General features: G+C 65.5%; 43 protein-coding genes (1 of these 43 running past the window's edge). 25 read left to right on the top strand and 18 right to left on the bottom strand.

The annotated features are described in order from the left end of the window. Nucleotides 1-94: 94 nt before the first annotated feature. Together HG800_RS15710 and HG800_RS15705 are read right to left on the bottom strand one after the other, a co-directional pair. The gene (locus HG800_RS15710; RefSeq protein ID WP_169977766.1) at nucleotides 95-2,455 is read right to left on the bottom strand and encodes a sulfatase-like hydrolase/transferase; all 2,361 of its coding nucleotides are present in this window, start codon (nucleotides 2,453-2,455) and stop codon (nucleotides 95-97) included. Between the two features lie 74 nt (nucleotides 2,456-2,529). After that, nucleotides 2,530-4,011: an arylsulfatase B gene (locus HG800_RS15705; RefSeq protein WP_169977579.1), complete on the bottom strand. Its 1,482-nt coding sequence runs from the start codon at nucleotides 4,009-4,011 to the stop codon at nucleotides 2,530-2,532. Between the two features lie 312 nt (nucleotides 4,012-4,323). Between HG800_RS15705 and HG800_RS28255 the strand changes: the two genes are divergently transcribed. After that, nucleotides 4,324-5,262, top strand: a complete 939-nt coding sequence (locus HG800_RS28255) for a helix-turn-helix domain-containing protein (protein ID WP_169977578.1) — start codon at nucleotides 4,324-4,326, stop codon at nucleotides 5,260-5,262. Between the two features lie 76 nt (nucleotides 5,263-5,338). Here HG800_RS28255 and HG800_RS15695 read toward each other — a convergent pair whose 3' ends face one another. Together HG800_RS15695 and HG800_RS15690 are read right to left on the bottom strand one after the other, a co-directional pair. After that, nucleotides 5,339-6,286: a DNA integrity scanning protein DisA nucleotide-binding domain protein gene (locus HG800_RS15695; protein WP_315852049.1), complete on the bottom strand. Its 948-nt coding sequence runs from the start codon at nucleotides 6,284-6,286 to the stop codon at nucleotides 5,339-5,341. Nucleotides 6,287-6,715: 429 nt separating this feature from the next. Then, entirely contained in the window at nucleotides 6,716-7,957 is a 1,242-nt protein-coding gene (locus HG800_RS15690) for a cytochrome-c peroxidase (RefSeq protein ID WP_169977577.1), read from the bottom strand. A 660-nt stretch (nucleotides 7,958-8,617) separates the two neighbouring features. Here HG800_RS15690 and HG800_RS15685 point away from each other — a divergent pair. After that, nucleotides 8,618-10,933 (top strand): FG-GAP-like repeat-containing protein, encoded by a 2,316-nt coding sequence (locus HG800_RS15685; RefSeq protein WP_169977576.1) that lies wholly within the window; start codon nucleotides 8,618-8,620, stop codon nucleotides 10,931-10,933. 281 nt (nucleotides 10,934-11,214) lie between these two features. Here the strand turns inward: HG800_RS15685 and HG800_RS15680 are convergent, their stop codons facing one another. Both HG800_RS15680 and HG800_RS15675 read right to left on the bottom strand, forming a co-directional pair. After that, nucleotides 11,215-12,543, bottom strand: a complete 1,329-nt coding sequence (locus HG800_RS15680) for a DUF1501 domain-containing protein (RefSeq protein ID WP_169977575.1) — start codon at nucleotides 12,541-12,543, stop codon at nucleotides 11,215-11,217. Between the two features lie 162 nt (nucleotides 12,544-12,705). Beyond that, nucleotides 12,706-13,362: a hypothetical protein gene (locus HG800_RS15675; RefSeq protein ID WP_169977574.1), complete on the bottom strand. Its 657-nt coding sequence runs from the start codon at nucleotides 13,360-13,362 to the stop codon at nucleotides 12,706-12,708. Between the two features lie 331 nt (nucleotides 13,363-13,693). On the opposite strand from HG800_RS15675, the gene HG800_RS15670 reads away from it, so the two are divergent. The 7 genes from HG800_RS15670 (at nucleotide 13,694) to HG800_RS15640 (ending at nucleotide 20,125) form a co-directional block, all read left to right on the top strand. Beyond that, on the top strand, nucleotides 13,694-14,482 hold the full coding sequence (locus tag HG800_RS15670) for a 3-keto-disaccharide hydrolase (protein ID WP_169977573.1): 789 nt from the start codon (nucleotides 13,694-13,696) through the stop codon (nucleotides 14,480-14,482). Nucleotides 14,483-14,738: 256 nt separating this feature from the next. Next, nucleotides 14,739-15,425, top strand: coding sequence for a TVP38/TMEM64 family protein (locus HG800_RS15665; RefSeq protein WP_169977572.1), 687 nt, complete (start codon nucleotides 14,739-14,741; stop codon nucleotides 15,423-15,425). Nucleotides 15,426-15,466: 41 nt separating this feature from the next. Beyond that, nucleotides 15,467-16,780 (top strand): B12-binding domain-containing radical SAM protein, encoded by a 1,314-nt coding sequence (locus tag HG800_RS15660; protein ID WP_206352291.1) that lies wholly within the window; start codon nucleotides 15,467-15,469, stop codon nucleotides 16,778-16,780. Further along, nucleotides 16,777-18,045 (top strand): hypothetical protein, encoded by a 1,269-nt coding sequence (locus HG800_RS15655; RefSeq protein WP_169977571.1) that lies wholly within the window; start codon nucleotides 16,777-16,779, stop codon nucleotides 18,043-18,045. Before HG800_RS15660 ends, HG800_RS15655 begins: the two co-directional genes overlap by 4 nt. A gap of 203 nt (nucleotides 18,046-18,248) precedes the next feature. Then, complete coding sequence (locus HG800_RS15650) at nucleotides 18,249-18,761, top strand: hypothetical protein (RefSeq protein ID WP_169977570.1); 513 nt, start codon at nucleotides 18,249-18,251, stop codon at nucleotides 18,759-18,761. Nucleotides 18,762-18,811: 50 nt separating this feature from the next. Then, nucleotides 18,812-19,753 carry a DUF1559 family PulG-like putative transporter gene (locus HG800_RS15645; protein WP_169977763.1) on the top strand — a complete coding sequence of 314 codons (942 nt, stop codon included), beginning with the start codon at nucleotides 18,812-18,814 and terminating at the stop codon, nucleotides 19,751-19,753. 90 nt (nucleotides 19,754-19,843) lie between these two features. Next, the gene (locus HG800_RS15640; RefSeq protein ID WP_169977569.1) at nucleotides 19,844-20,125 is read left to right on the top strand and encodes a hypothetical protein; all 282 of its coding nucleotides are present in this window, start codon (nucleotides 19,844-19,846) and stop codon (nucleotides 20,123-20,125) included. Nucleotides 20,126-20,510: 385 nt separating this feature from the next. Here the strand turns inward: HG800_RS15640 and HG800_RS15635 are convergent, their stop codons facing one another. The 6 genes from HG800_RS15635 to HG800_RS15610 form a co-directional block, all read right to left on the bottom strand. Beyond that, nucleotides 20,511-20,885: a hypothetical protein gene (locus tag HG800_RS15635; protein WP_169977568.1), complete on the bottom strand. Its 375-nt coding sequence runs from the start codon at nucleotides 20,883-20,885 to the stop codon at nucleotides 20,511-20,513. 183 nt (nucleotides 20,886-21,068) lie between these two features. Next, nucleotides 21,069-21,923, bottom strand: coding sequence for a cyclase family protein (locus tag HG800_RS15630; protein ID WP_169977567.1), 855 nt, complete (start codon nucleotides 21,921-21,923; stop codon nucleotides 21,069-21,071). 39 nt (nucleotides 21,924-21,962) lie between these two features. Then, nucleotides 21,963-23,228 carry a hypothetical protein gene (locus HG800_RS15625; protein WP_169977566.1) on the bottom strand — a complete coding sequence of 422 codons (1,266 nt, stop codon included), beginning with the start codon at nucleotides 23,226-23,228 and terminating at the stop codon, nucleotides 21,963-21,965. A gap of 79 nt (nucleotides 23,229-23,307) precedes the next feature. Beyond that, nucleotides 23,308-25,728 (bottom strand): M1 family metallopeptidase, encoded by a 2,421-nt coding sequence (locus HG800_RS15620; RefSeq protein ID WP_206352310.1) that lies wholly within the window; start codon nucleotides 25,726-25,728, stop codon nucleotides 23,308-23,310. Nucleotides 25,729-25,922: 194 nt separating this feature from the next. Beyond that, nucleotides 25,923-26,867, bottom strand: coding sequence for a DUF1571 domain-containing protein (locus tag HG800_RS15615; protein WP_169977565.1), 945 nt, complete (start codon nucleotides 26,865-26,867; stop codon nucleotides 25,923-25,925). A 489-nt stretch (nucleotides 26,868-27,356) separates the two neighbouring features. Next, nucleotides 27,357-29,393 (bottom strand): hypothetical protein, encoded by a 2,037-nt coding sequence (locus tag HG800_RS15610; protein WP_169977564.1) that lies wholly within the window; start codon nucleotides 29,391-29,393, stop codon nucleotides 27,357-27,359. A 291-nt stretch (nucleotides 29,394-29,684) separates the two neighbouring features. Here HG800_RS15610 and HG800_RS15605 point away from each other — a divergent pair, with 291 nt between their 5' ends. From HG800_RS15605 to HG800_RS15590, 4 genes are all read left to right on the top strand, one after another. Next, nucleotides 29,685-29,867: a hypothetical protein gene (locus HG800_RS15605; protein ID WP_169977563.1), complete on the top strand. Its 183-nt coding sequence runs from the start codon at nucleotides 29,685-29,687 to the stop codon at nucleotides 29,865-29,867. Nucleotides 29,868-29,954: 87 nt separating this feature from the next. After that, complete coding sequence (locus HG800_RS15600) at nucleotides 29,955-30,257, top strand: hypothetical protein (RefSeq protein WP_169977562.1); 303 nt, start codon at nucleotides 29,955-29,957, stop codon at nucleotides 30,255-30,257. A 209-nt stretch (nucleotides 30,258-30,466) separates the two neighbouring features. Next, entirely contained in the window at nucleotides 30,467-30,649 is a 183-nt protein-coding gene (locus HG800_RS15595) for a hypothetical protein (RefSeq protein WP_169977561.1), read from the top strand. Nucleotides 30,650-30,703: 54 nt separating this feature from the next. After that, nucleotides 30,704-31,039, top strand: a complete 336-nt coding sequence (locus tag HG800_RS15590) for a hypothetical protein (protein ID WP_169977560.1) — start codon at nucleotides 30,704-30,706, stop codon at nucleotides 31,037-31,039. A 338-nt stretch (nucleotides 31,040-31,377) separates the two neighbouring features. On the opposite strand, the gene HG800_RS15585 is transcribed toward HG800_RS15590, so the two are convergent. After that, nucleotides 31,378-31,842 carry a hypothetical protein gene (locus HG800_RS15585; RefSeq protein ID WP_169977559.1) on the bottom strand — a complete coding sequence of 155 codons (465 nt, stop codon included), beginning with the start codon at nucleotides 31,840-31,842 and terminating at the stop codon, nucleotides 31,378-31,380. A 289-nt stretch (nucleotides 31,843-32,131) separates the two neighbouring features. Next, on the bottom strand, nucleotides 32,132-32,371 hold the full coding sequence (locus HG800_RS15580) for a hypothetical protein (RefSeq protein ID WP_169977558.1): 240 nt from the start codon (nucleotides 32,369-32,371) through the stop codon (nucleotides 32,132-32,134). A 266-nt stretch (nucleotides 32,372-32,637) separates the two neighbouring features. On the opposite strand from HG800_RS15580, the gene HG800_RS15575 reads away from it, so the two are divergent. Continuing rightward, a complete protein-coding gene (locus tag HG800_RS15575; RefSeq protein WP_206352290.1) occupies nucleotides 32,638-33,609 on the top strand; it encodes a hypothetical protein in 972 nt (323 codons plus the stop codon). Here HG800_RS15575 and HG800_RS15570 read toward each other — a convergent pair. Beyond that, on the bottom strand, nucleotides 33,582-34,094 hold the full coding sequence (locus tag HG800_RS15570; RefSeq protein WP_169977557.1) for a YaiI/YqxD family protein: 513 nt from the start codon (nucleotides 34,092-34,094) through the stop codon (nucleotides 33,582-33,584). The genes HG800_RS15575 and HG800_RS15570 overlap by 28 nt on opposite strands. A gap of 289 nt (nucleotides 34,095-34,383) precedes the next feature. Between HG800_RS15570 and HG800_RS15565 the strand changes: the two genes are divergently transcribed. From HG800_RS15565 to HG800_RS15550, 4 genes are all read left to right on the top strand, one after another. Beyond that, a complete protein-coding gene (locus HG800_RS15565) occupies nucleotides 34,384-35,328 on the top strand; it encodes a PAC2 family protein (RefSeq protein ID WP_169977556.1) in 945 nt (314 codons plus the stop codon). 130 nt (nucleotides 35,329-35,458) lie between these two features. After that, nucleotides 35,459-36,346 (top strand): hypothetical protein, encoded by an 888-nt coding sequence (locus HG800_RS15560; protein WP_169977555.1) that lies wholly within the window; start codon nucleotides 35,459-35,461, stop codon nucleotides 36,344-36,346. Between the two features lie 65 nt (nucleotides 36,347-36,411). Further along, nucleotides 36,412-37,827: a tRNA lysidine(34) synthetase TilS gene (gene tilS, locus HG800_RS15555; RefSeq protein ID WP_169977554.1), complete on the top strand. Its 1,416-nt coding sequence runs from the start codon at nucleotides 36,412-36,414 to the stop codon at nucleotides 37,825-37,827. 163 nt (nucleotides 37,828-37,990) lie between these two features. Further along, nucleotides 37,991-38,323: a hypothetical protein gene (locus tag HG800_RS15550; protein WP_169977553.1), complete on the top strand. Its 333-nt coding sequence runs from the start codon at nucleotides 37,991-37,993 to the stop codon at nucleotides 38,321-38,323. Here HG800_RS15550 and HG800_RS15545 read toward each other — a convergent pair. After that, nucleotides 38,320-39,204: an SIR2 family NAD-dependent protein deacylase gene (locus HG800_RS15545; protein ID WP_169977552.1), complete on the bottom strand. Its 885-nt coding sequence runs from the start codon at nucleotides 39,202-39,204 to the stop codon at nucleotides 38,320-38,322. The two genes, HG800_RS15550 and HG800_RS15545, sit on opposite strands and share 4 nt — an antisense overlap. Before the next feature lie 188 nt (nucleotides 39,205-39,392). Here HG800_RS15545 and HG800_RS15540 point away from each other — a divergent pair, with 188 nt between their 5' ends. The 4 genes from HG800_RS15540 to HG800_RS15525 all read left to right on the top strand — a co-directional run bounded on the left by HG800_RS15540 (nucleotide 39,393) and on the right by HG800_RS15525 (nucleotide 48,485). Then, the gene (locus HG800_RS15540) at nucleotides 39,393-39,911 is read left to right on the top strand and encodes a hypothetical protein (protein ID WP_169977551.1); all 519 of its coding nucleotides are present in this window, start codon (nucleotides 39,393-39,395) and stop codon (nucleotides 39,909-39,911) included. 148 nt (nucleotides 39,912-40,059) lie between these two features. Then, on the top strand, nucleotides 40,060-40,431 hold the full coding sequence (locus HG800_RS15535) for a DUF2237 family protein (protein WP_169977550.1): 372 nt from the start codon (nucleotides 40,060-40,062) through the stop codon (nucleotides 40,429-40,431). 226 nt (nucleotides 40,432-40,657) lie between these two features. Next, on the top strand, nucleotides 40,658-45,244 hold the full coding sequence (locus HG800_RS15530; protein ID WP_169977549.1) for an AsmA-like C-terminal region-containing protein: 4,587 nt from the start codon (nucleotides 40,658-40,660) through the stop codon (nucleotides 45,242-45,244). 298 nt (nucleotides 45,245-45,542) lie between these two features. Further along, nucleotides 45,543-48,485 (top strand): FG-GAP-like repeat-containing protein, encoded by a 2,943-nt coding sequence (locus tag HG800_RS15525; protein WP_169977548.1) that lies wholly within the window; start codon nucleotides 45,543-45,545, stop codon nucleotides 48,483-48,485. A 15-nt stretch (nucleotides 48,486-48,500) separates the two neighbouring features. On the opposite strand, the gene HG800_RS15520 is transcribed toward HG800_RS15525, so the two are convergent. Both HG800_RS15520 and HG800_RS15515 read right to left on the bottom strand, forming a co-directional pair. Then, nucleotides 48,501-49,304: a protein-L-isoaspartate(D-aspartate) O-methyltransferase gene (locus HG800_RS15520; protein WP_206352289.1), complete on the bottom strand. Its 804-nt coding sequence runs from the start codon at nucleotides 49,302-49,304 to the stop codon at nucleotides 48,501-48,503. Nucleotides 49,305-49,399: 95 nt separating this feature from the next. After that, the gene (locus HG800_RS15515; protein WP_169977547.1) at nucleotides 49,400-51,070 is read right to left on the bottom strand and encodes a LamG domain-containing protein; all 1,671 of its coding nucleotides are present in this window, start codon (nucleotides 51,068-51,070) and stop codon (nucleotides 49,400-49,402) included. A gap of 595 nt (nucleotides 51,071-51,665) precedes the next feature. Here HG800_RS15515 and HG800_RS15510 point away from each other — a divergent pair. From HG800_RS15510 to HG800_RS15500, 3 genes are all read left to right on the top strand, one after another. Beyond that, on the top strand, nucleotides 51,666-54,770 hold the full coding sequence (locus tag HG800_RS15510) for a PSD1 and planctomycete cytochrome C domain-containing protein (RefSeq protein WP_169977546.1): 3,105 nt from the start codon (nucleotides 51,666-51,668) through the stop codon (nucleotides 54,768-54,770). A 139-nt stretch (nucleotides 54,771-54,909) separates the two neighbouring features. After that, on the top strand, nucleotides 54,910-56,346 hold the full coding sequence (locus tag HG800_RS15505; protein ID WP_315852048.1) for a DUF1501 domain-containing protein: 1,437 nt from the start codon (nucleotides 54,910-54,912) through the stop codon (nucleotides 56,344-56,346). 206 nt (nucleotides 56,347-56,552) lie between these two features. Beyond that, nucleotides 56,553-57,671: the 5' portion of an enolase C-terminal domain-like protein gene (locus tag HG800_RS15500; RefSeq protein WP_169977544.1), read on the top strand. It continues 231 nt past the right edge of the window; 1,119 of the gene's 1,350 nt are visible here — the first part of the coding sequence; its start codon is at nucleotides 56,553-56,555; its stop codon lies beyond the right edge, outside the window.

Raw genomic sequence — 57,671 nt, 5'->3', positions numbered from 1 at the left:
GTCGTCGGGTGTTTCCGAGGTGGCCCGTGTGTTGAGGAGTCGACAGAAGGTTGACCCGAAGCAAGGGATGGGATGGTTCGATGGCTCCGGCTGCTCACTTCAGGTCGACCGTCATCCGCTCGATCATCCCCTGAAACCTGAAGGGCTTCCGGTCGGCGTAATTCAGCGAGACGGGTGAGCCGAGGTCGACGCCCACGTCAAGGGTTTCACTCGCCGTGAACGCCCCCGGCACGGTGCGCGTGACGGTCGTGCGGGCGACTTCCTGGCCGTCGACCTTGAGGACCACGTCCGCCCCGGCGCCGGGCCTGGCGATCGTCTCCTCGACGTCGATTCGATGCTTGCCTGGGGCGAGCGTCGCCTGGCTCCTGACGGTGGTTCGCTCGATGATGAGCATGTTGTACTCGTAGACGAGATGCCCCTTGTCCATGTAGAGGGCCACCCCACCGCTTGCGCCGCCGAGGGCGTAGAGCACGCCGGAGGCGTCAGGTCCGACCTCGATGTCGAGGGTGACGTGATTGCTCCGCTTGCCGAGGCCCGGTGCGGCGAACTCGGGCATGCGGTTGGTGTTCGCGTCGAACCGCCAGGAGGTGTAGGGGCTTGAGATGACATCCTCGGGATGGAACCGGGTCCAGAGCCCGCCGCCGATGGGGAAGGCCTGGTTTGCCTGGGCCTCGGCCAGGAACAGGTCCTTCATCCGAGCCAGTCGCTCGGGCTCCTTTGCGGCGAGGTCGTCGGCCTGGCTGAAGTCGTTCGTCAGGTCGTAGAGCTCCCACACGTCCTGGTCGGCGTTCCAAGCCTTCAGGCGGGCCGCGGTGCTGGGCGTGTCCCACGGGACGAACGGCCCGAAGGTGCAGGCGAACCAGCCGTCGTGGTAGATGCCCCGGCTGGCGTTGTTCTCGAAGTACTGCGTCGGCTTCCGGCCCGGGGCCTGAGCATCGGTGAAGGTGTAGGCCAGGCTCACGCCGTCGATCGGGTCTTGCTTGAACCCGTTCACCTCAACGGGCGGCGTGATGCCGATCACCTCGTACAAGGTCGGCACGATGTCGTTTACGTGGTGGAATTGCGCCCTGGGTGTGCGGTCTGGCGTGATGCCGTTCGGCCAGGAGATGACCATCGGGTTGCGCGTGCCGCCGAAGTGCGCGGCGACGAGCTTGGTGGAGCGGAACGGGGTGCTTCCGGCCCAGGCCCAGCCGGCATGGTACATGTTGTCCATTTTCGGCCCGCCGAGGGCTGCCAGCCCGCCGAGCGCGTCCATTGCCTGCATCTGCTGCTCGACGGTATTGGCGATGTTGTTCTGGGCGAGCAGCTCGCTGACGCTTCCCTTCTGACCCTCGGCGCTGGAGCCGTTGTCGCCCCAGATGTAGAGGATTATGGTGTTCTCGCGGAGTCCCAGCTGCTCCAGCCCATCGACGAGCTTGCCGACCTGCGCATCGGTGTGCTCGACGAATCCGGCGAAGACCTCCATGAGCCGTCTTTGGAACGGCCGCTCAGCCTCGGGGATGCTGTCCCAGGAGGCCAGGGTCGGATCGCGCGGCGTCAACTTCGTGTCCGCCGGGATCCAGCCCAGCTCCTTTTGCCGGGCGAAGACGCGCTCGCGGTAGGCATCCCAGCCGTCGTCGAACTTCCCTTTGTATTTATCGGCCCACTCGGGGAAGACGTGGTGCGGCCCGTGGGCGGCGCCCGGGGCCCAGTACATGAGGAAGGGCTTGTCGGGGGAGAAGGCCTGATGTCGCCGGAGCCAGGCGAGCCCCTTCTCGGCCATGTCCTCGGTCAGGTGGTACCGCTCGTCGTGGGGAGGCTCGACGGGGTTGAGGTTCTCGTAGAGCCGGGGCTCCCACTGTGACGTCTCGCCGGCGAGGAAGCCGTAGAAGGAGTCGAATCCGTGGCCGGTGGGCCAGCGGTCGAACGGTCCCATCGCCGTGGTCTGATTGGCCGGGGTGTTGTGCCACTTGCCAAACGCCGCCGACTTGTAGCCGTAGTGGTGCAGTGTCTCGGCGATGGTCGCCGAGGTCTTCGGGATGATGCCGGTGTAGCCGTCGAAGTCGGAGGCCCGCTCGGCGATGGTGCCATTGCCGACCCGGTGGTGGTTCCGGCCGGTCAGGAGCGCGGCACGGGTCGGCGAGCAGATCGAGGTGGTGTGGAAGGCGTTGTAGGAGATGCCCGAGTCGCGGAGCCGCGTGAGCGTCGGCGTGTGGACCTCACCCCCGAACGTGTCGGGGACACCGAAGCCCACGTCGTCGATCAGCACGATGAGTACGTTCGGCGCGCCGGGCCTGAGCCGTTCGGGCTCCTTCCGCCACGTCATCGTGGACTGCTGGATCGTTGGCCCTGCCACGCTGGCCGAGGGGACCGGAGGGAAGGGCAGGACGGAGCCATCCGCAGCGAGCGGCGGGGAGGTTTGCTGTCCCCGAGTTTCCGTTGTGGCAAGGATCGCCAGCAGGGCAACCAGGGGCATGAAGGTCGTCCGAGATCGGGAAAAGTGAGGGCTCACGGGGGAGGGCTCCCATCTTTGAGTGCGCCAGGGTGGAATCACTTGACCGGCAGAAGGGGCTTCTCGTGAGGCAATCCGCCGTCGTCGAGGTCGAAGTCGGGATCGAAGAGCGTGGCACCCTGCGCCCCCAGGAACGCCGGTTGTGCCCTGATCCACTCGCTCGGCTTCATTTCGAGAGCGTAGGCGACCAGTCGTGCATTCAGTTCGCGAACAATCTCAGGATGCTGGTCGGCGACGTTCTTCTGCTCTCCGGGATCATCGGCGAGGTTGTACAGCTCGGTCTTGCCCGGGAAGGTGGCCATGCGGACGAGCTTCCAGTCGCCCTTGCGAATGGCACCCCGGAAGGCCTCGACGTTGATGAGAATCTCCTCGTGCGGTGACGGCGCTCCTGCGGCCAGCGTGGGCCAGACGTCCTTGCCGTCGAAGGGATGGTCCTCGGCCCCCTTGCCTCCCGCCAGCTTCAGCAGCGTGGGCATGATGTCGACCATGTGGATGGGTTCATCAACGACGACGGGCTTGAGTATGCCCGGCCAGTTCACGAAGGCCGGGACCCGGATGCCACCCTCATAGAGCGAGCCCTTACCCGCTCGGAAGCGGCCGTTGGACGCCGGAGGCTGCTCACCTAGCCCGACGCCGCCGCTCTCCTTGCGGTCTTCGGCGGAGCGGGCACCTGTCGCGAAGAGCGAGCTGGTCGCACCCCCGTTGTCGCTCGCGAAGACGATGATCGTGTTCTCGCGGAGGCCCTTCGCGTCGAGCGCGGAGACGATGCGGCCGATCTGATCGTCCAGGGCCGTGATCATGGCGGCGTACACCCGCCGCTTCTCATCCTGGATCGATGCATAGCGGTCGATGTCTTCCTGGGGGGCCTGATAGGGGGAGTGGGGGGCCAGCGAGGCGAAATAGAGGAAGAACGGCGTTTTCGGATCCTGCGCCTCGATGAGCTTGACCGCCTCGGCCCCGATGAGGGTGGTGAAATAGCCATCCTCCCGGAAGAACTGGCCGTTGCGCTGCCAGTCGACCAGCCCTCCGCGTTCTTTCGCGAAGTAGTCGACCTCACCGACGAGGTTGCCGTAGAAGTGATCGAATCCGCGGTTCTGGGGCCAGTACTTCCGGTCGGCGTGGCCGAGATGCCACTTGCCCACCATGTACGTCTGGTAGCCGGCGTCCTTCAGGGCCTCGGGTAGGGTGCGCTCGTCGGTCGGGAGGCCGTAGCCGTGGCTCGGGAAGATCACCAGCGTCTGGAGGCCGTGCCGGATCGGATAGCGGCCTGTCATGAGGGCGGCGCGGGCCGGAGTGCAGACGGGCATCCCGTAGAACGATTCGCAGCGTGCGCCGGTGGTGGCGAGCCGGTCAAGGTTCGGCGTCTTGATCTCGCTGCCGCGATAGCCGAGGTCGGCGTTGCCGAGGTCGTCGGCCATGATGACGATGATGTTGGGCTGCTCCGCGCACCAGGCATCGGTCGCAATCGAGAGGATCGCGGCAAGTCCCAGAACGAAGCGTCGGACTCGACTCGGCTGCATCGCGATTGCCCCCATAGAGCGCAAGGATACGAACGTGGTTCCATCGATGGACTTACCTCGCCCGACGCTGGGATCTTCTCGGTCCGCAGACCGGCGGGCGAACTCTCGGTGGACTTGCATCACTTGTGAATCGCAACCCTTGGTGCCAGAACGGCTCCGGAGAAGGTACGATAATCATTGCGGGTCCAGCATGTCGTGAGTCAAGAAACCGCAAAAACCAACCCCAATCCACTTTCCCCAATGCAACGGACGAGGGTGCCCGATTCGGCCAGCCGAGAATCCTCCGGCCAGATGTGGTCAGGACAGAAGACTGTGTCGATACGGACCGCTGACTTCGACGAACTGGCTTCCGTGTTTCCGGGCTGGGACATGCGCCTGATGCAGCTCGGGCGCGGCGCGTTCCAGGGTGGCGTCGTCCTCTCGCAAGTCGGGCGATTCCAGCTCTTCGAGGTTGAGGGGAACCGCTCGGTGCAGGTGCGCGGGGCGCGGCCCGTCCGTTGTTACGAATTCAATGTTGTTCAGGAGCGCAATGCCGACGCGGTCTGGCGGGGTCGGACGCTCCGCCCCGGGATCGTCAACATCCGGCAACCTGGAGACCTCATCGATCACCGGACCTCGGAGTCGTATCGGAGCACCGGCCTCGTCGTGGACGCGGAGTTCGTCCAGCGGATCGCCGCCTCGCTCCACGGCGTCGACGCGGAGTCGTTGCTGGGTAGGTCTGTGGTCTCGCTCGAGCTTCGACGCAGCCGATCGCTCGACCGGTCACTTCGACGCGTCCTTAGCCGGTTTGCCGTGGGGGACGACCTGGTTCCCCAACCGCACGCCGATGTCGAGGAGTTTTTGGTCGGGTGGCTTTCCGAGATCCTCGGTTGTGCGTTGCCTGAGCAACTTCGTGAGGCCTCCTCGCTCGGGTCTCGGCGGCGGACCCAGGTCGTGCGTGAGGCCGAGGCGTACATGCTCGCGCATCTCGATCGCCGCCTGAGCCTGTTCGAGATTTGCGAGGTCGTCGGCGTCAGCGAGCGAACGCTCATCTATGCGTTCCGGGAATGCACCGGACAGACCCCCAAAGCGTATCTGAAGGCACTGAGGCTCAATCGACTTCGCCAGGATCTCAAGGCGGCCGATCCGAGCACGGCATCGGTCTGCCAGTTCGCCCGGCACTGGGGACTCGATCACCCCGGCGCCCTGGCCGCCGACTATTTCAGGCAGTTCGGCGAGCGACCCGGCCAGACGCTCCATCGCACGAGATGACACGGACGGAGTCCCCGGCACAATCGGCTCACAGGCGACTGAACAGGTGGACGCGACGGGCGGGACGGGAACGGGGTTAGCCGCCTTTTTCGGTACGGGGGGGCGGGGGCTCGATTTCGGGCTCGGTCCACTTGAGGGCTCGGGCGCGGCCGATGGGGGCGATGCGGAGGACGATCTCGCCGTTCTGGAAGATGCGGACCGTGCCGGTGGACTCGCTGACGGCGACGGCGACGGCGGTGGTGACCTTGGTGATGGCCGCGCCGGTCCAGTGGCGGGTGCCGAGCCCCTTGGGAAGGGCCAGGCCGGTGGTCGGGGCGTCAATCATCTGGCAGGCGGCCTCGACCGTGCCGTCTCGGGAGACGACGATGGCGCCGTCGAGCTGGGCGATTTCCTTGATGGCCTCGCGGACGCGGGCGTCGCGGATGTTGCGCTCCTTGCGGCGGTAGCCCTTCACGGGGTCGAAGCCGAGGGTCCGGGAGCGGGCCATGACTTCTCGGGTATCGCCGACGACGATCAAGGTGCCGACGGGCTTGCCCTCGCGCCCTTCGCGGCCGACGGCCACGGCGATATCGACGATGGCCTTGAGGGTTTCGAACGGGACGCTGGTTTCGAGGGCGCGGAGGTCTCGGGCGCTGAGACGTTCGAGACGCTCGCCGAGGCGGATCGTGCTGATCGAATCGAGCTCGGTATCGAAGGCGGCGTAGACGACGACAACGCGGGCGCCGGAGCGGAGCAGGTCGTTGGCGACCGACTCGATCAGGGCGAGGGTGATGCGCTCGACGATCCCGGCGTCGACGGGCTCGACCTCGACGGGAATCAAGCCGGCCTCGGCCACGGTTTCGACGTGCTTTTCGACGACGGCGACGAGGACGCGGGTGGTCTGGCAGACGTCTCGGACGGCTTTCCAGTCGAGGTTCCCCTCGGGCAGCACAAGCAAGCCGGCGGCGCCGAGCTGATCGACGGCCTCACAGGCCATTTCCAGCAAGTGCGCCGTAGCCTTGTTCAATGTGCTGTGCTGCGTCACGATAGGCCCCCGCCCCCGGAGCGTCACAACGAACCCCGTTGTTGGAACCGATCCAACGGCCCGCCGAGCCGACCGCCTCAACGGATGGACGAGGATCGCATCGCTCCCCGACCGATGACCGGCCTCGCCTTTCCTGGCGTCGGCTCGTCTGCTCGCGCCCGTTCGCTCGTTCCTCCGAGCCCGGCAGCTTAACAGCGCATGGCAGACCTGCCAAGCCAATCACTCCCCTCCAGCGCCGGATCTGGCTGAAGTTTTCGGGAGAGCCTCGCCCTTTTTTGTTCTTCAAGATCGAGGGATGTGAGAACGGGAACGGGAGGGCCGGGGGCGAGACAGGAACGGGCTCCCCGGCCCGAGATCAGGCCGGAGCGCCTCGCATGGGAACCCTCGCGACAGGGGCGAGGGACCGGCGGAGTTCAAGGAGAATCGCGATTACTCGGGAAGCCGCTCGGTCTCGACCGGGGGCAAGGGGCCGGTGCAGGCTTCCATGAAGGCGACAAGGTCGAGCTTTTCTTGCTCGGTCAGGTCGATTTTCACGATCTTCTCGCTAAGGTTTTTGTTGGGAATGCCCCCCTTGGCGTAGTGCTCGACGACTTCCAGCAGGGTGTTCATGCTGCCGTCGTGCATGTAAGGGGCGGTCTGGGCGACGTTGCGAATCGTGGGGGTCTTGAAGGCTCCCCAGTCCTTCGGGTCGCCGGTGACGGCGAAGCGGCCGACGTCGGGATTCTCCGAATCCATGCCGACACCGAGGTTGTGGTACAGCTCATCGGCCAGGTTCGGGCCGACGTGGCAGGCCGAGCAGTTGACGCGCTGGCTGAAGAACAGTTCGCGACCGCGTCGGGCTTCCTCGGACATCGGGTGCTTGGCGGCGTCGGCCTTCAGGGCGAGGTATTGCTCGTACAGTTCGGGCTCGAATTCCTTGATGTCTTCAAGTTCCTCGGGCTCAAGCTGGGCGAACTTGGCCAGCTCCTCGGCATAGTCGTAGGGAGCCGGGCCGGTGACGATGGCGCGTTCGAAGGTGGCAATGGCCTTGCCGATGGTCTCAATCGTCACGCCGTCTTCGGGAAAGATTTGCTCGAACTGGAGGACGTAGCCGGGGATGCGTCGGATGGTGTCGACGGCGACGTCGTGGGTGTTGCCCATCTCGATCGGGTTGGCGATCGGGCCGATGGCCTGCTCTTCGAGCGAGGCGGCCCGGCCGTCCCAGAACTGAGGGCCGGAAAGGATGCGGTTGTAGGCCGTCGGTGAGTTGCGGTTGCCTTGCTGGTCGAGGATGCCGATGCCGAACTGGGTCGGCGAGGCGTAGCCTGTGCCGGGAGCGTGGCAGGTGGCGCAACTGATCGTGCGGTCGGCCGACAGCCGGGTATCGAAGTAGAGTTGGCGGCCAAGCTCGACCTTGGCGCGGGTCATCGGGTTCTCGGTCAGGCCGATGATCTGGGCGGCACCGGCCGAGAGGCCGAGCGGCAAGGTCACGTCGAGGACCTTGTGATTGTCCTCGTCGGCCAGCCAGGCCTTGATCTGATCGGTCGTCAGGGGGCCTTCGCCGGGGATGCCGGCCGTCAGGGTCGGGTCGCCGAGGACGACGGCGAGCCGCGCCTGGTCCTGGGCACCGGCCGGGAGGGCCAGGATGACCGCAAGCAGCGCGGTCGGGAGAATTCGGGGTATCATACGCATCGACTCCTGGGAAGCATGCCGATTCCGCAAAGTCTTGCGAGCGTTTTGGGGGAAACCGGCGGGGGGGAGAGGGCGGATGGAGGGTGGGGCGAATCAACGGAACACGTCCGGTCAGCAAGCAGATTGCCGGGCGATCGACCGTTTGCACAACTATCGGCGTACCGGGCCGATCGACGGAATCTCTTACGGAGTGTTGACCGGGGCGGCACGCCTGGAGAGGCGTCCAACGGTCATCTTCCATTGTAGTGTGATCATTCCGTGGGTGACAGGCCTCGACCCGAGAGGGGGGGAAGGGGATTGGGCGCAGAGACTCAGAGTAAGAGAGGGCAGAGCAGAGAAGCGAAGAAGGAGCGAGGTGAACTGCGGCCATTCACGCCCTGCGACTGTGGCTTGAGGTCTTTCGCGCGAGAGCTCCTGGCGGCGTTGGCACACGAAACCGATCCTCAGGACGATTGCAATCGCTGTCGGCCTGGGCAGAATGGGTTGAGCGGATTAGCACGTCTCGAAAACGCGACGGCGTTCGACGAGCCGGTGAGACGACGGCGCCCGAGATGACAACCATGACTTAGGGTTGCCATAGCGAAGGGAGTCTCCCCACGGTTCCAGGGATGGGTGACCCCGTTCTGTTGATCGGATCGCATCCCACGAGCACGGCTTCCCATGAGTACGATCCGGCGGCGAACCCGGACGACCCGGCTGGAGGTGTGTGCGCTCGAAGCCCGAAGGCTGATGAGCGTCGACCTCGATGGCGTCCACGCCCTTTTCCACGCACATCTGAACTACGGCCGACAGGTCGGCGCGGCGCATTGGGAGCCGTTGGGAGTGAAATCGGAGTCGATGGCGGGCTGGCAGTCTCGGCCGCCGTTGACGACCGAACCGGGCGCCCGGGCCGCGAATGTGGAGTGGGCGATCCGGATCGATGAGCTGCAAAGGCTCGGGCATCCCGGCCTGTTCCACGTTGACCCGATCACCGGGACGAATCCGACCGACCGGCACGAGGGGCACGTGGTCGCCGGAACGGGTATGGCAGAGAATGTCCACGGGGGGAATGTGCCGAGTGCCACGAACCTGACGCCGCGAGGGCCGATCGAGGCGCTTCGGGGCTGGGTCGCCAGTCCCGGCCACTTCAACAACCTGAACACGATCTGGTCGGGTTGGCCCCCGGAAATGCTGCCGTCGATCGACCGCTACGGCGTCGGCTCGAACTGGGAAGGGTCACCGGAGGATCGGCGGAGCGGGTCGTATGTTTCGTTCTCGACGTATGGGAGCGTCTCCCCGAGTCCGCCGTTTGAAACCCGAGCGCTTACGGGGGTGGTCTTTGCCGATCAGAACGGCAACGGCTGGCTCGACCTGGGGGAGGGGCGGTCGGTCACAATCCGGGCCACGTCGCTGGACACCGGAGCGGTGGTGGAGACGACCTCGACCAGCGGGGGGATGTACCAGCTTCCGCTGTCGACCGACACGAGCTATCGGGTTGAGGTGACGGGCCCAGGGATCACGTCGCCGATGTCGATTGATGTGTCGATGGGCCAATGGAACCGGACGGCGAACGCGGTGATCGGGCGAGGGGTGTTTCTCGACTATGCCGAGGTCATCGCGCCGACCATTCCCCAAACCACGCCGTCGGCCTTTTCCAGGTCGGTGAACGTGGTGGCCGGATCGCTGGTCTCGGTCGACCTGACCGGCTCGATGGTTCCGGGGCAGGGTTCGGGGGTGTTTGTGGTGGATGCGGTGGCCACCAACGGAACGCCGGTCAGTACGACGGCAAAGGGCATTCTGCTGACTCCGGTCACGGGAACCACAACGGTCATTTATGTGATCGCCAACGAGGCCGGGTTGCTCGACGCCTCGACGGTGACGATCACCGCGACGGCTCCGCCGCCTGCACCTCCGCCGCCGCCGACGTTCCCCCTGGTTCCCCCTCCCTCGGAGCCGACTTCGCATGAGCCGGCCGATTACGACGGAGACGGGATCGCCGATCTGGCCCTGACGCGCTTTGATGCAGCGCTCGGCGCGATGGTCTTCGAGCTTCGGCTCTCGAACGGGGGGAACCCGGTGACGGAGGTGAGGAGCATCACCGGGGTGTCGCCGAACGTGGTTCCGGTGGTGGGGGATTTCGACGGCGACGGCAAGACCGATCTGGCGGTGGTCGATCCGATGGCGGTCGTGGGGGGCGGCTCGGTGCCGAACGCGACGGTCTGGATCCTCGTGTCGTCGCTGCTGGGAAGGCGCGTGGAGATTCCGTTCGGGGCCGCCGGGGTGCTTGATCGACCGGCCCCGGCCGACTTCGACGGCGACGGGGTCACGGATATCGCCACCTTCCGCGCCAGCAGCGACCTGACCCCCGGCGCGGCCGAGTGGTTCATCCTGCCTTCCGGAGGTGGAGGGGCGTTCCGGGTGGCCTTCGGCGCGGCGGGAGGCTCGGACCTGCCGGCCCCGTTCGACTTCGACGGCGACGGCCGGGCCGAGATCGCCACCTTCCGGCCGGTCAGTGACCTGGCCCCCGGCGCGGCGCAGTGGTTCATCTTGCCGTCGTCGGCGAATGACCTGCAATTCCGGGAGCGTCGGGGGGCGTATCCGGTGACGTTCGGGGCCTCGGGAAATGCCGATCAGCCGGTGGTAGCCGACTACAACGGCGACGGCCGGGCCGACATCGCCGCATTTCGATCGGTGAGCGACCTGGCGCCCGGGGCAGCGCAGTGGTTCATCCTGCCTTCGGCCGAGCCGTTCCCGAACTTCGGCGGCGGCTATCCGATGACGTTCGGGGTAGCCGGGGTGATCGCCGCCGTGGGGGACTACGACGGCGACGGCCGGCCCGATCCGGCCGTCTTCGACCGCGTTTCGGGCCGGTGGACGATCCGACGCTCGACGGACGGGATGATTGAGGAGATCACGTTCGGATCAACCGGCAATCAGGTGGCGCCGGTGCTGGCACCGCTCTATTTCCGGCTCCGGGCGACGCAGAACCTGGCGTGATCGGGTGGTGATGACAAAGGTCGAGGGTCGATCGTCCCGGAGCCACGGGTTCCGAGGACGGAACCCGTGCCATCCAATCACGTTCCGGAACGAATGCCAATGCGGGTCATTGAGGGCTTGCCTACCGTCGGGTCTACGTTCCGAGGACGGAACCCGGGGCACTCAATCAGTTTCCGGAACGGATGCCGATGCAGGGATTCGAGTCGGCCCCCCTCGGATGAGGGGGTAGGGCCTGGAACAGGAACTCGGGAAAGAGCGCGAACCGAGCCGATCCGATGCGATCAGATCAGGCGTCGGATTGGCCGGGCGGTGCTGGGGAGGATGGGGATTGGGCGGCCGGCGAGGTCGTCGACGAAGGCGTGGGGGTCGATCCCCATCGCGTGGTAGACGGTGGCGAGGACGTCTTGATAGTGGATCGGCGAGGCGACGGCGTAGGCGGCGTGCTTGTCGGTCGAGCCGATGACCTGGCCGACGTTCAGGCCGCCGCCGGAGATGAGGGCGTTGGAGACGGGGGCCCAGTGGTCGCGGCCGGCATCCTTGTTGATCTTGGGAGTGCGGCCGAACTCGCCCCAGACGACGACGGTCACGTCCTTGTCGAGCCCTCGGGCGTAGATGTCGTCGACGAGGGCGGAGATGCCCTGGTCGAACAGGGGCAAGTGGTTGCGGAGGTGGTTGAAGTTGTTGCCGTGGGTGTCCCAGAAGCCGTAGGCGACGGTGACGACCCGGGCGCCGGACTCGACCAGGCGACGGGCCATCAAAAGCTGATCGTTCCACATCGGGGCGCCGTCGCCGAGGTGCTTCGACGAGCCGATGCCGTAGCGGTCGCGGACCTTCGGGTCTTCCTTGGTGACGTCGAGGGCTCGGGCGACGGTGTCGGAGGTCAGGACGTTGAAGGCACGCTGATAAAAGGCGTCGAGGCCGGCGACGGGCTGGCTATCGACGTCGCGTCGCCAGTCGTCGAAGCGGTCGAGCAGGGCGCGGCGGCGGTCGAAGCGATCGGGCTCGACGGTGGTTTGGGTCATCAAGGCGGCGTCGCCGTCGCCGAGGCGGGCACCGGCGTAGGCCAGGCCGAGGTGGCCGGGGCCTCCGCTGTTGTACGGGCGGTGCTGCATGGTCGGGAACAGGTCGACGAACGGCGGCACGACGGGATCGACCACCCCCTGAACGCGGGAGACGATGGAGCCGAAGTGCGGCTTGCCCTCGCGCTGGGCCTGGCTCATGGGGTAGCCGGTGAGGTTCTGCCAGCTCGTGTGCTCGTCTCGGAGGCCGACGATTGAGCGGATGACGGCGAGCTTGTCGGCCGATCGGGAGAGCATCGGCAGGAGTTCGCCGAAATGAACGCCGGGGAGGGCGGTGTCGATCGGGTTGAACTCGCCTCGGATCTCGGCGGGGGCCTCGGGCTTGAGGTCGAACGTGTCCTGGTGCGAGATGCCGCCGGAGAGGTAGACCATGATGACCGCCTTGTGCGATCGGCCGATCCCCGCCGCCTGTTCGGCGCGGAGCAGGCCGGGGAGGCTCAGCCCCCCCATCGCCAGGCCGCCGAGCTTCAGGAACGATCGGCGCGTCTGGCCGTCGCAGTAGCGATACGAAGGGCCTCCGAGGGTCATCATCGCCGATCGCCTCCGGTCTGGTCGGAACTGAACGGGTTCGACACGATCCCGAGGCCCACCCAGTCTGGGTGGACTCGGTTCCGGGTCTTTGTTCGAAGAATATCAAACAGAGGGGGGCGAGTGATAGACGGAAGTAGGGATCGGAGCGGTATGCGTTCGGGATCAACGTGACCCGAAGTAGAAGCCGATCCAGGCGGCGGCCAGGTGTTCCGGGCCGTTCGAGCCGAGCCGAGGGATGACCACGCGGAGGTCGTCGGGCAGGAAGGGAGAGGCCTGATCCCAGGTCAAGACGACCAGGACGACGGCGGCGCCGAGCGCGATGAAGGCCTTGAGATCCTCGACCAGTCGCATGGCGTCGGGATTCTTGGAGAAGGCGTCACCGGGCATCAGGGCCTTGAAGAGGGCTCCGAGCAGGAAGCCGCCGATGAGCAGAAGCGTGACGGCGGCCGGGCTGGTGTCGATCGGGCCGAGCCGGTTCTCGCCGTAGAGGAAGACGGCGACGCCCACAAAGGCACCGACCAGGAGCAAGCGGACGGTTCCCTTTGGCAGATAGAGCGGCGGCGGGACGGCGGCGTCGGCCTCGGTGTGGGCCTCGGCTCGGGGGCGGCTCCGGGAGGCGAAGTAGTGGCCGAGGATGATGAACATCAGGTCGCGGAGGTAGGCCGGCACCTCGCGATCGGGGTGCAGGACGAGCGACCCGCAGACCGTGGCCGCGATCGCCAGGGCGAGCAAGGCCCGGACGCTGCCTGGAGGCAGGCCGAACGCATTGCGCTTCTTCCATTCGGGGGGACTTGAAGGCTTCTCGTAACGACTTGTCATAAACTCCATGTCTCTCGGGTGAGAAGAGTACACCACTTCTGTCGGGAAAGGCGAAACGCTGGGGCGTTGCGTCGTGAGGGCTGCGTCCGCCATCCTATCAGAGAGTTCGTCTCGTCATGCCTCGGATTGTCCGGTCGCAACCGAATCAGCGTTCTTGAGCGCCGATTCCGATTGCGATCGAGGTGATCAAACCCCCTCACCCGGCCTTCGGCCACCCTCTCTCCCGCAAGGCGGAGGCGAGGGTTGGGATCGGGCCCACTCGCCCCAGGTTGCTTGCGGGGAGCGGGTCAGGGGAGGGGGGGCCCTCGCACGCAGAATCGACGCTCCACACATGAATTTCCGAACCGACTTCTCCAAGGGGGATGCTCCCATGATCGCGATGCCCCGTTCTGGTTCCGCGTCCAGGTTCGAGGCCCGAGCCGGGGCAATCGCCCTCGGGGCCTGGCTGATGATGGTGACGATGATCGCCGTGCCCGCCTTCGCACGGGCCGATGCCGAGGAGGCCCCCAGGGCCGAGCCGATGGTGCTGTTCGACGGCGAGACGCTCGACGGCTGGAAGGCGGCCGATTTCTACAAGCCGGGCGAAGTGTCGGTGAAGGACGGCGCGATCATCATGGCCGCCAGCGCGGTTTCGGGAGGAATGACGGGGGTCACCACGACCCGAGAGGATCTGCCGACGAACAACTACGAATTCTCGTACCGCGCCAAGCGGTTGTCGGGCCGCGACTTCTTCGCCGCCGCAACCTTTCCGGTCGGCGACACGTTCCTGACGCTCGTCAACGGCGGCTGGGGAGGGAGCGTGACCGGCCTGTCGAGCATTGACGGGGCGGATGCCTCGGAGAATCTGACCGGCACCTATCAGAAGTATGCCGACGACACGTGGTACTCCTTTCGCATCCGTGTGACCGACGCCGCGATCGAATGCTGGATCGACGATGAGAAGCTGATCACCTTCACCGACCCCGGCGACCACCATCTCGATACCCGGCTCGAAACCCGAGTAAACCACCCGCTCGGCTTTGCCACCTGGCAGACCGGAGGGGCGGTGAAGGACATCACGGTGCGCCCGCTTTCGGCCGAGGAGATCGCGGAGGCCAGGGGCGAAGAAGACGACCGCTGATGGTGAGGGGGGAGGGGACCTCGCGCAGAGACGCGGAGACGCTGAGACAAAGAGCAGGATTTGAGACAGAGATTCCTCTGCGCGAGTTCCCAGTTCCCGGTGCCAGCATCTCGTCGTGCCCCCTGAGCCGTTCGATCGAGGGGGCGTCGCTCGACAAACATGGTAGACTTGACGAAGGTTGCCGGGTTTACCACCCGGCGATGGCTGCGATGCGCCGAGGCGCCGCACCCTCGAACGGCTCGGAGCGATCCTCCCGATGAACTTCCGTCGCAAATTGATTCTGCTGGTCGTGGTGATTGTGGCTGTCCTACTTACGCCGTATTTCCTCTGGCACGAGCAGATGGACGCCTATTTCGAGTCGGAGGGGTACCAGGCGTGGCTGATCTCGGTCAAGCCGTTCGCCTGGCTGATCGGGCTGTCGTTGATCGTGGGCGACCTGGTCTTGCCGATCCCGACCCCGCCGATCATGGCGACCTTGGGGACGCTCTACGGGACGATGCTCGGCGGCATGATCGCCTCGACCGGCTCAGTGCTTGCCGGATTGACCGCCTATGGCCTGGCCCGGATCTTCGGCGATCGGGGGACCCGGCTGCTCGCCACCGAGGAGGAGATGGTCCGCTTCCGAGGGTTCTTTGATTCGTGGGGGGCGGCGGGGATCATCGCCTCGCGGGCCTTGCCGATCTTGCCGGAGGTGCTGACCCTGCTCGCGGGGGTGGCCGGGATGCACTTCGGCCGGTTCCTGGTCGCGCTGGTCATTGGCTCGGTTCCCGTCGGGATGCTCATGGCCGGGGCCGGGGCGTGGGCGGGAAGCTCGTCGACCTTGCTGGTGGTCTTGACCCTGATTCCGGCGAGCTTGTGGATCGGGTATCTGCTCGTGATGGGAGGTCGCGCCGAACCCGTCGCCGCGAGCGAGGCCGAGCCAATCGCCGAGCCGACCCAGTAACGGAGGTCTGTGAGGCGAGGCATCCACCGGAGGGAATTCGCGTGCCTCATGTCGCCTTCGTGCCGTTCACCGGGTTTCGCGTCCGGGATGAGGAGATGCGGGACCTGGGGATGGCGATGCCCGGCCTGCAAGAGCGGGCCGGGGCGATCGGCCAGTTGCCGGCGCTGGGGGTGTTGACCCTGGCGGGGATGGTGCCGCCGTCGTGGTCGGTGAGCCTGCATGAGTCGGGATCGTTGGACCTGGAGGACCTGGCCGAGCGAGTCCTCGAAGAGCGTCCTGATCTGGTCGCCGTCTCGGCGTTGACGGCGTCGGTGGAGGAGGCGTATCGGTTCAGTGGCCTGGTCCGACGGGCAGGGGTGCCGGTGGTGCTGGGCGGTCTGCACGCGACGGCATGCCCGGAGGAGGCGAGGCGTTCCGTCGATGCGGTCGTGGTGGGGGATGGGGAATCGTCGTGGCCGGTGGTGTTGCAGGACGCCGAGCGGTTAGCCTTGCGGCCGATTTACCGGTCGGATCGGCCCTTCGACCTGAGGCAGGCGCCGATGCCGAGGTTCGACCTGCTCGGCAAGGGGGCTCGACCTCGGTTCACGATCCAGACGCAGCGCGGGTGTCCGTTGGCGTGTGATTTCTGCGGGGCGAGCCGATTGCTCGGGCCCTGGCGGGAGAAGCCCGCCGCGAAGGTGGCCGAGGAGCTGGGGGCGATCCGGGCGATCGAGCCGCGCCCGGTGGCCGAGCTGGCCGACGACAACACGTTCGCCGGGCGTCGGGAGACAGGGCCGTTGCTGGAGGCGTTGGCCGGGTCGCGCGTGCGGTATTTCACCGAGGTCGATTGGCGGGTGGGGGAGCGGCCGGAGATTCTGGAACGCCTGGCCGCGTCGGGATGCGTTCAGGTGCTCATCGGTCTGGAATCGTTGGAGATTCGCCACGCGGGGATGGGGCCGAAGGCGGCCCCGATGGCTCGGATGATGGAGGCGGTCGCGGCGATCCAGGAGGCGGGGGTGGCGGTGATCGGCTGCTTCGTGGTCGGGGCGGAGGGGGAGACGGAAGGGTCGCTCGATCGGCTCGGCGCGTTTCTGGAATCGGCCCCGCTGGCCGACGTGCAGCTCACGCTTCAGACGCCGTTTCCGGGGACGGCGTTGTACGATCGACTGCGCAAGGAGGGGAGGCTGCTGCCTGATCGCGGCTGGTCGTCGTACACCCTGTTCGACGTGACGTATCGGCCGGATGCGATGAGTGTGGAGGCGCTGGAAATGGGATTTCGGGGGCTGGTCCGTCGTGTCTTCTCGGCCGAACCGGCGAAGCGGAGACGGGCGATCCGGCGATCGGTCTGGGCCAGGCATCCGGGGATGGCACCATGAGCATCAGAGCGATCTTTGAGTATTTGATGGGCGATCGACGGGCGATCCTGGCGATTGCCTCGGACCGGAAGGCGCTGGTGGTGGGGGCGTTGCTGGTGCTCTCGGCGGCATTGGCGAGGAATTATGATCGGGTGTGGTTGATTCATGAGCCCTGGCGATTGCTCGGGCCGTTCGTGGCCTCGCTGCTGATCAGTGTCCCGTTGTTCTTGACGATTTATGGTTTCGCTCGCCTGAAGGGGATGGAGCCGGTCGGGATGGTTCGGGCATATGGCACATTCCTCGCGCTCTACTGGATGACTGCGCCGCTGGCCTGGCTGTACGGGGTTCCGTACGAGCGATTCCTGGACCCGCTGGACGCGGTGAGTAAGAACCTCTGGATGTTGGCGTTGGTGTCGGTCTGGCGGGTCGCGTTGATGGTCCGGGTCGTCTCGGTGATCTTCGGGATGAAGGTGCGGGTGGCGATCCCCCTGGTGATGCTGGTGGCCGACGCGGCGGCATTGACGGCGCTCTGGTTCATCCCCTTGCCGGTCGTCGGCATGATGGGAGGGGTGAGCCCCGAGCAGTCGGCCGTGGCGATGACGGCCTTGTTGGTCAGGGCGTGGGGAATCCTGAGCCTGCCGGTCTGGATCATCCTGGTCATCTGGTTCGCGAGCAACTCGGAGGATGTCCCCGAGTGGCAGGTGCCCGCGGAACCCGAGCCCCGCTCTGCCGGTCGAGGGGCGATCGTCTTCGCCGGGCTGGCGCTGCTCGCCTGGGCGTCCTTGCTGCCGATCACGCAGCCGGAGCAACTGCGGGCGCACCGGGTCGACCTGGCCTATGTCGAGGGTGGCCCGACGGCGGCCCTGGCGTTGATGTCGGGCCACGATCGGCGCGACTTCCCCCCCGGCTGGGTCGCTCCCCCTCGCCGATTTCCCGGCGAGCCGACGACCGATGAGGTCTTCGACATGCTGGAGGCGTTGGCCGAGCAGCCTCATTCCGACTGGGTCGAGGATGTGTATGCCGATCGATTCATAAATCGACTCCGCTACGACTGGTTCGAGTGGCCTGCGGAACTGCTGGACCAGCACGCCGAGCGGCTCGCCGCCATCCTGCCCCGCCTGCGACGCGGTCCCGAGATGGTTCGGGAACTGGACCGGATGGCCCGGGAATGGGGGAATCAATCGATCGAGCAACGGCTGGAGGGCGAACCCCTGTCGGAATCGAGGCGGGAGGCCCTGAAAACATTCAATCGCCTCGCTCACACCGAAGACGAATCGAATCCCTAGCCCTGTAGGGGCCGCTGTGCAGATCGCTGCCGCCATGAGAGGTCCGCGCACCGGAGACTACGGGGCTCAACCCATGAGATGGGAAAAATGGCAATTCGATTTTATTGGATTTCGCTTGACTCCCCCTCCCCCTCCCCCCCCCCGATATTCTATAAAAACTGAATCGTTCAGAAGTCCATGTTTGAACCAGATGGATTGAGAGAATGAGAATAAAGACGTGTTGGGACGTTTTGGTTCGACAGTGTCCTCTCAACCTCTTGATGATCGTCGTGTGTTCAGGATGTGGCCAGTCACGGGAAGAGTGGCCCCGGATCACAGAAACTCCCAACGAATATGAAGTGCGCATTGTTGAACCAGGCGAGGGAGCGGTTGTCACCATTGGGCAGCCGATCGAGGTCAGGGTCGAGGTCGCAAATCTGACCGGTGATGGGGCCCCCACGAGCTTGAGCGTTTCCATTCGGCATCGTGGGACGAGCTACGATGCGGCCGGCTTTCCACTTTCGAGCGAGCCGCGGGACTCGGAAAACGCTCCGTTCGTGTTTCTTGGCTCGCTCAAGTTGCCTGGTAGTGCTCCTGAAGGGAAATACATCATCCAGGCACAGGCCATATCAACGTGGGCTGAGGAAAATGCGGAAGAGGACGAAACGCCTATCCTGGAATCGCAGAGTTTCAAAGCCCCAGAGATTGAGGTCATGGCGAAGCAGTCCGACCAATGATCACTCACACTGGAAAGTTTGGGAAAAGGGTTTGGGAAAAGGGGAGAGCAATGACTGGCAGGAGATTTTCGCGGAATGGATTTACAATTGTCGAATTGATTGTTGCTGTTTCGGTCATTGCGATCCTGGTTGGGCTTTTAATTCCCGCAGTCTCGATGGCACGATCGGCTAGCCATCGGATTCAATGCGCGAATCAATTGAGGCAGATCGGTCTTGCGATGCATACCTATGAGGCATCCTACGGGGTGTTTCCCGCTGCGACCAGTGGTTCGCCCAGTGCTCGATCTTTCCTCGTTGCGCTCCTGCCACACATAGATCAAAAAAATCTCTTCAATTCGATCAATTTTAGTTTCGACTTGATGAACATTGGGCCGCAGAATCGGACTGCGTCGTCCGTGCGGATCAATGTGCTTCATTGTCCGTCAGATAATGTTGATCGCCCAGGGTGGCCGGTTGCGACAAGCTATGCAGGAAATCAGGGCGGTGGTGTTCAAAAATATGGGCCAAACGGGGTGTTCCCCGGGCTCACGGCCGTTCGACTGCGTGATATTTCCGATGGGACAAGTAATACGGCAGCAATGTCGGAATGGGTGATTGGGCCTGTATCTCCCGCATTGCGTGATCCGCTCGGATCAGTCTTCCGAACAGCGACTGAATACAGTCGGCCTGATGAACTCGATCTTTTTACCAATTTATGCCGATACATTGATTTGAATTCTGCTTCAGTGACGACTCATCCCAAAGGGGTCAACTGGCTCTTTGGCGAGCTAGGATATAGCCTCTACAATCACGTACTCCCGCCTAATGAGAAAAGTTGTCTGAATGGGACTGCCTATCAGCAGGGAGCGTGGACGGCAAGTAGTCGTCACCGGAATGGTACCAATCTTCTCTTCGCCGACGGACGTGTCGAATTCTACCGAAATCACGTCGACCAAGCGGTCTGGCGTGCCTTGGCGAGCCGGAATGGGGGCGAGCTCGCCGTGCAGCAGTGATGCCCCCTGACTCCGCCTGCAACGATGAACGTGAGTGAAGCAGGTCGCTTTTCTGCGTTCATTGTGGGCCTATTTTCGGAGGCAACGCTGATGCCACGCGCTCGATCCGTAGTGACCATTGCCGTGACGTTCGTCACCGTCGTTACCCAACAGCTTGGATTTGCCCAAACTGTCAATATTACCATATTTAGTGGAGATGGTCAGACAGTAGCACCCGACACGAGGTTGCATGTCGCAGGAAATGCTTCATGGCCAGCTTCAAGTATTGATTCAGTTGAAGTATTAGTGCGTCATAAAGATTCACTACAGGTTACCGATTCGATGAGTGTGATGGTTACTAAAGATCCGGCTCCTGCGAAGAAGGGAACCTGAGATACGCTGACTACTGGTCCTTTCGCACGCCTGGCAACGCAGCATGATCCACTAGGAGATGAATATGAACTGTATGTGGAAGGTTACAATGCCTCAGTTGGCCCATTTATTCCGAAGGCAACCGACACGGGAGTGTTTTTTATCGATTGATTGTTGAGCACGATCAATTCGGCTCACATTTCGAAATAGGCTTGCAAAATCACAAAAGATTCAATTTCTCAGATGATCACTTCATCGGAAAACATTTCGTTTCACAATGAAGTATTGCACGTTCAAAGGTTCTGTGTGAAGTGGTCGTCTTCGCTAATCCTGTAGGGGCCGCTGTGCGAACCTCCGACCAGACCGATTCCACTGGGGGAGGTCTGCATAGCGGGTTCTACTGGGCTCACGAGCCATTAGCGGTCGGCGGCGGTCGGAGCCCTCGGGAAACCGCTTCCTTCCAGGCGCGGGCCTTCAGGAGGAGCCCGCCGCGGTAGGAATCCATCAAGGTGTCGAGGCGCTGGCGGTCGGGCTCGGGGATCGGGCCTTCGCGATGGCGGGCGAGCAGGGCGCTGAGTTCGTCCTGGTCGGCCGAATCGAGCATCAGGTCGCAGAGGGCGAGCAGGGCGTCGTCGGGGAGGGCCTCGACGTCGGGCTCCTCGACTGCGCGGCGGAGCCAATCGACCACGGCGTCTTCGAAGCGACGGTGCGTCGCCGCGGCCAGGGCGCGGGCTCGCCGGGCCAACTCGTCCGGGATTTCAAGGGTGAGTGTTTCGCTCATCAAACGGCCCCTTTCCTTCCGTGGGAATTCTAGCGGTTCGGGGAAGCGTTCGGAAGGTCGGGGCCGTCGTTGAGCCTGGGAGTAACGATCAGCCCTGTCGGGTCCGCTGGGTGCCGACCTCCACCAGGCCGACGCCGCCGGGGAAGATGCGCAGAGCGGACACGACGGGGCTGACAGCGGTCGTCAGTCGCCGTCACGAGGTTCAGGCAGAAGGGCCACGATCCGGGTCGGGCCGCCGCTGCCGCCGCCGATCTTCATGGGGAAGGCGAGGATCACGGCACCGGCCTCGGGAAGTTGATCGAGGTTGGCAACGTTCTCAAGCCCGAACAGGCCGGCGCCGTTGAGGATGCGGTGGGCGGCGAAATCCTGCGAGGGGCCGTGATCGAGGCTCGCCGTGTCGAGGCCGATGCCCGAGAGGGAGCGCTCGGCGACGAGCCAGCGGGCCGCCTCGGGGCCGATGCCGGGGAAGTGAAGGTTGGCGACGTCGCCGGGCTTGTCGGTCCCCAGATACTGGTTCTTGTCGGGCCAGAAGGCGCCAAAGCCTGTCCGAACCAGGACGATCGCCCTGTCGGGAATGCGGCCGTGGCGGGATTCCCAGGCCATCAGGTCTGCGGTCTGGAGCTGATAATCGCGATCGGCCCGGCAGGCTTCGGTGACATCCACGACCACCGCCGGGCCGATCAGCCGATCGATTGAGATCTGGTCGGTCGTCGCTTGCCCTTCGGCGAAGTGGATCGGGCTGTCGAGGTGGGTGCCGCCGTGCTCACTCGCCGAGTACGTCGCCGAGGCGTACCAGCCGGTGCCGCCCTCGGTTTCTCCCCATTGGGTCCGCTCGTGGCAGAAATGCTTGTCCTTCGGCCAGTAGATGGTCTGATCGTCGAAGGTGTGGGTCAGGTCGATTGCCCGGGATTGCAGCAGGGAGGCGAGGGCTTCGGCCTGCTCCAGGTCGTCGCCCTGGCGTCGCATCCCCGCGGAGGCGACGAGGGCGGCGGCCAGGATCCCGGAGGAGATTGCGACGGTCGCGGTTCGATGGCGCATGGGAGGGCTCCCGGGATTGGGGGATCAAGGCCAGAGAGGTCACTCCGGCGGGCGAACCTCGGTGCTCAACGCCCGGAACGGGAGGGACCAGAGGAAGTGGGTCTGCAGGAAGATCGGCTCGTTGTAGTCGTCGACGAACCAGTCGGGGTCTGGGGCGCCGACGGCCTCGTCGAGCACGGGGCGGATCGCCAGATCCAGGGGCAGGGTGTGGGCCTGCCAGCGCGGGAGGCCGGGGCGGGCCGACCGCAGGCCGACGGTGGCCCGGGCGTGGCAGGTCATGCAGGAGGACTTCTGCTGGAACCCGTGCTCGATCTGCGAGTTGGCCAGGATTGTCGGCCGGCCCTGGGCGTCGACGAAGGCAGTTTGCGTGCCCCGAAGCCTCATGTGCTCCCACTTCGAGCCGATCGTCTCCCTGCGGATGCCGTCCCGCCCGGCGGGGGGGGCGTCTCCCCGGGTGGTCGGGTCCTGGGAGTACTGCTCGGCGAAGCGCTCGAAGTCGACGTGCTCGAAGTCGCACCAGAACCAGTTGGGCAGGTCTCGGGTGATGATGTGCAGGGAGCTGAGACCCCAGAGTTGCCGCTCGCCGTCGTCGTTGGTGATGGTCCGCCAGTGATAGCGGGGTTTGTCGGCCTCCTCGATGCGGACCCAGCGGGCCTTGATCTCCTGGGAGGCCCGGGGGAAGAGGAGCTCGTTGCCCTTGAGAAAAGCGTCCTCCAGTCCCTCGATGTTGTAGAGCTGATTCTCCCGGATGTAGTCGAAGGTGGCGCGGTTCATGCGGACCTCGATGCCACCCTCGCCGCCGTCCTCAACGGGGTCGAAGGCGCCCGGGGCGCGGGCGACCTTCAGGAGGAAGTCGAGCCCCTTGCCGGGGTAGGGCTCGAGGACTTTGGAAGGGGGGACGTCCCGGGGCAGGTCGTCCCAGGCCGCGGGGGTCGCGCCGCGATCGAGGAAGACCTCGCTCCGGTTGGGGGGGACGTAGATGGGCCCGGCCCGGCCGCCGCTGGCCAGGGCCCAGGTCTCCCAGGTGACCGGCCGGTCGGGGTCGTAGTCCCGGATGGTCGGCCGGTCGGGGTCGGGCACGCCGGCAGTGCCGAGCTCGGCCTGGCGGTTGAGGGCGAAGAACAGCCGCCAGGCAAACTCGTGCGGGTCGTTCGTCGCCCGGCTGGCATCCTCGGGGCGACCGCCGGGGATGCCGAGGTTGTCCTGATCCGGCCGAGGTCGTCCGGCGACGCCGGGTGACTCCCGGGCGATGAAGACGGCCGCCGTGATCCCGACGAGCAGCCCGAACCCGATGCGTCTCGCCATCTCGACATCCTCCCTGGAGGTTTGCCCAGAGGAGTGTAGGACACGAGGCCGGCTCGGGCCGACTCCCCGGGTGGATCGGTCACTCGCCGTCGGGAGCTTCGCGGTCCTCGGAGGGCTTTTCCTCGGACGTCTCGCCGTCCGACGCGTCCTTCTTCTGCTCGGCCTTGCGGGCCTTCTGCATGGGGTTCTCGCCGGAGCCGCGACCCTGGGACTTGAAGAGCTGGAAGCGGGAGGGGGTGGGGCGGCGGGGCCAGTGGTTGTTTTCGAGGTCGATGTCGGCGGTTTCGAGGTAGGGGTCGAGGGTGATCGAGACGACCGGCTTCTCGGTGATGAGGAGCTTGGTCACGCGCTCGGCGTTGCGTCGCCAGATCTCGGCGGGGATGCGGACCTCCTCGGTCGAGTCGTCCTCGAAGGTCAGTTCGAGGATGACGGGCATGACCAGGCCGCCGACGTTGGAGAGCTCGACGATCGAGAAGTGGGCCTTGGTGGCGAGCAGCTCTTTTTCCTCGTCGGTGAGGCTGGCGAGGAAGCGCTCGAAGGCCTCCTTTTCATCCTTGGTGACGGCGAGGTCGTCGTACTCGTTGTAGAAGTCCTTCAGCTCAGGCTTCTCGTCGACGAACTTGGGCAGCTCCTTGTTGCGGGCCTGGGAGAGGGTGGTGGGGGCCTCCTCTCGGGCCTTGCGGGCGAGGGCCTTGCGGACCTCGGGATCGCCGGTGTCGATGGTGTAGAGGGTAAGGTTGTCGAGCGACAGGTCGACGTGATCGGTGGTGTAGAACCAGCCGTGGAAGAACCAGTCGAGGTCGGTGCCGGTGGCGTCTTCCATCGTGCGGAAGAGGTCGGCGGGCATCGGCCGCTTGAACTTCCAGCGCTGGGCGTACTCCTTGAAGGCGTAGTCGAACAGGTCGCGGCCGAGGATGCTCTCGCGGAGGATGTTGAGCGCCGTGGCCGGCTTGGCGTAGGCGTTGGGGCCGAACTGGAGGATCGTCTCGCTGTTGGTCATGATCGGCACCTGCTGGGTGCTGCGCATGTAGGAGACGATGTCCTGCGGCTCGCCTCGGCGAGAGGGGTAGTTCTCTTCCCACTCCTGTTCGGAAAGATACTGCAAGAAGGTGTTGATTCCTTCGTCCATCCAGGTCCACTGGCGCTCGTCGCTGTTGACGATCATCGGGAAGTAGTTATGCCCGACTTCGTGGATGATGACCGAGATCAACGCGTACTTGGTGCGGTCGGAATAGGTGCCGTCCTTCTCGGGCCTCGGGCCGTTGAAGCAGATCATCGGATATTCCATGCCGCCGACCGGCCCGTTGACCGACTGGGCGATCGGGTACGGATAATCGAACGTGTAGCGTGAGTAGACGTTCAGGGTGTGGATGATCGAGGCGGTCGAGTACTGGCTCCAGAGCGGTTCCCCCTCGTTCGGGTAGAAGCTCATGGCCATGACCTTGTTGCCACCGACATCGTGCCCCTGAGCGTCCCAGATGAACTTGCGGGAGGAGGCGAAGGCGAAGTCGCGGACGTTCTCGGCGCGGAAGATCCAGGTCTTCTTGCCGCTGGGCTTGGACTTCTCGTTTGCCTTCGCTTCCTCGGGGGTGACGATGAAGACGGGTTTCTCGGCGGTTTCGGCTTCCTTGAGGCGCTCGATCCATTCGGGCTTGAGCACGTCTTCAGGATTGACGAGCACGCCGGTCGAGGAGACGACGTGGTCGTCGGGCACGGTGATCCGCACGAGGTAGTCGCCGAATTCGAGGGTGAATTCGCCGCGGCCGAGATACTGCTTGTGCTGCCAGCCGTTGACGTCGGTGTAGGCGGCCATGCGGGGGAACCACTGGGCGATCTCGTAGATGCAGTTGCCGTCTTCCTCGAAGTACTCGTAGCCGGTTCGGCCGCCGATGACACTCGAATCGTTGATGGCGTAGTTCCAGGCGATCGAGAAGACGAACTGCTCACCGGTGCGCAGGGGGTTCGGCAGATCGATGCGCATCATTGTCTTGTTGATGGTGTAGTCGAGCGCCTCGCCCGAGGAGGCCTCGACCGATTCGATCGTGACACCACCATCAAAGGTCTGACGCGCGAGGATGCCCTTGAGCGCATTGAACGAGACGCGATCGCCGAAGCCGGGGGCGGTTTCGGTGGTCACGGCGTCGGCGTCGGGGCGGAAGATGTTCGGATCGAGCTGGAGCCAGACATACTTGAGGGTGTCGGGGGAGGCGTTGGTGTAGGTGATCGTCTCTCGGCCGATGATCCGGCGGTTCTCGTCGTCGAGTTCGACGTCGATGACGTGATCGGCCCGCTGCTGCCAGTAGCCCTTGCCCGGCGCCCCGGAGGCAGTGCGGGCCTCGTTGGGCGTGGGGAGCACTTCCTCAAGCTGTCGGAATTTGTCTTCCTGAGTGTATTTCTCGTTCTTGATCTGAGCCGAGGACGGCGAGACCATCAAGAGAGCGGCAAGGATCGAGGTCATGGCCGCGGAAGGGCGGAGGAGTGTTCGGATCATGGGGCGCATCGTCATCGACTCGCTCGGGCGGGGCCTTTGGGGGCGTCGATCGGAGCTTCACAAAGAGCGCTCGTCTTGGGAGAGGGTCTTTGATCTTGTCGATCTGCCCTGGCCAGTGTCAAGGTGACGGGCCTGGAGCGCCTGCGAGGGGAAGGGCGGGTCCGAGGACGGAGCGAGGGGGGGCGCTGCGATTGCGGAGGTGATCAGCGGAAGTTGTAGCCGGGGTTCGTCGGGTCGAAGTCCTCGTCGCTCAGGACGATGCTCGGGTCGAACGTCTCGATGACGTAGCGGCCACCCAGGACGGGCTCTGCGCCGGGAGCGTCGGGCCAGTCGTGAAAGGAGTAGGCACGAGGCAGGAGGGTTTCGGGATCGTAGTGGACCTCGAAGCGAGCGAAGGGGCGATCGGGCGAGGCGGAGGCGTAGTGATGGAGCGATCGGTAGAGGGGCTGGCCCTCGTCGTCGGTGATCCGGTCGAGCGTGACTGAGGCGTCGAGATCGTGCAGGGCGCGTTGCACGTGGCTCAAGAGCATCCGGGCGACGGGAAGGACGCCGGCCTCGGTGATCGGGAACCGGCTCTGCGACATCGCCAGGCTCGAGTGCGGCTCGACCTCGATCGGCGGCAGGAACATGCCGAGCAAGCCCCCCCCGGTGTGCGTGATAAGCTTGCCGTTGCGCAGGCCATCGACGTAGATGATTTCGCAACCTTTGGGGCGGCCGATGTCCTTCATGTAAACCGAGACGGGCTCGTGGCGGACTTTCAACTGGAGGGTCTGCTCCATGAGCCATCGGCCGTTGACGCGTTCGTGGCGCCAGATGGTTGCCTCGTACCCGCTGAGGGTTTCGAGCCGGGTGACCAGATCGGCCAGGGCGCGGTTGAGGAGCTGCTTGGCTCTGGGGCCTTCCAGCGCGTCGAGGGGCCAGGACGTGGAGCTTTCGTCGAGCGGCTCTGGTTGTTCGCTCGGGTCCAGAGGGACCGCGACCCGATCGGCCGGTTCCTCCGAGAGGCTCGCGAACGATCCGGCGGCGTCCAGTGGTGCCGCGATCATCCAGCGGGCCACGAAGACCAGCGCCACGGGCGCCAGGCAGAGGGCCAGGGCTCGTTTGCGGTATTGCCGAAAGGTGATGAGGCGATGGAGCGCGTCAGTCATAAGAAGTCAATCAAGGTGGCGAATCTGAGATCAAGGGGAGCAACGACTCGACGGTGGGGCAGGCTTCGACCTCGAACTCGATTCCGACCAGACGCCGATGCCGGTCGTTGGCAACGGGTGAAGGATCATGCGGGGATCCCTTGGGAACCGAACGGTCGAGAGGACTGGGGGAGGTCCTTGGACGTCGACAAGGCACGGTGCAAATCGAGAACCATCGGTGAAAATGTCATGAGTGTCTGGACCAGTTTATCCCCTAACTTGGCTCCTGGTCAATTTTTTCGACCGAGAAATCCGGACAGGATTGGGTTAGAGCGCGGGGGAAATCTGGTCCGGTTCGGGAGAGAATTGGGCTTGGGTTGCCAGAAGGCTGGCCCTCGAATTCCCGATCACACGGAAGACCGTACGACACAAGCCCGCTCTCCCTCATCGGTGGACCGAGAGGGGAGCGGGCTTGCGGAATTCCACGGGCTGGCTGCGGTCAGGCGTCGATCAGGGGATGAACAGCGGGCCGATCGGCTGCAGGCCGGGGATGACGGTCACATCGGGCCGGGTTCCCGGCGGTCTCGGGGCCGGGGTCACGAGCGAGACGTTCCGGCTTCCTGGTCCGAGATAGACGTGGTTCAGGGGGAAGCCGACGATGAACGAGTCTCGGGCGCGGTTGATCCCGACCAGGTGCAAGGTGCCGAGGGTGTTGAGCACCAGGCCCTGGGCATCCTGGGCGAGGAACGCCTGGACGTCTCCCTGGATGTCGAAGACGGCTGTTCCGGCCAATTTGGGTCGGAACGACTCGGAGAGGCCGCTGAGCAGGGTCGGGTAGTCGAGTTCGGTCGTGCCGATCCGGTTCAGGGTGGTTCGACTCACGAGATTGACGACGTTTTTCCCGTCCACCACGCCCACGACTCGGGCCACGGCGCTGTCGACACTGCCGAGGGCCTCGTCGGTTCCGGCCGGAGGAGCAGGGGGCAGGCCAGGGGCCCCGGTCCGGTCGATTTCCTGGAGCCGAGCCCCGATGGGATTAAGAGCCATCACGCCGAGAATCTCGGTCGTCGGCTGGAACTCGTCGAAGAAGCCGCGGCCGAGCACCGCCAGGGGGTCGAAGCCGGGGACTCCGGTGGCTCCGCCGAGGAACCCGAACTGCCGGGTCGGTGTGAAGAACGTCAACGCGGGATTGGGAGCGGGAACCGTGTTCCACCCAGGCAGCAAGGTGATGCCCCCTGGGTTGAGTGCCGGGTCGAGGCTAGCGGCCAGGTCGATGACCTGGGCCGAGCCAACCCCTCCGCTAGCGGTGGAATCGACCAGCACCGTACGGAGGTCGGTCGTGCCGATGCCGTCGATGGCGTTGATCGTCGGCAGGTTGTCGGTCGTGAACTGGCCGACGAAGGTTCCGGCCGGCACGATCGAGCCGTCGGGCAAGGTCCGGTCGAGCGCCTCGAACGCCCGAACGGTATTGGCCTGACCGACGAGCACCAGCAATCGGTCGTCGACCTTGGCCGTGCTGACCCCGGCCGAGGGGGCAAGGCTGGGCACGGCGATTGTTTGCACAACGGCACCGGTCGTGGCATCGAAGCGGATCAGTTGCCCGGCCGTCGCGTCGTAGCCGTAAACTTGAGGATTGCCGATCGTCAGCTCGTCCTGGGGATTCGTCCCGGGCGGCAAGGGGGCGAGCGGCTCACCGTTGATCCGTCCAGCGATCTGAATGCGGATGCCCGGCGGCGGCCCGGTTTGCTCGACCGGGGTCGGAGTCAGAACCGGGAAGAAGTTCCCGTCGGTCAGGACCAGCTCGACCCCGCCGGCCTGATCGGTGGCGAAGGTGGTGTCGCGACCGGCCTGGGCGGCGCGTTCCAGGGCGACCTCGGGAAGCTCTCGGAGGAAGACCTGGGTATTGGGGCCGACGTTGTTAATGCCGAGCCGCCGGACGCCGCCGATGAGATTGATCGTGCCGCCTTCGATCAAGTTGAACGGTCGAAGACCGGCCAGACCCAGTTGATTGGCCCCGGCCCCGGCCTGGGCCTCCAGCGGTACGTCGGCGTCTCGAACGCTGGCAAGCGGGACAACGCCGGTGGCATGGGCAAAGATCTGGCTGTTCGGTCCGGTGCCATCGAACACCAGGTCGAGCGCTCCGTCGGGTCGAACCGAAGTGCCGGCCAGGGTACCGGGTCCGCTCAGGTTGATGGCGACCCTCCCGCCCCGAGGCGTGGTGTAGCGGAAGGTTTTGACGGGGGGATCGGGAAGGCCGTTCTGAGCGGCGGTCTGCTGGGCCTCGATCGGCGGGGCCTGCAGCATGGTGACGCCGACGTCGGCGAGTGACGGGCCATCCGACGCACTCTGATCGACCGAGATCTCCGACGAGCCGGGCTCGAGGCCGGTCGATCGCAGCTCCACGGGGCTGAGCGTCATGCCGGCGTCTGTGGCTCCCGGCCCAAATCCGACGCTGAGGCCGCCGCCGTCCAAGAGCTGGCGGCCCTCCAGCGACTCCAGGCCCGGCCGGGCCTTTCTGATCCTGCTCCTGGTCGCTCCCCGAGGCATGATTCCCGCCCTCCTTGTCCGTCGGCGTCCGTCGGCCTCAGATCAAGACCGGTCCCGGCGACGCAGAGGCGCCGGCAGCCCGGACGATCCGTCACACCGACAAGATCGGCAAGATCGGCCCGAGACATCAGCCCGAGCGCTCGGAAAGCCGGCGCTCGGGGAGCGCCCAAAGCCCCTGAGCACGGAGGCCGTTGACGATCTCGACCGTTGCCAGCAGGATGGAACGAAGAGATTCTTGCGACCAAGAGGGTCACACGGAGCCCCGCATGTTCCAAAGGAGGCGTCTCAACGATGCGAGTGCGATTTGTGAGCGTTCTGGGCCTGGCCGTGCTGACGATCGCTGCCCTGGGAGGAGCCGCAGACGGGCAGGATCAGGGGATCGATTCCGGGCCGAAGCTTGGTGAAATCGTCACCCCGTTTGACGTTTACGACGTCACGGGTCCGAACAAAAGCAATGAGCTCTGTTACGTCTGACAGTACGGGATCAGCCCGGTCGTCTGCATCTTCTCGCGGACGACGTCCGGGCCCTTGACCAGTTTGGTCAAGGCCGTGGAAGAGACAATGGCAGACCGTCCCAGGCTCAATGCTTTCGTCGTCCACCTGACGGACCCAGAGAACGAGGCCGAAGCCGTCTCGAATCTCCGGGAGATGGCGGCCAAGGGCGGGATCGCCAAGATCCCGCTCACCCTGATGGAGAATCCCGACGGCCCTCCGGCGTACAGGATTGCCGAAGACGCGGAGGTGACGATCCTGATCTATCGCTTCTTCGACGTTCGAGCCAAGCAGGTCTTCGGCCCCGGCGAGCTGACGGAGGCCGACATCGATCGTGTGCTCGCCGATCTGTCGAAGGTGCTGGGCGAGTAACGGCGCGGTAGGAGTCTGGAATCGCCTTTGGGAGGGTTTGCGAGGGAGCGGGCGCGACGCTTCGGAGAGCAGCGACCTGAGCCTCGTCGTTCGAAACCTGATCGCCCCGTTGACGATCGGATCGGTTCAGGCCACGATAGATTCGGAAGTCCACGCGACCGATCGGTAGGATCAGGGTCGAGAGCCCTTTCCGAAGGAGGTTTTTCCCTATGCGATTGCGATCTTCGCACGCCTGGGGCCTGGCCGTGCTGGCTGTCTCCGCGATGGGTGCGGCGGCAGTTTTGCAGGCGCAAGGTCCCGATTCCGGCCCGAAGATCGGCGATGTCGTCAACGCCTTCGACGTTTACGATGTCACCGGTCCGAACAAAGGCAACGAGCTCTGTTATCGCTGACGCTACGGTGCCAGCCCGGTCGTCTGCATCTTCACGCGGACGACATCCGGGCCCTTGACCAGTTTGGTCAAGGCCGTTGATGAGAAAGTGGCTGAGAACTCCAACCTGAAGGCCTTCGTTGTCCAGCTGACGGACACCGAGAACGAGGCCGAAACCGTCACGGCCCTACGGGACCTGGCGGCCGAAAAGGGCATCAAAGAGGTGCCGCTGACCCTGATGGACACCCCCGCCGGTCCTCCCTCGTACAAGATTGCCGAGGACGCCGAGGTGACGGTCCTGCTCTGGCGATTCGCCGAGCTGCGTTCGAAGCATTCCTTCGGCCCCGGTGAACTGACCGAGGCGGATATCGAGCGCGTGCTCGCCGACCTGCCGAAGATTCTGGACGAGTGACCGATTGACCCGTCCCGCCGCTCCCTCGTCGTTCGGGGGACGCGGTGTTCCTCGATGATCTCTTGAATTCCCGGGCTTGCCTGGCTTGCCGAAACGGTCGCCGACTTCCAAGGCTTCTCAAGTCCTGTTTCGTCTCATGTTCTCGTGACGGAACGGAACTGCAAGCTCCGAAACGTGGTGCGTCATTTCCGGTTCCGGATGGCGCACGAAGACGGCCCGAGACGCGGGGGTGTCTCGGGCCGTTTGGCAAGGTCGGTCTGAAGCAAGGCGGACGGCACGCGAGGGATCGGGGTGCTGGTGTCGATCATCCATTGACCGAACCTCCCGCCAGACTTCGATTAACGACGGCCGACGAAGCCTCGGCCGAACCCGAAGCTGCGCACGCCTCCTCCGTACGGGCTGATCATCCGAGAGGCATACGGGTTGCCCGCCCGGTAGCCGGGACCGTAGCCGTAGCTGTAATTCAGTGGGTAGCGGGGATATCCGCGAGTGACCATCACCCCCGCCTCCGGGGCCACATAGCCGTAACCGTAGCCATAGCCGCCGGTGGAGTAGACTGTGCCGGCGGTGTAGGGAGCGATGGTCGAATAGCCGTAGGACGGATCGGTGACATACGGCGACACCGCACCGCCATACGGAATGCCGGCGACCACGCCGGGCTGCGCGACGGGCTGCCGGACAATGACCTGGGCTCCCCCGCTCTGTGTGGGATATCCGTAGGTCATGCGGACCTGAGCAAACGCCGTCGACGTGACACTGCCCAGCAGGGCAACCGCCACGATCAGGGAAGCAATGCGTGTCATGGGAGACCCCTCACCTGAAGTTGTTCGATCAAAGGACGACGATGTGTCGGTCAAGGCCGGCCGAGCCCATGCTGGCCGAGGGCCGCTTTGCCAGGATCATTCCCCGACACCTGACAGTGACATTCTGATCGTAGTTCACATTGACTTGCAAATGCTGCGGAATTTTCCGGAACGGCGAGGTCGGGACGCGTCTTGCGGAGGATCAGACCATGATCTGCGGGGCGAGGTGTGGTGGGACCCCACCCCGCGTACGATCGGGATCGGTACCGGAAGACCCCGAGAGGTGGTCTTACGATTCCTGGGCGTCGGGTCGGCGCGTCTTGATCGGCGAATCAGGGGCCTGAGGAGTGTCGTCGCGGTTGCCGGCTCTCGGGGGCTCGGCGGGGCGGCCGGTGGTGGCTTCATCGTGTCCCTGGCCGACGGGCGGCTCGATGCCTTCATCGCCGGTGGTTTCGTCGGTCCGGTGCAGCGGTTGCTGGCCCCAGCCAAAGCGGTCGCCCTGGGGGGGGCGGTTCGGGTCGTCGGGCATGAGGAGCCTCCTTTGGTGTTTGCTCAAGGCGGAATCGTTCGCAACGGAATGGGGCGGTCCCTCTCGCACCGATGACATGCCGAGGGGGGCATTCACAACGAACCGTTGCTGCATCCTGCGTGCCGTCGCTCACTCCAATTGCTGAGCAAGGGGACGCGCGATCGGGGCCTGTCCAACTCGCCGAGCGCGGATCGGCTGAGTAGACTACGACCTGAACGTTGCCGAGAGTCTCGTTTTTCCGGGACGACCCAAGGGAGTTTGCTTCCATGATCCTCTTGCGAATGCCTTGCTTGATGCCGATTGCGGCTCTGGCCGTGCTGCTGGCTTCGGCCTCTCCCACGATGGCGCTGCCCGATGATGCGGGCGATCCTAACGGCTTGCGCAACCAGGCCGCGACCAGTCCGTTACCCCGGGGAGACGGTCTGGCCGCCGCGTTTGTGGCTGATCGTGGGATCGAGACGCATGCCGACGTGATCTTCGCCGACAATTTCGAAGGGAATGCCCCCCTCGGTGCGAAGTGGGACGAGGTGAGCAACCGAGGCGGTTCGGTGCTCAGCCTGGTGGATGAGTCGGCCGCCGACCCTCGCACCGGATCGAAGGCGCTCCGGGTCGAGGCCCGGCTTTCCGAAAACACCGGAGGCGGCCTGACCACCTGGTTCGAGTCGAGTGAGACTCTCTTTTTTCGGTTCCTCGTGAAGTTCGACCCCGATTGCGACTACGTCCACCACTTCGTCACCCTGCGGGCCAACAAGGGCTTGACCGGCGGCGACCGCTGGTCCGGGTTCGGAGGGGCAGGCAACCGGCCCGAGGGAGACGAGCGTTTCTCGACCGCCATTGAGCCCTGGGGCGACTGGGGCCGGCTCCCCCCTCCCGGCCAGTGGAACTTCTATAGCTACTGGCATGAGATGACCGCCTCGCCCGACGGCCGCTACTGGGGTAACGCCTTCCGTCCCGCGTCACAGCCGAACATCCGAAAAGGAGAGTGGATCTGCGTCGAGTTCATGCTCCAGCACAACACCCCCGGCGAAGCCGACGGCGAGCAAGCCTACTGGATCGACGGTGAGCTGGCCGGCCACTGGACCGGGATCAACTGGCGGACCTCCCCCACCTTGATGGCCAACGCGTTGACTCTCGAAAGCTACATCACCGACCGCTGGACGAAGCAGGAGGTCAACGTCGTCCTCTTCGATGATGTCGTGATCGCCCGCTCCTACATCGGCCCGCCGGGCCGCCCTTGATCGGAGCCGGAGCCGGGGGCTCGGCGGGCTTCACGTTCCCGTTCCTTGCGAATGGCGACGAGCATTTCGTCGAGCTTGCCCAGGAAGCGCGAGCGATCGGTCTTGGCAAAGGCCGAAGGCCCGCCGCCGTACTGCCCGGCCTGGCGAAGCTGGTCGAGGATCGCCCGGGTGGCCAGCCGCTCGCCGATCGAGTCGTCGGTGAACGGGTAGCCTTTCGGTCCCAACGCGCGGGCGCCGGCCTTCAGGCAGCGATCGGCCAGGGGAATGTCGGCCGTGACGACCAGATCGCCCGGGCCGATCTGCTCGGCGATCCAGTCGTCGGCCGCCTCGAAGCCGCCTCGGACGACGACCAGCTCAATCTGATCGTGCTCGGGCACCCGGAGCGGCGCATTGGCCACGACCCGGACGGTTTCGCCATAACGCCGGGCGACCCGGTAGACCTCGTCCTTGACCGGGCAGGCATCGGCGTCAACGTAAATGGCCATGACAACACAGGACTCCCAGACGAAGGCGTCGAAGGCAACGATTCCGGAACGGCTCGCGGTTCAAGAAACCCGTTTTCCTTGGAGGAACTTGCGGGAAATTGGCCCGCCGTTGCAGGCCAATTTGGCGACGATTGCGGGCGGTTCCACCGGTCAGGCATAGAATTCTCAGCAACCTCGTCCGATGCTGGAAGGGGGTGTTGCCCTGGTCTCGGAGGTCGAGACGTAGGCCGGGGGCGTCGATCGCCCTGGTGGCAACCGGTGTTGAGAGGCGGATCGGGAGGGTGAACTCATGGCCGACGAGATCAAATTACACAAGCCCTGGATGGTCGCCGTCTGGCCGGGAATGGGCCATGTGGCGATCAGCGCCGGCTATTACCTGATGGCCAAGCTCGGCATGCACATGGTGGCCGAGTTCCAGGCCGAAGAACTGTTCGACGTCGAGTACGTCGAGGTCAAGCGCGGTCTGATTCGCACCGGTCGGCTGCCCCGGAGCCGCTTCTTCGCCTGGCACGATCCGGAAGAGCGGCACGATCTGATCGTCTTCATCGGCGAGGCTCAGCCGCCGAGGGGCAAGCTGGCCTTCTGCCGTCGCCTGATCGAGTTTGCCAAGGAGATGGGGGTCGAGCGGGTCTTCACCTTCGCCTCGATGGCCACACAGATGCACCCCTCGCACGAGTCGCGGACCTTTGGCGCGGCCACCGATCAGACGACGCTCGACGAGCTGACGCAACTGGAACTGACGATGCTCGATGACGGGCACATCAGCGGGCTCAACGGCGTCTTGCTCGGGGTTGCCGCCGAGGCCGGATTGCCGGGCACCTGCCTGCTGGGAGAGATGCCGCAAATCTTCGCTCAGCTTCCGTTTCCGAAGGCCGCGCTCGGTGTGCTGGAAGTCTTCTCGACGATCGCCAAGATTCAGCTCGATCTGACCGAGCTGGCCGAACAGGCGGTCGATGTCGAGCAACGGCTCGGCGAGCTGCTCAACCTGAGCGAGCACGCAATCGAATCCCCGCACCAGGAATCCTCTGCCGAGGAGGAGGCGTTCCTCGGCCCGGACGGTCCTGACGAATCTGAAGAGGAGACCGTCACCGCCGACGACCGCAAGCGCATCGAGCACCTGTTCGAAGAATCGACCCGCGATCGTTCGAAAGCCTACGAACTGAAGCGAGAGCTTGATCGCCTGGGAATTTACGCCGAATATGAAGACCGCTTCCTCGATCTGTTCAAACGTTGAGACACGTGGGCTCCCGCTGGGGATTGGTGAACGGGCCGGGGCCATCCTGATCCCAGGACTCCTCCACCATCAGCCGTGACGGGAGACGAGAGGGGCCGGCCAATCGTGTCGGGAGGGAGTGTTCAGGATCGTGCTTCGCTTGATTAAGCTCTGTACGGGTGCGTTTGCGATCCTGATCGGTGCCCTGGGAACGGTCTTCGGGATCGGGGCGGTGGTCGGGTCGTGGACTTTAGCCGATCGCCTGAGCCGGGAGGTGCCGGCGTCGATCGCCGACCTGGAACAGGTCGTCGATCTGGTCCGCCAACAGGGCGACGCCTCCTTGACCCTGATCGACACGGTGCGCGACCGCGTCCGGTTCGTGGGAGAGACGGTCGAGGAACTCGCGGGGGTCGCTCAGCGAGACCCGGAGGCCCCGACCTTGCTCGAAGCGCTCGACCCGGACATCGAGCAACGTCTGGAAGCAGCCGAAACATTTATTCTTGCCTTGCAGGACAGCCTTCGCAGTCTCAACCGGGCGCTGGTCCTGCTCGATTCAGTGCCCTTTTTCCCAAGAAGAAGCGTCTCGGAGCGATCGGCCGATGCTCCTCCGCTGCAAAACGTCGCCAGCAGTCTGAACGAGGCCACAACGCTGCTTGACGAGGCCTCTCGCACCTTGACTCGCATTCGGATGGGGCAAGCGCTCTCGCTCCGCCAACGGGCGCAGTTTCAGGAACTGCTGGCCGAGGTCGATTTCGCGCTGAGCGATGTCCGGAACCAGATCGACACGTTCTTTACCAGCCTCGACCAGGCGAGTGATCGGCTCGGCAGGGTCCGGGAGGGGGCCTCGGTCTGGATTGACCGGGCGGCGGGGGTTTCGACGGTCTTTTTCGTCTGCTTTGCCGCCTCGCAGTTCAGCCTCATGCTGCACGGAGGGGCCCTGGTGAGCCGGGCGGCTCGGGTCCGCTCGATCGGCGCGGAGCCTCGGGCGCTCGACTTCGAGCCGAACCCCTCGGAGAATTCACCGTCATCGGATCATTGAGCCGCCGAGCTGCGTCGCGTTGCGTCCGGTTGCCGAGCCGTGATCGACCTCAAGGGAAGGGAACCATGACGACTGACCCTGCCTTCGCCGTTCGCCATCGTGTCCGATCGTTCCTCGGCCGATGGCGGCGCAGGACGGGGGGCTCGGGGATCGTCCTCGCCGTCTCGGGAGGGGGCGATAGCGTGGCCCTCTTGAGAGCCTCGTGCGAGGTGGCGGAGGAACTCGGCCTGCGGCTTTCGGTCGCCCATCTGCACCACGGAGCCCGCGGCGAGGAAGCCGACCGCGATGCCCAGTTCGTGACCGAGCTGGCCAGTCAGCTTGGTCTGCCGATGGATCTGGGCCACTGGCGGCCGGAGCGGGCGGCCCACTTCGAGGCCGATGCCCGACAGGCCCGCTACGGTTGGCTGCTCGACATCGCCCGGCAACGCTCGGCTCAGGCCGTGGCCGTCGGTCACACGAGCGACGATCAGGCCGAAACGGTTCTCCACCGGATCGTCCGAGGGACCGGGATTCGAGGCCTGGCGGGCATTCCTCCTCGCCGACACCTGGCCGAGGGAGTCGAGCTGATCCGCCCCTTGCTCACAACCACTCGCGACGAGGCCCGTGCCTCTCTCAACGCCCTCGAACAGCCCTGGCAAGACGATGCGAGCAATGCCGATGTGAACCGAACCCGGACCTTGATCCGTCATGAGATGCTGCCGAAGCTCGCCACCATCAACCCGAAGGTCCGCGAGGCGCTCAACCGGCTCGCTCAGAGCAGCCGAGACGCCGCCCGCCAGACCGAACGGCAGGCTGCCAGCCTGGCCCGAGCGATTGTGGTGACGATCGAGCCGTTCGAGATCACCCTGAGACGCGATCGGCTGGCCGCCTTTCCCCGGTCGGTCCGGGTCGAGATCCTTCGCGTCGTCTGGCGTCGGGCCGGATGGCCCGAGCGGTCGATGTCGAGCGATCGCTGGCAGCGGATGGCGGCGCTGGTCACTCGCGATCAGGGAAGATATGCGATCGGGGCCGGGGTCGATCTGCTCCTCGGTCCCGAGCGGGTCCGGCTCGTTCCTCAGGCCCCGGTCCATGCCCCCTCGACTCCTCCCGCCTCGGCCCTTTTGCCGATTCCCGGAACCGAGGTCTGGGCCGATTGCCGGATCGTCTCCGAGATCGACCCCGCCCCCGAAACTCCCAGCGACGAGCGGATCGACCTCGACGCGCTGGACCCGTTCCTCGATGCCTCGGGGGCGCATCTGGTCATCAGCACCCCGCTGCCGGGCGACCGCTTCGCGCCGCTCGGCATGGGGGGACGATCCATGACCCTGACCGACTTCTTGAGGGGCCGTCGCGTTCCCCTCGGGGATCGCGGCCGGGTTCCCGTGGTCCGGGATCGTCGTGGGGTGATCTGGGTCGTCGGCCACCGGATCGCCGATCGGGTCCGTCGCACCCCGGGAACCCGGCGAGTGCTTGGTCTGCGCCGCGAGGCGGTCGGCCCCTGAGCGAACGCGACACCGCGTACGGTTCGGTCCTGCCTGTTCCACAAATCTCTTTGAGACGCATTTTTTTGGATTGATCGCCCCTGCATGGGTACGATCAACAGGGCGACAAGGCCGGCTCGACTCGGCTCAGGATCAAGGATCCCGTAGCGGGAGGATCACGCGCGTGGGATGGTTTGGATTCGGAAAGAAAGCGACCTACATCGTCGCCGTCTCGCACGAAGGGCCCAACCGCCTTCGGCTTAATGGAAATCAATGCCGGAGTGCGCAGATCAAGCGCAACGCCGCCGCTCACGGCCAGACCGTGATGTGGATGGAACTGACCAACGGAGGCGGTCGGATCGATCAGGGGCTCGGTCCCTCCGCCACCCGGCTCGATGCGAAGGAGCTGGAACGCCTGCAACGCGACGTGCACCTGTCGACGGCCTTCAAGGCCATTGTGGAGGAGCTTGACGCTGGCCAGGAGCAGGCGAGCAAGTGGTACAAGCGGGGCGATTAATCCGAGTCGCCCGGTTCGGAGACCGATTCTCGGAGTCTCGCCAGCCGCCGGTCGATCGCATCGAGCCCCTCCGCGGCCCCCAGCGGCAGCCCGATGTGGCCGCGGGGGACCTGCGACTCTCGGGGGTTGATGCGGATGAGCGTGCCGCCAAGCTGCTCGGCCGTGCGCTCACAAAGCGATCGGATGGTCGAGATTGCTGTTCCGGCCCCGCACTCGACGACGACAATCGGCCCGGCGTCGACGACGGTCGAAAGCCACTCCCCGAACCGCCGCTCCTGAGCATTGGTGAGGGACCAGTCCCAATCGAAATCGCCGAACATCAGGATGTTCGGCCTGGCGATCCCCCCGCATCGCGGGCATCGGGGCAGGGGCTCGGCAGCCCGAAGCTCCTCCATGTCGATCACCAGCGGGTCCGCAGGGGCGTCGAACAACTCGGCACCGCACGAGTCGAGGCACTGAAACAACTCAATCCGTCCGTGGCATTCCACCAGGTGATCGGCCGGGAACCCGGCGCGCTGGAACTGGCCATCAACATTGGACGTGACCACGAACCCGCCCCCGCTCATTTGCGCCATCCATCGGCGCAGGATGGCGAAGCCGGGGTGTGGGGTTGTCGCACGATAAAGGTTCAGCCGGTGGCCGTAGAAGCCCCAGGCGAAGGCCGGATCGTGCCGGAACCATCGGGGGTTGGCCATCTCGGCGAAGCTCAGGCCGAGGCGCTCGGCCATTGGGTAGGCACGCCAGAAGCCCTCCCGGCCGCGGAAGTCGGGCAGGCCGGAGTCGACTCCCATACCCGCTCCGGCACCGATGACCAACGCTCGGGCCGAGGCCAACGCCTCGGCCGCTTGCTGAATCGGATCGCTCGCTCGGGACGTTGTCATGACGGGTTGGTTCCTTGCACCGGGTCGTTTTTCAATGGAGTTCCAAGCCGTTCCCCGGTCTGGGTTGGTCGATTGGGTTGGGTGTGGCGATTGAGGCGGTTGTGTTGATTCTTGAGTTTGACGAGTGAGTGTGGGGATCGGTTAAACTTGATCGATTCTCGTAACTTGCGACTTTGGGAGAAAAGACAATGGCAACCGCCTCCCCCCGCCAGGCCGAGGTTTCCAAGACCAGTTTCGTCCGAGGGTACCTCGGTGACCACCCGAAGGCCGGATTCCGGGCCGTCAATCAGGCCTGGAACGAGGCGGGGCACGAAGGGTCGATCAGCGAAACGCTCGTCCACCGAATGCGGGCGAAGTTGGGATTGTCCGGCAACCTCCGGACGAACCGGCCGTCGAAGCCTGCGTCCGCCGCCGTTTCCCCTCCCCAGCCGAACGCAGAAACGAGCCCCTTGAGGCCAAAGAAGGCCCGGCGGAATCGTCCTCGGAAGACGTCGACGTCTCCGGCCAGAACCGCCTCGGAACCGACTCCCACCCCCTCGACGACCGCGGCTCGGCCGTCGATTGCCTCGTCGAAGGCGCTCCCTGCCGCGTCGTTGGAGGCCGAGTTCGATCGCCTGCTCTTTCAGGTCATCGATCAGGGCATGCCCGAGGTTGAGGAGGCCATCCGGACCGCCCGCCGCCTGTTCGTGCTCCATCACGGACGCTGAGGACCGCTGGACCCGTCGCCGCGAAGAAGCCTGGTCGGTCCTTGAGGTTTCGACGCCCCTCCCCTGATGGGATACGATACTCGTATCGAAACGGCTGGCCGCGCCGTTTCAAGACGCAACGAGGGATCAAAAGGAGAGCGTGATCGCGATGGCCAAGAACGTCCTGGGGAGCAATCTCGAATCGTGCAGCCTCGACCCCGTGACCGGCTTTTTCCGAGACGGATGCTGCCACACGGGGGCCGACGATGTCGGCTTGCACCTGGTCTGCGCTGAGATGACGGGCGAGTTTCTCGAATTCTCTCGACGTCGAGGGAACGACCTGATTACCCCGATGCCCCAGTACGGCTTCCCCGGCCTGAAACCCGGCGACCGCTGGTGCCTTTGCGTCGAGCGCTGGAAGGAGGCGCTGGAGGCCGGAATGGCTCCTCGCGTCGTGCTGGAAGCCACGCATATGTCTGCGCTAGAGTTTGTCTCGATCGAGGAGCTGAAGTCCCACGCGATCGACGTGGACGTGGATTGATCCGAGCCGAATCGAGGGCTCCGAGCGGCGCGACTCGTTGCGACCGCCTTGCCGGCGTGCAAGGCGGGTCGTCCCTGGTTGCGATTGACCGTCCCGGTGTTCGGGGCTAGGATACCGCCCCGCCTGGGACGCGCCGGCTTTTTGATGTGATCGGACGGGAACTCGACCCATTCCTTCAAGCCCCGATCCCGCTGCCCCCAAGCTCGGGGCGGCCTTCGAGCGTACCATGCCCGAATCGACGAGACGATCGCGATGGACCCGGTACGCGATCGTGCCGATGATCGTGCTCGTGGGGCTGGCCTTGCGGCTGCTGGCGGCCGGGGCGGTGCAGCTGTACGCCCAGCAAAAGGGCGTGCTCTGCATCTTCGGCGATACGGGGATCTACTGGTATCTGGCCGAGGCGATCCGGACCGGATCACCGTACGTCGTGAATCAGTGGGATGTTCCGCACTACGCACTCAGGACTCCCGGCTATCCGGCCTTTCTGGCCCTCTGCCAGATTCTGTTCGGCCCCGATGCGGCCCTGGGGGCTCGGGTCATCCAGGCGGTGCTGGGGGCCGGCGGGGTGGCCGTGGTGTATGCCCTGGTGCTCGCCCTCTGGAAACGGGGAGACGAGCACGACCGTCGCCGGGCGCGCCGGGTGGCCATTCTGGCGGCCACGCTGGCCGCGGTCGAACCGTACTCGGTGGGCCTCTCGGGGCTCTTGCTCTCCGAGGGGGTGTTTGTCCCGTTGATGCTGCTGGCGCTCTGGGGGCTGGCAGTCCTCTGGCGGCCGGGGCCGAAGGCTCGGGAACAGGACGCGGCCCGGCAACTCTTGGAAGCAACCGGGGCCTCGGCGGAGGAAACGCCGCATTCGCTCGCCTGGCACGGGCCGACATCGGGGCCGGGGCCGTTCGGCTCATTCGTCGTGGCGGTCTTGACCGGCCTGGTGATCGGCGCGGCCTTGCTCGTCAGACCGTCGTGGGCGGTCTTCCTACCCCTGGCCCTGCCGGCCTGGGTGCTGTTCGAGCGGTCGAGGAGGGCGGTGGCCCTGGCGGCGGTCGTCGTGCTGACGGTCGCCGCGGTCATGGCCCCGTGGTGGCTTCGCAATGCCCAGGTTGTCGGCAAGTTCGTGCCGACGGCGCTTTGGGTTGGGGCCAGCTTGTACGACGGCCTCAGCCCCGAGGCGACCGGCTCCAGCAACATGACCTTCCTCGACGACCCCGAAATCCGGGTACTCGACGAGATCAGGCAGGATGCCGAACTGCGCCACCGGGCGATCGCCTTTGCCCGAGAGAACCCTCGGCGTGCCCTGGAGCTGGCGGCGGTCAAGGTCGGACGCTTCTGGAGCCCCTGGCCGAACGCCGACGAACTGTCGGCCCCCGGTGTCGGGATTCTAAGCGGGGTGGCGACGATCCCGGTCTTTGTCCTACTGGTGGTCGGCCTTTGGGACCGGAGGAAGGACCCGAGAAGCCTGGTTTTGCTTGGGGGAACCGTCCTCTGCTTCTGCCTGCTGCACATGGTCTTCGTCAGCTCGATCCGCTACCGATTGCCGGGCATGGTGCCGGCGATGGGCCTGGCGGCGGCGGGCCTGATGCGGATTGTCGGCGGGCGGTTCGGGCACGATACGAAGAAGATGATCGCCTGGTCGGTCATCCTGCCCCTCTCGGTCTTCATCGGAGGCGGCTGGTACGCGGCCGGTCACGCGACGGATGGCGCCGAGCTGGCTCGACTGGTCGAGCGGGAGTCGCTGCGGCTCTTGCCCGATTCGAAGGTGAGCGTGGGTCGGGTCCGTCTGCGGCCATTTACCGGCTCGGCAACCCTGGAACAGGTCCGCGTTCACCAGGAGATCGAGACGGTGCCGGGGCCGACGATCGAGGTCGGCTGGCTTCGCCTGACCTTCGACGTGGCGGCCCTTTTGCAGCAGCGGTTCGAGGCCCGCGAGGTGATCGTCGCGCAGCCGACCCTTCGCCTCGGCCGTCGGGACGATGGGACCTGGAACCTCGAAGGATTTCTGGCCGATCCCTGGCCCTTACCCCCTCCCGAGGTCTTGCCGAAGATTTTGATTCGCAACGGCAAGATCGCCCTGAGCCGGGAAGAGGGACCGATCAGCCTGCTCCGGGATGTCGTGCTGACGATGACCCCGCAAAGCGCGACCTCCTATGCCTTCGAAGGCACCGCCCGGGGAGACGGCTTCGAGCGGCTCGACCTGGCGGGCACCTTCGATGTCAAATCCCGCCGCGTGACCCTGTCCGGCAGCGAGCTGATCCGACTGGAGTTGGGAGAGAGCCTTCGGAACCGCTTGCCCGAGGAATTCCACGCCAGCTACGACCAGCTTGGGCTCTCGGCCGGCGAGCTTGACGTCCGCGTCCACCGCCTGGAGATCGACCCCGACGATCACGAGCAACCGCTGAAGGAGCACGAGCTGGACCTGCTCGTCCGATCCGCCAGCCTGAACGCTCCCGAGCTTCCCTTCCCGCTCAACGAGGTCGAGCTGCTGGCGACCCTGCGCGATGGCACCTTGCTCGTCGATCTTGCCAGGGGAACCAACGGCCGAACCACCGCCCGAGCTGCCGGTCGACTCGACGTGAGGGACCCGATCGCCGGGCCGTTTGACCTGTTAGTCGAAGTGACCGACCTGGAGTTCGACGATCGCTTGCGGAGCAAGACCCCCGAGCATCTGCTCGGACTCTGGGAGGAACTGCGCCCCGGAGGCCGAACGCATGTCTACCTTCGGGCCGTTCGGCAAAAGGCCGGTCGGCCGGTCGGCCTCGGCCTGACGCTTGACTTGCAAGGCGCGTCGATGACCCACGCCGCTTGCCCGTACCCGATCCGACAGCTTTACGGCCGGGTCGTCTGGGAAGGGGATCGAGTGACCATCGCCCCGCCCGGCCTGACCACCCTCATCGGCAACCGTCCGGCCCGATGCTGGGGAACGATCGACGAGGTCAGCTCCGACCCCGTCGTCTCGCTCGACTTCGAGCTGGGGGCCTTGCCGATCGACGAAACCTTGCTGGCCGCGCTCAATCCCGACGTCCGCAAGGTCCTGCACCAGTTCCAGCCGAAAGGAACGGTCCGCGTCGCCCACGCCCATCTCGACCGCCGCCCGGCTCCTCCGGGAAGCGATCAAAAGGAGATCGTCGAGCTGACCGCCGCGCTCGATCTGGGAGAACCGGCCGAGGCCGGCGGCTTCGCCTTCACCTGGGAGGGGATGCCCTACGCCATTACCAACGTCAAGGGGCGTCTGGTGATCATGCCCGATCACTGGGAGTTCCACGATCTGGTCGGCTACAACGGCCTGGCCCGGATCGAGTGCCCCGACGGCTGGGTCCGCCAGGTCGGCCCGAACACGTTCGACGCCGAGCTGACGATGCGGGCCACCGACCTTCCCTTCGACGAACAGCTTCGCCTGGCCCTGCCTCCGGAGTGGCAGGCGACCTGGAACCTGTTGAACCCGATGGGCAAGGCCACGCTCGATGCGGCCATCCAGGTCAAGGGGAACGAGAACCACACGAAGCTGGCCGTCCGACCCGACCCCGGCACGTCGATTAGCCTGAGCTTTACCCCCGCCCCCGACGAGCCGGGAGGCCCCGAGCCTCCTCCGCTGGAACTGCCGGCGATGGAGGCCATCGACGGCCTGTTCGTCTACGACGACGGCCTGGTGACAATGGACGACGTCTCGTTCCAGTTCCGGGGCTCTCCCGTTCGCTTCCGCTCCGGGGCGGTCAACCTGGAACCCGACGGCCGCTTCGGCCTCTCGGTCGATGACCTGCGCGTGGCCCGCTTCCGGCTCGACGCCGAGCTGAGAAAGCTGATGCCCTCGGTCATGGCCGAGTTCGCCCGACGACTCGACGAAAGCCCGGCGATTCCCTCGATGCGAGGCGATTTGCGGCTCGGCTGGTCCGGACAACCGGGCGACCCCGCCTACGTCGAGTGGGCCAACGGTCTGATCGTCCTCAACGGCCAGACGATCCGCACGAGCATTCCCCTGGAGGCGATTCACGGGCGGCTGGTCAACTTTGCCGGGCGCTTCGACGGCCGATCGCTCAATCTTGGCGGCCTGATCGACCTCGATAGCCTGACGATTGCCGGCCAGCAGGTGACTCAGGTGCGCTCCCCGCTAGTCATCGACGGTCAATCGGCTCGGCTGGAGGCGATCGAGGGAGACCTGCTCGGCGGTCGCCTGACCGGCCAGGTCGGCCTCGGCATGGACGAGCAGCCCGAGTACAACGCCACCCTGGCCGTGGCCAACGCCGATCTTGCCCGGTTCACCGCCTCCTTGCCCGGTAAGCAGAGTTTCCGAGGCTTGCTCTCGGGGATGATCACCTTCAGCGGAATCGGCAACGAGATGCGATCGGTCAGCGGCTCCGGAGACTTCCGCATTGCCCAGGGAGACCTGGGCGACCTGCCCGTCGCCCTGCGATTCTTCAAGGTGCTCAACACGCTCGAAATCGGCGCCCCGTCCAGTGAAACCGCCTTCGACACGGCCGAGGTCTCCGTCCGGATCGAGAACGGCCTGGCCTATCTCGACCCCATCCTCTTGACCGGCGACGCCATTAGCCTCCGAGGAGGTGGGACGATGGACCTTCGCGGCCAACTCGACCTGCGCCTTCGGATCATGTACGGTCGGGGCGGCTTCCGTATCCCCTTGCTCAGCGACGCCTTCCGTGAGGCCGGCGGGCAGATTGCCGACATCCGAGTGACCGGCCCCGCCTCCTTCCCCTTGTTCCGCCCCGAGGTCCTGCCCGGCGGGCAGTGGGTCTTGCGGACCCTCGGCGCGGGCATGTTCAACACGACCGCAAGGGACGATCGACCCTCCGTCTTCCGCCGCTAAGGCACACCTCCCCAAAGCCTTCATCTGGCAATTCGAGCCGGCCTGACTTACGATCAATCGAGTACTCATCTTGCAGATACGGGAGACATCGAGAACGGTTTCCTTTGGGGAATGTGTCGATTCCGTTGGGTCGGCCTTCGAACTCGGGAAGGTCTGCGGCGCCGTCCTTCGCATTCGGGAAGGCCGGAGTCGCAGGACAGGCACCTCAGCGATCGACCTCCAAGGAGGACTGGAAACGACGCCTCCCGCACGCATCGGGCGGATCGGCCCCAACCGTTGATTGATCGAGCGAGCGGCGATGAATGTCGAGCCAACACGCCCGCATCGCCGGGCGGTGCGCGTCGGAATCGGACTGGCGAGCGTCGCCGGGCTGATCGCCCTGATTCTCTGGGGAACGGCCCCCTCCGACGATCGCCGATGGAAGGCGATCGAGCAGGCCATGCAGCGGCAGCAATGGAACGACGCCGAACGCCGGCTCGCCTCGTGGGTCGTGGAGCATCCGAACGACGCCCGGGCCTGTCTCTTGCTCGGGCAGGCCCTCACAAGCCTCGACCGAGACGACGAGGCTGAGGCGGCGCTCGAGCGGATTCCCGAAGGCGACCCCGTCTGGATTCAGGCCCAGATGGGACTCGGCACCCTCGCCATGCAAGAGCACGATCGGGTCGAGGCCGAACGCGCCTTTCGCGCTGTCCTGGAACGGGAACCGGAGGCGGTTGAGCCGAAGGTCCGCCTGCTCGGGCTCTTGCTCGTCCAGCGCAGGCAGGAGGAGGCACGAGCCTTGCTCTGGGACGTCTTCCGGATCTCCGGCGACCCCCGCCAGCTCGTCTCCCTGACCAACATCGCCCTGGAAGACCGTCATCAGGAGATCTTCCGCGACCTCGCCGGCGATGGCGACCGCCTGCGAAAAGAACTTGAGCCGTACCTCGATCGGTCGCCCGACGACCCCTGGCTGCGTCGGGCTCGCGGGTTGCTCCGCGCCGAGCAAGGGGACCCGTCCGGGGCATTGGCCGACCTCGAATTCGCCAACCGGGCGATGGACAACGACCCCGCGGTCCGGCTGGCCCTGGCCGATTGCCGGATCCTGCTCGGAGCATCCGAGCAGGCCATCGAGGCGCTCGGTCCGATCCCGGATCGGCCCATCGATCAGGCCCGATGGTGGATCCTCCGCGGCCTCGTTGAGCAGGATCGCCAGCGTAACGACGAGGCCATCGCCTGCTTTCGCGAAGCTGTTGCGGCCGATCCGGAACACCTGGGTGCGCACTACCGGCTTGGTCGCGCCCTGGTTCGCGCCGGACACGACGACGAGGCCGGGCCGATTCTGGAGGAAGCCGAGGCGATCCGCTCCCGGATGATCGCCGTGAAGACACTGCTGGATGATCGTCTCGGTGACTTGAAGGACGCCGACGTGTGTGTCGAACTCGCTCGCCTCTGCCTCGAATCGGACATGCCCGTCGAGGCTCGGGCCTGGTTCGCCCACGCCAGCCGCGTCGATCCGTTCCATCGCGAGGCCCAGGAGGCAATCGCCTCGCTGGGCGAGGTGTCGCCCACGGTTCCAACGCTCCCCCGGCTCAAGGATGACCCCGCCGACGTCCCCGCGATGGCCGCGCCTTCCGATCGGCCGTCGGAGGCAAACGGCCCCCGATTCGTCGATGAAGCCACGAGCCGAGGGCTCATCTTCCCCTACGACAGTGGCGCGCAAGGCGACCTGTTCATCGCCGACATGATGGGGGGCGGCGTCGCCCTGTTCGATTTCGACAACGACGGTTGGCTCGATGTCTATCTCGTCAACGGCTGCCCGTTGCCGGTGGATTCGGAGCACCCCCCCGCACCGAATCGACTCTTTCACAACGCGGGCAACGGCACGTTTGTCGATGTCACCACCTCGGCGGGGGTGGGCGGTCGAGGCTACGGCATGGGCTGCGCCGTGGGAGACATCGACGCCGATGGATTCGACGACCTGTTCGTCACCGGATTCGGCTCGACGGTCCTCTACCGCAACAACGGCGACGGCACCTTTGAAGACATCACCGCATCGGCCGGTGTTTTCTCCGATCGCTGGACGACGGCGGCCGGGTTCGCGGACCTCGACCGCGACAGTGATCTCGACCTGTTCGTCGTCACCTACGTCGAGGCCGACCCGCGCACCGCTCCGGAATGCCGAGACGCCTCGGGCCGTCGCATCCACTGTCCTCCCGGCCGGTTCCCCGCACAGAAAGAGTTGCTTTTCCGCAACAACGGCGACCTCACCTTCACCAATGTCTCGGCCGAGGCCGGGGTGGAGCGCCCCGACGGCCAGGCGCTCGGCCTGGCGATCGCCGACCTCGACGGCGACGGCTTGCTCGATCTCTTCGTCGCCAACGACATCACCCCCGATTTCCTCTTTCGGAACCAGGGCGACCTGCGGTTCGAGGAGGTCGGCATCGCCTCCGGCGCCGCCTTCGACGGCGCAGGCCGGGCGACGGCGAGCATGGGAGTGGTGGCCGACGACCTGAACGGCGACGGCCTGATCGACCTCTTTCACACCAACTTTCGCAACGAGCCGAACACGTTCCTGCGCAACCTGGGCGGCGGTCAGTTTGCCGACGCGACCCCTGGCTCAGGGCTCGACGGCCCGAGCCTGGCCGTCACTGGCTTCGGCACCGTGGCGATCGACGCCGAGAACGACGGCACGCTCGACCTGTTCGTCGCCAACGGCCACGTGTTTGATCAACCCTGGATCAACCAGCCGATGGCCCAGCTTCCCCACTGGTACTCAGGGAAAGGGAACGGCCGCTATCAGGTGGCCGATCCCGAAGCGGTCGGCCCGTACTTTTCCCGAGCGGTCGTCGGCCGGGGGGTCGCCAGCGGCGACCTCGACAACGATGGCCTGGTCGATCTCGTCGTCGTGCATCGTGACGAACCGGCGAGCCTCTTGCGCAATGTCTCGCCCGATCCGGGTCACTGGCTCGGCGTGAAGCTGATCGGTTCGGCCTCCGGCCCCTTGCCGGTCGGCGCTCGGGTCGTCTGCCGCGCCGGCGATCGGACCTTCACCCGATGGCAGACGAGCGGCACGAGCTACCTCGCCTCCTCCGACCCCCGGCTCTGGTTCGGCCTGGGATCGGCCGAGATGATCGAGTCGCTGGAGGTCCACTGGCCGTCGGGAACGACGCACCGCTTCGACCATCTGCCCGCCGATCGCATGGTGCAGATTGACGAATCGGACGGGAGGATCGTCGAAGCGGTTCCAGAGCCATCCCCCTGACGCCAAGACTTTGGCTCAGCGATCCCAGTCCGTCCCGTGGCGAGCCTCTCCCGTCATGGGAACGAAGGAGACGGGGGCGATCGACTCTCGGGTGATCGTGCCGTCCTCGGCCTTCTCGATCCGCACGAGTTCCTGGCCGAATCCTTCCCCGACCGGAAGAATCAGGCGACCGCCGGGGGCGAGCTGATCGATCAACGGCTTCGGGATTTCCGGCGGCGAGGCGGCAACAATGATCAGGTCGAACGGCGCGGCCTCGGGCCATCCTCGGTAGCCGTCACCGTGGCGGACCTCGACATTGCGGTCGCCGAGCCGGAACAAACGTCCCCGCGCCGAATCCGCAAGTTCCTTGTGAATCTCGATACTGTAAACCTGATCGACCAGCTTGGCGAGCACGGCGGCCTGGTATCCCGAGCCGGTGCCAACATCCAGGGCGCGGTCTCCAGGCTGCGGTCGGGCAAGCTGGGTCATCAGGGCCACGATGTACGGCTGAGAGATCGTCTGATCCTTCTCAATCGGCAAGGGACGATCGGTGTACGCCAGGTCGCGGTAGCTCTCAGAAACGAACTCGTGGCGGGGGACGCGGGCCATCACCTCCAGCACGCGAGGGTCGTCGATGTCTCGGGCGCGGAGCTGGTCAGCCACCATCCTCGCGCGCTGGCGGACGTACGGGTCGTCGTCTCCCCCGGCCGGTGGCCCACCACCCGAGGGCTTCCACTCGGAGTCGCCGGGGACACAGGCAAGCACCGGCCCCAGGCTGATGAGCCACCCGAGCAATCCCACGAACGAGGGTTGGAAGGTCGCAAGGCTTGGAGCATTCATCGGAGGGCTCCTCATGAACTTATAATGGTGCGACACTTCAAAAGGGCGATCGGGCCACAGCTCGGACGGTTTCTGACGCGAGCCCCCAGACCCATTTACGGAGACGCAAGCCGCGCGATCTCGTCATCCGAGAGTGCCCGACCATGCAGGCGGACCTCGGCCAGCCGCCCCCGGAAGGGAGCGTTCGGACCCGAGCCGATCCGCAAAGGAGCCTCGGCCGAGAGGTCAAAGGCCCCGGAACCGTCAACCGTCTCCGACGCGACGGGCGAGCCATCGACGAACAGGCGGAGCGAGTCTCCCGACCGCACCGCCGCAACATGATGCCATCCTGCCGGGAAGGTCTGATCCCAGGAGGTCGAGGCCCCGGCTCGGTACGCGAAAACCTGGCCCGACGGCAAGGTTGAGACAAACAGGCGTCCTGCGTGCTCGGCCATCGTCCAGGCGCGGCGATAGACGACCTCGGGCGTCGTGTCGAGCTGGGTCAAGAGCCGCCAGTCTTGCCCGCCTTCGTAACGGTAAACCTGTGCCAGCGGAAGCGATCCGGCCATCAATCGGCCGTTGTGGGGGAGCATCCCCATCACCTCCAGCTCCTCGCCCAGCCGGCCCACGTCAATCCATTCCCCCTGATCGCCGAGCCGGTACACCCGACCGCTTCGCCAGGTGCCGACGTGAAGCGCCCCTTGATACACCGCCAGCGAATACGTTTGCGTGTTGATCTCCGGATCGCCGAGCGGGCCCAGGTCGGTCCAGTCCTGGCCGTCGAAGCGGAAAACGTGCCCCTGGTCGTAGCTGGTGGCATAAAGAAGGCCGTCGAACGGAGCGATCGCCTCGACCCGCTTCCCCTCGGGAGTCTCCAGGGCCGTCCAGGTCGTACCCCCTTCGTACCGGAAGAATCCGGCCGGAGCGTAGAGCGATCCGGCGTAGAGCGTCCCCTGAAAGACCGTCAGCCCGCTGACGGCGATCACGTCGGGCAACTGGCCGCAATCGGTCCAGGTCGTGCCCCCTTCGTACCGAAAGACCCGGCCGCCTGGCGTGTCGTTGGGCGACTCGGGCAGGCTCGACCCGGCTACCCGGTACCGTCCGGTCCCGGCGTAGAGCGTTCCCTCGAAGACGGCCAGGCTTGTGACCGAGTTGCTGCCGTCGGGCGATCCGCAGTCGGTCCAAGTGGTCCCACCGTCGTAGCGGTAGACGCGGCCCGAGTCACTCGCCCCTGGCTCGCAGGTTCCGGCATAGAGGGCTCCGTCGTGCGAGGCCAGGGCGAAGGCGAGCAGCGTCCCGTCTCCTCCCGGCACGCCGACGGGCAGCCAGTCCGACTCCCGATCATCGTCGATGCCGAATTGCAGGTGCCGATCGTTGGCATGGCTGAAGGTAACGCCCGCGTTGGTCTTGATCCCGAGGATCAGGCCGCGACGGGTACTCGCATTGTACTGGCTCACAAGGTCGCCGATCGGGGAATCCACCTGGCCCTCGGTGAAGACCCAGGCCGAGACGGTGAGATCTCCCTCGGCCAGCTCCCTGGCAGCGTCCAGAGGGACAACCAGCCCACCCGATTGCCCATCGAACCCCGCCGCGCGTCCTGGTGTGCCGTCTCGGCCGGGAGCCAGGCGATCGACGGTTCCTTCCGCCGTCGCGTCCAGCCCGTTTCCCGAATGATCTCGGAAATCACCCGACAGGGGCCAGTACCCCACAAGATCACGGTCGAGGTCGTCTGGATTGGGACTCGCGAACCCGAGGGTCATCAGCAGGCAAAGCCAGGCAGTCATCATGGAACACGGTGCTCGAAAGAGGGTCGAAACGAAAACGTTGATTCCACCCTGTATCGTCGTCGACGCAGCCGTCATTTGCAAAAGTCTGACTCGGGTCTTGCTTCACTCGGTTCACTCCAGGGCGCCAGGGGCTCCGGTACGATTGCAACAGACGACGGCCCCCTTGGTGGATTCGCTGGGGAGCGCACCGAGGACTTTCGGCGACGGACAGGAAGGAGAGGGATGTCGCGCAGAGACGCAGAGCCGCTGAGCGAAAGCGAAGCGCTCGTAGGCCACACGATCTCTCTCCTCTCCTGCCTCCATCTCCGCATCTCTGCGCCTCTGCGGGACATCTCTCCCCTCACCTCGCCCGGCCCCCCGCGAAGCTGCTGAGGGTTGAGTCTCAGCCATCGGACCGATACCATGAAGGGTGGCAATGTCGCCGTTTCCCGACGGTGAATCGAGCCTGCCCCCCCGCCTTTTTTTTTTCGACGTGCTCGCACCACCCACCCTGGTCCGGAACGACGGCTGACGGGCTCATCTCCATGTGTTGACCCGGAGTCCGCCGCGACCGACCGACCAAACCCCGAACCCCGACGCTCGCGAGGTGACATCGATGACGAGCCGGCCCCGAACCCGCTGCCTTGGGCTCCTGGCCGTGCTGACAACGGCTCTCCCCGCCTCTGCCGTTGCCGACACGCCGATCGACTTCGCCCGGGACGTCCGACCGATCCTCTCCGACACCTGCTTCCGCTGCCACGGGCCCGACGAGGCCGACCGCAAGGGTGGCCTTCGGCTCGACCTGCCCGGCGGCATGTTCGAGCCGACCCCCTCCGGTGGCGTCGCCGTCGTGCCCGGAAGCCTCGACGAGAGCGAGCTGCACTGGCGGATTACCTCCGACGACGACCTCGACCGCATGCCCCCGCCCGACTCGGGCAAGAGCTTGACCCCCGAGCAAATCGCCACCCTCAACGCCTGGATCGAGCAGGGGGCCCCGTTCGAACAGCACTGGGGCTTCATCCCCCCCGAGCAATCGGAATTGCCGAGCGTCTCCGACCCCGATTGGTGCCGCAACCCGATTGATTTCTTCGTCCGCGCCCGGCTTGATGCCGAAGGGCTCGAACCCTCGCCCGAGGCCGACCGCACCACCCTCATCCGCCGCCTCTCGCTCGACCTCATCGGCCTGCCGCCGACCCCCGAGGAGGTGGATGCCTTTGTAAACGATCAGTCACCCAATGCCTATGAGCATCTGGTGAATCGCTTGCTCGCCTCCCCTCATTACGGCGAGCGCTGGGGACGCCTCTGGCTCGACGCCGCCCGATACGCCGACAGCGACGGCTACGAGAAGGACAAGGCCCGCTTCGTCTGGGCCTACCGCGATTGGGTCATCAACGCTCTGAACCGCGACCTGCCCTACGACCAGTTCGTCATCGAGCAGCTCGCCGGCGACCTCCTGCCCGACCCCACCCAGGATCAACTCGTCGCCACCGGCTTCCTGAGAAACTCGATGATCAACGAGGAAGGGGGCATCGATCCCGAACAGTTCCGCATGGAAGCGATGTTCGATCGAATGGACGCCGTCGGCAAGGCCGTCCTTGGCCTGACGATCTCGTGCGCCCAGTGCCACACGCACAAATATGATCCGATTTCGCACACTGAATATTACCGCATGTTCGCATTCTTGAACAACGCGCACGAGTCGAACGTCGCCGTTTATCTGCCCGAGGAACAGCGCCAGCGGGCCGAGATCTTCCAGCAGATCACCGCGATCGAGGACGACCTGAAGCACCGGACCCTCGACTGGCGCGACCGAATGCTCGCCTGGGAAGCCACCGTCCGCGACGACCAGCCTGAGTGGACCGTCGTCCGCCCGGAACTCGATGCCAGCGGCGGCCAGAAGCACTACCTGCTCGACGATGGCTCCGTCCTCGCCGCCGGCTACGCCCCGACCAAGCACACGACCGACTTCACTGTGAAGGTCGAATCACCGGGCAAAATCTCCGCCGTCCGGCTCGAACTGCTCAACGATCCCGAACTTCCCAAAGGCGGCCCCGGCCGGTCGATCTTCGGCCTGTTCGCCCTCTCCGAGTTCAAAGTTGTCGCCTCCTCGATCGACGGCGAGCACGGCCCCCGCGAGGTCAAAATCACCCGCGCCTCGGCCGACGTGAATCCTCCCGAGGCCGACCTCGACCCTGCCTTCGACGACCGCACCGACACCAAGCGCGTGACCGGGCCGATCGCCTACGCCATCGACGGCAAGAACGAGACCGCCTGGACCGCCGACATCGGCCCCGGCCGCAGCAACGTCCCGCGCAAGGCCGTCTTCGTCTTCGAGGAGCCGATCGACTTCCCCGGCGGCGCCTCTCTCACCTTCCGGCTCGTGCAGATGCACGGCGGCTGGAACAGCGACGACAACCAGAACAACAATCTCGGCCGCTTCCGCTTCTCCGTCACCGACGCCCCCGACCCCTCGGCCGACCCGCTGCCGGCCCGCGTCCGGGAGATCCTGGCCATCCCCCCCGACGAACGCTCCCCCGCGCAGCTCGCCGCCGTCTTCTCGATCTGGCGCACCTTCGTCCCCGAATGGGCCGAGGCGAACGAGGCAGTCGAGGCCTTATGGAAGACTCACCCGGAAGGTGCGACCCAGCTTGTCCTCCAGTCCCGTGACACCCCTCGGATGACCCGCCGGCTTGACCGCGGCGATTTCCTCAAGCCCGCCGAATCCGTCACCCCCGGCGTCCCCGACGTGCTCCACCCCTTGCCGGAAGAGGACGATTCGCCCAACCGCCTCAGCTTCGCCCGCTGGCTCGTCGCCCGAGAGTCGCCCACGACCGCCCGGTCGATCGTCAACCGCGTCTGGCAGACTTACTTCGGCACCGGCCTGGTCGCCACGTCCGAGGACCTCGGCTCGCAGGCCGCCCCGCCGAGTCATCCCGAATTGCTCGACTGGCTGTCCGTCTCCTTCATGGACAACGGTTGGAGCCTGAAGCAATTGCACCGCCAGATCGTCACCAGCGCGACCTACCGGCAGACCTCCTCGGCCACTCCCGAACGCTACGCCCACGACCCCGACAACCGCCTGCTCGCCCGAGGCCCCCGTCACCGCGTCGATGCCGAGATCGTCCGCGACATCGCCCTGGCCGCCAGCGGCCTGCTCAACCCCGAGGTCGGCGGCCCGAGCGTCTTCCCTCCCGCCCCCGAGTTCCTCTTCCAGCCCCCGGCCAGCTACGGCCCGAAGGTCTGGAACACCGCCACCGGCCCCGACCGCTACCGGCGCGGCCTCTACACCTTCCGCTTCCGGTCGGTCCCCTATCCGGCCCTCGACGCCTTCGACGCCCCTCCGGGAGAATCGTCGTGCGTCCGACGGACCCGATCGAACACTCCCCTTCAGGCGCTCATCACCCTGAATGAGCCCGTCTTCCTCGAATCGGCCCGAGCCCTCGCCTGCCGAACCTTGCGCGAGGCCGGAGAAACCGACGTCGATCGCCTGAACCACGCCTTCCGCCTCTGCGTCTCCCGAGCCCCGACCGAGGCCGAGGCCGCCGTCCTGCTCGACCTGCTCGACCGCCAGACCACCCGGTATGCCTCCGGCGCACTCGACCCATCCGCCATGATCGCCGACGAGGCCCCTCCCGAAGGTGTCTCCCCCGCGACCCTTGCCGGTTGGACCGCCGTGGCCCGCGTCCTCCTGAACCTCGACGAGACGATCACCAAGGAATAGGCCCTGGCATCGACAGATCGGAGGCGAAACAGGCCGAAGCCGGCCGAACGTCATGGCCCTTCATGCCTGGCCCGTCCGCCTCGCTCGTCCCAGATCTGCCTACTGCCTACTGCCCACTGCCGCTTCTGGAGACCTTTCCGTGAACTGCCAGTCCCATCGGTATCGCCACCTGGACCCGTCGCAGGTCAGCCGGCGCTGGTTCCTCCAGCAGTGCGGGGTCGGGCTCGGTTCCGTGGCCCTCGGTCACCTGCTCGCACAGGAAGGCTACGCGAAGACCCAGATTGCGGCCGACCCCCTCGCGCCGAAGGCGCCGCACTACGCCCCGAAGGCCAAGAATGTCATCTTCCTGTTCATGGCCGGCGGCCCGAGCCACCTGGAGATGTTCGACAACAAGCCGACCCTGGCCGAGTTCGACGGCACCTTGCCCCCTCCCGAACTGCTCGAAGGCTACCGCGCCGCGTTCATCAACCCGAACTCGAAGCTGCTCGGACCCAAGTTCAAATTCGCCCGCCACGGCGCGAGCGGTGCCGAGATCTCCGAGCTTTTGCCGCACACCGCAAAAGTGGCGGATGATCTCTGCATCGTTCGATCAATGGTCGGCGACGCCTTCAACCACGCCCCGGCCCAGATCCTCATGAGCACCGGCGCCCAGCAGTTCGGCCGCCCGAGCCTCGGGGCCTGGACCTGCTACGGCCTGGGGTCCGAGTCGAAGGACCTGCCCGGCTACGTCGTGTTTAGCTCCGGCTCGAAAGGACCAAGCGGCGGCAACGCCAACTGGGGCAGCGGCTTCCTGCCCACGGTCTACCAGGGGGTCCAGTTCCGCACCGGGGGCGAGCCGGTCCTCTACCTCTCCAACCCCGACGGGGTCGACGATCACCTCCAGCGCGACTCGCTCGACGCCATCTCCACCCTCAACCGCATGCGGCTTGATGAAACCGGCGACCCCGAGATCGCCACCCGCATCAACGCCTTCGAGATGGCCTACCGGATGCAGTCGAGCGCTCCGGAGCTGATGGACATCGAATCCGAGCCCGAGCATATCCTCAACCTCTATGGCGCTGAGCCCGGCAAGCCCTCTTTCGCCAACAACTGCCTGCTCGCCCGCCGCCTGGTCGAGCGCGGTGTCCGGTTCGTCCAGCTCTTTCACGAGGCCTGGGACCAGCACGGCAACCTCGTGGGCGACCTCAAAAAGAACTGCGCCAACACCGATCAGGCCTGTGCCGCTTTGATCACGGATTTGAAACAGCGTGGATTGCTCGATGACACCCTCGTCATCTGGGGCGGCGAGTTCGGCCGCACCCCGATGGTCCAGGGTGGCTCCGACGGCCGCGACCACCACCCGAACGCTTTCACCATGTGGCTCGCCGGAGGCGGTATCAAGGGTGGCCAGACCTTCGGCACCAGCGACGAGCTTGGCTTCTCCGTCGCCGAGAACCCCGTGCACGTCCACGACCTGCACGCCACCATCCTCCACCTCCTCGGCTTCGACCACACCAAGCTCACCTTCCGCTTCCAGGGCCGCGACTTCCGCCTCACCGACGTCCACGGCCGCATCGTCACCGACTTGATCGCGTGAGCAGGCTCGGGTATGGAGGAACGCTCTCACGGAGTCGGAAATCGAAATGAGCCACGGATAAAACACAGAAAAATGCAGTAGGCCGTAAGCGGGAGGCAGTGGGCAGTCAGAGGTCGGAAACTGCCCTTTACGTTCTGCCCGCTGCCTACCGCCTACTGCGTTCTTCGTGGCTCCAAACCTCTCCCGATCTTCCCCGGAGCCTCCCCATGCAACGACGCGACTGGCTCGGCTCGGTTCTCGCCGGCGCGGGTGCCGGCGCCCTCGCCTCGGCTCGCCCCACGTTCGCGGCTGATGACGCCCAGGCCCCCCGTTTGGAGCAACACGCCGACCTGACCATCCGCGATGTCCGCGCCATCCTCACCGCTCCGGCCGGTATCCGTCTCGTCGTGGTCAAGGTTGAGACGGACCAGGACGGTCTGTACGGCCTCGGCTGCGCGACCTTCACCCAGCGGGCCAAACTCGTCGCGGCGGCGGTCGATCAATTCCTCAAGCCCTTCCTCATCGGCAAGAGTCCGCTGGACATCGACGACATCTGGCAGTCGGCGCACCTCAGTTCCTACTGGCGTCACGGCCCTGTTTTGAACAACGCGCTCAGTGGTGTCGATATGGCTCTTTGGGACATCCTCGGCAAGGTCGCCGGGATGCCCGTGCACCGCCTCTTCGGCGGCAAGTGCCGCCAGAAGGTGCCGACCTATCGCTCCATCCGCGGCGAGACGCCCGAGGAGGTCGAGGAGGGCGTTCGCTCCCTCATGGAGCAAGGGCAGCGCCACGTCCGCATCCAGTACGGCGGCCGATCCGGCGGCGGCAGCACCTACGGCGTCCGCACCGGAGCCATCGACGAGGCCCAGCCCGAGAACCGCCGCACCGTTGCCTTCGACCCCGTCGCCTACGCCCGAGAGGTCCCCCGGCTGTTCGAGCACCTCCGCTCCACCATCGGCGACGACGTCGAACTCCTCCACGACGTCCACGAGCGCATCCCGCCCATCCAGGCCATCCGCCTCGTCAAGGCGGTCGAGCCCTTCCGCCCCTTCTTCATCGAAGATCCCTTCAGCCCCGAAGATGCCGATTATTTCAAGCACCTTCGCGCCCAGACGGCCGTTCCCATCGCCATGGGAGAACTGTTCACGAACCCCCGCGAGTGGATGCCGCTCGTGACCGATCGCCTGATCGACTTCATGCGCATTCACATCTCCATGATCGGTGGCCTGACTCCCGCCCGCAAGGTCGCCTCCCTCTGCGAGTTCTTCGGCATCCGGACCGCCTGGCACGGCCCCGGCGACCTCTCCCCCGTCGGCCACGCGGCGAACGTCCACCTCGACCTCGCC

The sequence above is a fragment of the Tautonia rosea genome, from assembly GCF_012958305.1.
Lineage (GTDB): Bacteria > Planctomycetota > Planctomycetia > Isosphaerales > Isosphaeraceae > Tautonia > Tautonia rosea.
This window is presented reverse-complemented; position numbering and strand designations above follow the sequence as displayed.

Excerpts from the sequence above, each read along its gene's own strand:
- HG800_RS15710 (WP_169977766.1), bottom strand. The coding sequence starts at position 2,455 with ATGCCCCTGGTTGCCCTGCTGGCGATCCTTGCCACAACGGAAACTCGG.
- HG800_RS15705 (WP_169977579.1), bottom strand. The coding sequence starts at position 4,011 with ATGCAGCCGAGTCGAGTCCGACGCTTCGTTCTGGGACTTGCCGCGATC.
- HG800_RS15690 (WP_169977577.1), bottom strand. The coding sequence starts at position 7,957 with ATGCGTATGATACCCCGAATTCTCCCGACCGCGCTGCTTGCGGTCATC.
- HG800_RS15685 (WP_169977576.1), top strand. The coding sequence starts at position 8,618 with ATGAGTACGATCCGGCGGCGAACCCGGACGACCCGGCTGGAGGTGTGT.
- HG800_RS15680 (WP_169977575.1), bottom strand. The coding sequence starts at position 12,543 with ATGATGACCCTCGGAGGCCCTTCGTATCGCTACTGCGACGGCCAGACG.
- HG800_RS15675 (WP_169977574.1), bottom strand. The coding sequence starts at position 13,362 with ATGACAAGTCGTTACGAGAAGCCTTCAAGTCCCCCCGAATGGAAGAAG.
- HG800_RS15670 (WP_169977573.1), top strand. The coding sequence starts at position 13,694 with ATGAATTTCCGAACCGACTTCTCCAAGGGGGATGCTCCCATGATCGCG.
- HG800_RS15665 (WP_169977572.1), top strand. The coding sequence starts at position 14,739 with ATGAACTTCCGTCGCAAATTGATTCTGCTGGTCGTGGTGATTGTGGCT.
- HG800_RS15655 (WP_169977571.1), top strand. The coding sequence starts at position 16,777 with ATGAGCATCAGAGCGATCTTTGAGTATTTGATGGGCGATCGACGGGCG.
- HG800_RS15650 (WP_169977570.1), top strand. The coding sequence starts at position 18,249 with ATGAGAATAAAGACGTGTTGGGACGTTTTGGTTCGACAGTGTCCTCTC.
- HG800_RS15645 (WP_169977763.1), top strand. The coding sequence starts at position 18,812 with ATGACTGGCAGGAGATTTTCGCGGAATGGATTTACAATTGTCGAATTG.
- HG800_RS15640 (WP_169977569.1), top strand. The coding sequence starts at position 19,844 with ATGCCACGCGCTCGATCCGTAGTGACCATTGCCGTGACGTTCGTCACC.
- HG800_RS15635 (WP_169977568.1), bottom strand. The coding sequence starts at position 20,885 with ATGAGCGAAACACTCACCCTTGAAATCCCGGACGAGTTGGCCCGGCGA.
- HG800_RS15630 (WP_169977567.1), bottom strand. The coding sequence starts at position 21,923 with ATGCGCCATCGAACCGCGACCGTCGCAATCTCCTCCGGGATCCTGGCC.
- HG800_RS15625 (WP_169977566.1), bottom strand. The coding sequence starts at position 23,228 with ATGGCGAGACGCATCGGGTTCGGGCTGCTCGTCGGGATCACGGCGGCC.
- HG800_RS15620 (WP_206352310.1), bottom strand. The coding sequence starts at position 25,728 with ATGCGCCCCATGATCCGAACACTCCTCCGCCCTTCCGCGGCCATGACC.
- HG800_RS15615 (WP_169977565.1), bottom strand. The coding sequence starts at position 26,867 with ATGACTGACGCGCTCCATCGCCTCATCACCTTTCGGCAATACCGCAAA.
- HG800_RS15610 (WP_169977564.1), bottom strand. The coding sequence starts at position 29,393 with ATGCCTCGGGGAGCGACCAGGAGCAGGATCAGAAAGGCCCGGCCGGGC.
- HG800_RS15605 (WP_169977563.1), top strand. The coding sequence starts at position 29,685 with ATGCGAGTGCGATTTGTGAGCGTTCTGGGCCTGGCCGTGCTGACGATC.
- HG800_RS15600 (WP_169977562.1), top strand. The coding sequence starts at position 29,955 with ATGGCAGACCGTCCCAGGCTCAATGCTTTCGTCGTCCACCTGACGGAC.
- HG800_RS15595 (WP_169977561.1), top strand. The coding sequence starts at position 30,467 with ATGCGATTGCGATCTTCGCACGCCTGGGGCCTGGCCGTGCTGGCTGTC.
- HG800_RS15585 (WP_169977559.1), bottom strand. The coding sequence starts at position 31,842 with ATGACACGCATTGCTTCCCTGATCGTGGCGGTTGCCCTGCTGGGCAGT.
- HG800_RS15580 (WP_169977558.1), bottom strand. The coding sequence starts at position 32,371 with ATGCCCGACGACCCGAACCGCCCCCCCCAGGGCGACCGCTTTGGCTGG.
- HG800_RS15575 (WP_206352290.1), top strand. The coding sequence starts at position 32,638 with ATGATCCTCTTGCGAATGCCTTGCTTGATGCCGATTGCGGCTCTGGCC.
- HG800_RS15570 (WP_169977557.1), bottom strand. The coding sequence starts at position 34,094 with ATGGCCATTTACGTTGACGCCGATGCCTGCCCGGTCAAGGACGAGGTC.
- HG800_RS15565 (WP_169977556.1), top strand. The coding sequence starts at position 34,384 with ATGGCCGACGAGATCAAATTACACAAGCCCTGGATGGTCGCCGTCTGG.
- tilS (WP_169977554.1), top strand. The coding sequence starts at position 36,412 with ATGACGACTGACCCTGCCTTCGCCGTTCGCCATCGTGTCCGATCGTTC.
- HG800_RS15545 (WP_169977552.1), bottom strand. The coding sequence starts at position 39,204 with ATGACAACGTCCCGAGCGAGCGATCCGATTCAGCAAGCGGCCGAGGCG.
- HG800_RS15540 (WP_169977551.1), top strand. The coding sequence starts at position 39,393 with ATGGCAACCGCCTCCCCCCGCCAGGCCGAGGTTTCCAAGACCAGTTTC.
- HG800_RS15535 (WP_169977550.1), top strand. The coding sequence starts at position 40,060 with ATGGCCAAGAACGTCCTGGGGAGCAATCTCGAATCGTGCAGCCTCGAC.
- HG800_RS15530 (WP_169977549.1), top strand. The coding sequence starts at position 40,658 with ATGCCCGAATCGACGAGACGATCGCGATGGACCCGGTACGCGATCGTG.
- HG800_RS15525 (WP_169977548.1), top strand. The coding sequence starts at position 45,543 with ATGAATGTCGAGCCAACACGCCCGCATCGCCGGGCGGTGCGCGTCGGA.
- HG800_RS15520 (WP_206352289.1), bottom strand. The coding sequence starts at position 49,304 with ATGAATGCTCCAAGCCTTGCGACCTTCCAACCCTCGTTCGTGGGATTG.
- HG800_RS15515 (WP_169977547.1), bottom strand. The coding sequence starts at position 51,070 with ATGATGACTGCCTGGCTTTGCCTGCTGATGACCCTCGGGTTCGCGAGT.
- HG800_RS15510 (WP_169977546.1), top strand. The coding sequence starts at position 51,666 with ATGACGAGCCGGCCCCGAACCCGCTGCCTTGGGCTCCTGGCCGTGCTG.